At 51.7% G+C, this 57,671-nt stretch carries 54 protein-coding genes and 5 tRNA genes (1 of these 59 running past the window's edge); 28 read left to right on the top strand and 31 right to left on the bottom strand.

The genetic code is table 11. The annotated features are described in order from the left end of the window. The 4 genes from L0M99_RS07875 to L0M99_RS07860 all read right to left on the bottom strand — a co-directional run. Positions 1–1,305, bottom strand: the 5' portion of a protein-coding gene (locus tag L0M99_RS07875; RefSeq protein ID WP_058237073.1) for a recombinase family protein. 207 nt of this gene lie to the left of the window's left edge; only the first 1,305 of its 1,512 coding nucleotides appear in the window; its start codon is at positions 1,303–1,305; the stop codon falls past the left edge of the window. Between the two features lie 20 nt (positions 1,306–1,325). Next, complete coding sequence (gene ychF / locus L0M99_RS07870; RefSeq protein WP_024058957.1) at positions 1,326–2,405, bottom strand: redox-regulated ATPase YchF; 1,080 nt, start codon at positions 2,403–2,405, stop codon at positions 1,326–1,328. A 129-nt stretch (positions 2,406–2,534) separates the two neighbouring features. Continuing rightward, positions 2,535–4,004, bottom strand: coding sequence for an alpha/beta hydrolase (locus L0M99_RS07865; protein ID WP_024058958.1), 1,470 nt, complete (start codon positions 4,002–4,004; stop codon positions 2,535–2,537). A gap of 8 nt (positions 4,005–4,012) precedes the next feature. Then, positions 4,013–5,017 carry a 4-hydroxy-3-methylbut-2-enyl diphosphate reductase gene (locus tag L0M99_RS07860; RefSeq protein ID WP_238128288.1) on the bottom strand — a complete coding sequence of 335 codons (1,005 nt, stop codon included), beginning with the start codon at positions 5,015–5,017 and terminating at the stop codon, positions 4,013–4,015. A 77-nt stretch (positions 5,018–5,094) separates the two neighbouring features. Between L0M99_RS07860 and xseA the strand changes: the two genes are divergently transcribed. From xseA to L0M99_RS07845, 3 genes are read left to right on the top strand one after another with little or no spacing between them, the layout of a single operon-like run. Further along, positions 5,095–6,363, top strand: coding sequence for an exodeoxyribonuclease VII large subunit (xseA, locus tag L0M99_RS07855; protein WP_238128287.1), 1,269 nt, complete (start codon positions 5,095–5,097; stop codon positions 6,361–6,363). A gap of 9 nt (positions 6,364–6,372) precedes the next feature. Beyond that, positions 6,373–6,621, top strand: coding sequence for an exodeoxyribonuclease VII small subunit (locus tag L0M99_RS07850; RefSeq protein ID WP_238128286.1), 249 nt, complete (start codon positions 6,373–6,375; stop codon positions 6,619–6,621). Further along, entirely contained in the window at positions 6,591–8,066 is a 1,476-nt protein-coding gene (locus L0M99_RS07845; RefSeq protein WP_238128285.1) for an LssY C-terminal domain-containing protein, read from the top strand. The genes L0M99_RS07850 and L0M99_RS07845 overlap by 31 nt, the downstream gene beginning before the upstream one ends. A gap of 46 nt (positions 8,067–8,112) precedes the next feature. On the opposite strand, the gene greA is transcribed toward L0M99_RS07845, so the two are convergent. Then, complete coding sequence (gene greA, locus L0M99_RS07840) at positions 8,113–8,589, bottom strand: transcription elongation factor GreA (RefSeq protein WP_024058963.1); 477 nt, start codon at positions 8,587–8,589, stop codon at positions 8,113–8,115. A gap of 138 nt (positions 8,590–8,727) precedes the next feature. Then, on the bottom strand, positions 8,728–9,420 hold the full coding sequence (gene trhA, locus L0M99_RS07835; protein ID WP_238128284.1) for a PAQR family membrane homeostasis protein TrhA: 693 nt from the start codon (positions 9,418–9,420) through the stop codon (positions 8,728–8,730). A gap of 149 nt (positions 9,421–9,569) precedes the next feature. Here trhA and L0M99_RS07830 point away from each other — a divergent pair, with 149 nt between their 5' ends. After that, positions 9,570–10,334, top strand: coding sequence for an isoprenyl transferase (locus L0M99_RS07830; RefSeq protein ID WP_024058965.1), 765 nt, complete (start codon positions 9,570–9,572; stop codon positions 10,332–10,334). A gap of 10 nt (positions 10,335–10,344) precedes the next feature. Here L0M99_RS07830 and L0M99_RS07825 read toward each other — a convergent pair whose 3' ends face one another. The 4 genes from L0M99_RS07825 to L0M99_RS07810 all read right to left on the bottom strand — a co-directional run bounded on the left by L0M99_RS07825 (position 10,345) and on the right by L0M99_RS07810 (position 13,756). Beyond that, complete coding sequence (locus tag L0M99_RS07825; protein ID WP_024058966.1) at positions 10,345–11,952, bottom strand: AI-2E family transporter; 1,608 nt, start codon at positions 11,950–11,952, stop codon at positions 10,345–10,347. 107 nt (positions 11,953–12,059) lie between these two features. Beyond that, entirely contained in the window at positions 12,060–12,557 is a 498-nt protein-coding gene (locus L0M99_RS07820) for a hypothetical protein (RefSeq protein WP_024058967.1), read from the bottom strand. A gap of 71 nt (positions 12,558–12,628) precedes the next feature. Next, positions 12,629–13,525 (bottom strand): Bax inhibitor-1/YccA family protein, encoded by an 897-nt coding sequence (locus L0M99_RS07815; RefSeq protein WP_024058968.1) that lies wholly within the window; start codon positions 13,523–13,525, stop codon positions 12,629–12,631. Positions 13,526–13,682: 157 nt separating this feature from the next. Next, positions 13,683–13,756, bottom strand: a tRNA-Leu gene (locus L0M99_RS07810). Positions 13,757–13,907: 151 nt separating this feature from the next. On the opposite strand from L0M99_RS07810, the gene nhaA reads away from it, so the two are divergent. Continuing rightward, the gene (nhaA, locus tag L0M99_RS07805; protein WP_024058969.1) at positions 13,908–15,281 is read left to right on the top strand and encodes a Na+/H+ antiporter NhaA; all 1,374 of its coding nucleotides are present in this window, start codon (positions 13,908–13,910) and stop codon (positions 15,279–15,281) included. 146 nt (positions 15,282–15,427) lie between these two features. Here nhaA and L0M99_RS07800 read toward each other — a convergent pair whose 3' ends face one another. The 4 genes from L0M99_RS07800 to gltX all read right to left on the bottom strand — a co-directional run bounded on the left by L0M99_RS07800 (position 15,428) and on the right by gltX (position 18,668). Continuing rightward, a complete protein-coding gene (locus L0M99_RS07800) occupies positions 15,428–16,732 on the bottom strand; it encodes a histidine--tRNA ligase (protein ID WP_238128283.1) in 1,305 nt (434 codons plus the stop codon). A 95-nt stretch (positions 16,733–16,827) separates the two neighbouring features. Next, a tRNA-Glu gene (locus L0M99_RS07795) sits at positions 16,828–16,903 on the bottom strand. A 32-nt stretch (positions 16,904–16,935) separates the two neighbouring features. Next, positions 16,936–17,007, bottom strand: a tRNA-Gln gene (locus L0M99_RS07790). Positions 17,008–17,108: 101 nt separating this feature from the next. Further along, positions 17,109–18,668, bottom strand: coding sequence for a glutamate--tRNA ligase (gene gltX / locus L0M99_RS07785; RefSeq protein WP_024058971.1), 1,560 nt, complete (start codon positions 18,666–18,668; stop codon positions 17,109–17,111). A gap of 146 nt (positions 18,669–18,814) precedes the next feature. Between gltX and L0M99_RS07780 the strand changes: the two genes are divergently transcribed. Then, positions 18,815–19,999 (top strand): MalY/PatB family protein, encoded by a 1,185-nt coding sequence (locus L0M99_RS07780; RefSeq protein ID WP_238128282.1) that lies wholly within the window; start codon positions 18,815–18,817, stop codon positions 19,997–19,999. 30 nt (positions 20,000–20,029) lie between these two features. On the opposite strand, the gene L0M99_RS07775 is transcribed toward L0M99_RS07780, so the two are convergent. Then, on the bottom strand, positions 20,030–20,794 hold the full coding sequence (locus L0M99_RS07775) for a fumarylacetoacetate hydrolase family protein (RefSeq protein ID WP_024058973.1): 765 nt from the start codon (positions 20,792–20,794) through the stop codon (positions 20,030–20,032). Positions 20,795–20,849: 55 nt separating this feature from the next. On the opposite strand from L0M99_RS07775, the gene L0M99_RS07770 reads away from it, so the two are divergent. Beyond that, positions 20,850–23,543: a DEAD/DEAH box helicase gene (locus L0M99_RS07770; RefSeq protein ID WP_024058974.1), complete on the top strand. Its 2,694-nt coding sequence runs from the start codon at positions 20,850–20,852 to the stop codon at positions 23,541–23,543. Here L0M99_RS07770 and L0M99_RS07765 read toward each other — a convergent pair. Then, positions 23,494–24,027 carry a ClbS/DfsB family four-helix bundle protein gene (locus L0M99_RS07765; RefSeq protein ID WP_024058975.1) on the bottom strand — a complete coding sequence of 178 codons (534 nt, stop codon included), beginning with the start codon at positions 24,025–24,027 and terminating at the stop codon, positions 23,494–23,496. The two genes, L0M99_RS07770 and L0M99_RS07765, sit on opposite strands and share 50 nt — an antisense overlap. A gap of 353 nt (positions 24,028–24,380) precedes the next feature. Between L0M99_RS07765 and L0M99_RS09870 the strand changes: the two genes are divergently transcribed. Next, positions 24,381–24,665, top strand: a complete 285-nt coding sequence (locus L0M99_RS09870; RefSeq protein WP_283217131.1) for a nitroreductase family protein — start codon at positions 24,381–24,383, stop codon at positions 24,663–24,665. Positions 24,666–24,673: 8 nt separating this feature from the next. Next, positions 24,674–24,949, top strand: a complete 276-nt coding sequence (locus tag L0M99_RS09865) for a nitroreductase family protein (protein WP_283217130.1) — start codon at positions 24,674–24,676, stop codon at positions 24,947–24,949. A gap of 139 nt (positions 24,950–25,088) precedes the next feature. On the opposite strand, the gene L0M99_RS07755 is transcribed toward L0M99_RS09865, so the two are convergent. Continuing rightward, a complete protein-coding gene (locus tag L0M99_RS07755) occupies positions 25,089–25,268 on the bottom strand; it encodes a hypothetical protein (protein ID WP_024058977.1) in 180 nt (59 codons plus the stop codon). 99 nt (positions 25,269–25,367) lie between these two features. Next, positions 25,368–27,896, bottom strand: a complete 2,529-nt coding sequence (locus tag L0M99_RS07750) for an isopeptide-forming domain-containing fimbrial protein (RefSeq protein ID WP_238128281.1) — start codon at positions 27,894–27,896, stop codon at positions 25,368–25,370. Between the two features lie 220 nt (positions 27,897–28,116). On the opposite strand from L0M99_RS07750, the gene L0M99_RS07745 reads away from it, so the two are divergent. Beyond that, on the top strand, positions 28,117–29,472 hold the full coding sequence (locus tag L0M99_RS07745) for a TrkH family potassium uptake protein (RefSeq protein WP_024058979.1): 1,356 nt from the start codon (positions 28,117–28,119) through the stop codon (positions 29,470–29,472). After that, a complete protein-coding gene (locus tag L0M99_RS07740; RefSeq protein WP_024058980.1) occupies positions 29,465–30,133 on the top strand; it encodes a potassium channel family protein in 669 nt (222 codons plus the stop codon). Before L0M99_RS07745 ends, L0M99_RS07740 begins: the two co-directional genes overlap by 8 nt. A 105-nt stretch (positions 30,134–30,238) precedes the next feature. Here L0M99_RS07740 and L0M99_RS07735 read toward each other — a convergent pair whose 3' ends face one another. Next, on the bottom strand, positions 30,239–30,622 hold the full coding sequence (locus tag L0M99_RS07735) for a hypothetical protein (RefSeq protein ID WP_038109029.1): 384 nt from the start codon (positions 30,620–30,622) through the stop codon (positions 30,239–30,241). A 531-nt stretch (positions 30,623–31,153) separates the two neighbouring features. Beyond that, positions 31,154–33,001: a phosphoenolpyruvate carboxykinase (GTP) gene (locus L0M99_RS07730; RefSeq protein ID WP_024058982.1), complete on the bottom strand. Its 1,848-nt coding sequence runs from the start codon at positions 32,999–33,001 to the stop codon at positions 31,154–31,156. Positions 33,002–33,308: 307 nt separating this feature from the next. Here L0M99_RS07730 and L0M99_RS07725 point away from each other — a divergent pair, with 307 nt between their 5' ends. The 7 genes from L0M99_RS07725 to L0M99_RS07695 all read left to right on the top strand — a co-directional run bounded on the left by L0M99_RS07725 (position 33,309) and on the right by L0M99_RS07695 (position 41,769). Continuing rightward, positions 33,309–33,875, top strand: a complete 567-nt coding sequence (locus L0M99_RS07725) for an MptD family putative ECF transporter S component (RefSeq protein ID WP_024058983.1) — start codon at positions 33,309–33,311, stop codon at positions 33,873–33,875. Beyond that, positions 33,875–34,684, top strand: coding sequence for an energy-coupling factor transporter transmembrane component T (locus tag L0M99_RS07720; protein ID WP_024058984.1), 810 nt, complete (start codon positions 33,875–33,877; stop codon positions 34,682–34,684). Before L0M99_RS07725 ends, L0M99_RS07720 begins: the two co-directional genes overlap by 1 nt. Next, positions 34,681–36,144, top strand: coding sequence for an ABC transporter ATP-binding protein (locus L0M99_RS07715; RefSeq protein WP_024058985.1), 1,464 nt, complete (start codon positions 34,681–34,683; stop codon positions 36,142–36,144). The genes L0M99_RS07720 and L0M99_RS07715 overlap by 4 nt, the downstream gene beginning before the upstream one ends. Before the next feature lie 13 nt (positions 36,145–36,157). Continuing rightward, positions 36,158–37,972, top strand: coding sequence for an ABC transporter ATP-binding protein (locus L0M99_RS07710; RefSeq protein ID WP_238128280.1), 1,815 nt, complete (start codon positions 36,158–36,160; stop codon positions 37,970–37,972). Position 37,973: 1 nt separating this feature from the next. Continuing rightward, complete coding sequence (locus tag L0M99_RS07705; protein ID WP_024058987.1) at positions 37,974–39,740, top strand: ABC transporter ATP-binding protein; 1,767 nt, start codon at positions 37,974–37,976, stop codon at positions 39,738–39,740. A 166-nt stretch (positions 39,741–39,906) separates the two neighbouring features. Next, positions 39,907–40,245, top strand: a complete 339-nt coding sequence (locus tag L0M99_RS07700) for a hypothetical protein (RefSeq protein ID WP_038109034.1) — start codon at positions 39,907–39,909, stop codon at positions 40,243–40,245. 3 nt (positions 40,246–40,248) lie between these two features. Next, complete coding sequence (locus tag L0M99_RS07695; protein ID WP_337954210.1) at positions 40,249–41,769, top strand: BspA family leucine-rich repeat surface protein; 1,521 nt, start codon at positions 40,249–40,251, stop codon at positions 41,767–41,769. A 9-nt stretch (positions 41,770–41,778) separates the two neighbouring features. Here L0M99_RS07695 and L0M99_RS07690 read toward each other — a convergent pair whose 3' ends face one another. The 3 genes from L0M99_RS07690 to L0M99_RS07680 form a co-directional block, all read right to left on the bottom strand. Next, the gene (locus tag L0M99_RS07690; RefSeq protein ID WP_024058991.1) at positions 41,779–42,159 is read right to left on the bottom strand and encodes a methyltransferase family protein; all 381 of its coding nucleotides are present in this window, start codon (positions 42,157–42,159) and stop codon (positions 41,779–41,781) included. Positions 42,160–42,320: 161 nt separating this feature from the next. Continuing rightward, a complete protein-coding gene (locus tag L0M99_RS07685) occupies positions 42,321–42,878 on the bottom strand; it encodes a DUF4357 domain-containing protein (protein ID WP_238128279.1) in 558 nt (185 codons plus the stop codon). 302 nt (positions 42,879–43,180) lie between these two features. Beyond that, positions 43,181–44,404, bottom strand: coding sequence for an MFS transporter (locus L0M99_RS07680; RefSeq protein WP_024058993.1), 1,224 nt, complete (start codon positions 44,402–44,404; stop codon positions 43,181–43,183). A gap of 93 nt (positions 44,405–44,497) precedes the next feature. Here L0M99_RS07680 and L0M99_RS07675 point away from each other — a divergent pair, with 93 nt between their 5' ends. Beyond that, complete coding sequence (locus L0M99_RS07675; RefSeq protein WP_038109036.1) at positions 44,498–45,199, top strand: TetR/AcrR family transcriptional regulator; 702 nt, start codon at positions 44,498–44,500, stop codon at positions 45,197–45,199. Between the two features lie 312 nt (positions 45,200–45,511). On the opposite strand, the gene L0M99_RS07670 is transcribed toward L0M99_RS07675, so the two are convergent. Further along, the gene (locus L0M99_RS07670; protein WP_038109038.1) at positions 45,512–46,024 is read right to left on the bottom strand and encodes a VanZ family protein; all 513 of its coding nucleotides are present in this window, start codon (positions 46,022–46,024) and stop codon (positions 45,512–45,514) included. A 60-nt stretch (positions 46,025–46,084) separates the two neighbouring features. On the opposite strand from L0M99_RS07670, the gene L0M99_RS07665 reads away from it, so the two are divergent. From L0M99_RS07665 to L0M99_RS09860, 3 genes are all read left to right on the top strand, one after another. Next, the gene (locus tag L0M99_RS07665; RefSeq protein WP_238128278.1) at positions 46,085–46,693 is read left to right on the top strand and encodes a major tail protein; all 609 of its coding nucleotides are present in this window, start codon (positions 46,085–46,087) and stop codon (positions 46,691–46,693) included. A 15-nt stretch (positions 46,694–46,708) separates the two neighbouring features. Then, the gene (locus tag L0M99_RS07660) at positions 46,709–47,134 is read left to right on the top strand and encodes a hypothetical protein (RefSeq protein ID WP_024058997.1); all 426 of its coding nucleotides are present in this window, start codon (positions 46,709–46,711) and stop codon (positions 47,132–47,134) included. 68 nt (positions 47,135–47,202) lie between these two features. Continuing rightward, positions 47,203–47,328, top strand: a complete 126-nt coding sequence (locus tag L0M99_RS09860) for a hypothetical protein (RefSeq protein ID WP_024058998.1) — start codon at positions 47,203–47,205, stop codon at positions 47,326–47,328. Here L0M99_RS09860 and L0M99_RS07655 read toward each other — a convergent pair. Further along, positions 47,325–47,948 (bottom strand): alpha/beta fold hydrolase, encoded by a 624-nt coding sequence (locus L0M99_RS07655; protein ID WP_238128277.1) that lies wholly within the window; start codon positions 47,946–47,948, stop codon positions 47,325–47,327. The genes L0M99_RS09860 and L0M99_RS07655 overlap by 4 nt on opposite strands. Beyond that, positions 47,945–48,130 (bottom strand): hypothetical protein, encoded by a 186-nt coding sequence (locus tag L0M99_RS07650; protein WP_024059000.1) that lies wholly within the window; start codon positions 48,128–48,130, stop codon positions 47,945–47,947. The genes L0M99_RS07655 and L0M99_RS07650 overlap by 4 nt, the downstream gene beginning before the upstream one ends. A 360-nt stretch (positions 48,131–48,490) precedes the next feature. Here L0M99_RS07650 and L0M99_RS07645 point away from each other — a divergent pair, with 360 nt between their 5' ends. Genes L0M99_RS07645 through L0M99_RS07625 form a run of 5 tightly spaced genes read left to right on the top strand, consistent with a single transcriptional unit; the run spans position 48,491 to position 51,447 of the window. Next, complete coding sequence (locus L0M99_RS07645; RefSeq protein WP_238128276.1) at positions 48,491–48,817, top strand: PadR family transcriptional regulator; 327 nt, start codon at positions 48,491–48,493, stop codon at positions 48,815–48,817. Beyond that, a complete protein-coding gene (locus tag L0M99_RS07640; RefSeq protein WP_238128275.1) occupies positions 48,817–49,509 on the top strand; it encodes a DUF5808 domain-containing protein in 693 nt (230 codons plus the stop codon). Before L0M99_RS07645 ends, L0M99_RS07640 begins: the two co-directional genes overlap by 1 nt. Next, positions 49,509–49,835, top strand: a complete 327-nt coding sequence (locus L0M99_RS07635; protein WP_238128274.1) for a PLD nuclease N-terminal domain-containing protein — start codon at positions 49,509–49,511, stop codon at positions 49,833–49,835. The genes L0M99_RS07640 and L0M99_RS07635 overlap by 1 nt, the downstream gene beginning before the upstream one ends. Before the next feature lie 2 nt (positions 49,836–49,837). Continuing rightward, entirely contained in the window at positions 49,838–50,671 is an 834-nt protein-coding gene (locus L0M99_RS07630; protein ID WP_238128273.1) for an ABC transporter ATP-binding protein, read from the top strand. Next, positions 50,668–51,447, top strand: coding sequence for a hypothetical protein (locus L0M99_RS07625; protein WP_238128272.1), 780 nt, complete (start codon positions 50,668–50,670; stop codon positions 51,445–51,447). Before L0M99_RS07630 ends, L0M99_RS07625 begins: the two co-directional genes overlap by 4 nt. A 741-nt stretch (positions 51,448–52,188) precedes the next feature. Here the strand turns inward: L0M99_RS07625 and L0M99_RS07620 are convergent. The 5 genes from L0M99_RS07620 to L0M99_RS07600 form a co-directional block, all read right to left on the bottom strand. Continuing rightward, positions 52,189–54,138 carry a prolyl oligopeptidase family serine peptidase gene (locus L0M99_RS07620; protein ID WP_238128271.1) on the bottom strand — a complete coding sequence of 650 codons (1,950 nt, stop codon included), beginning with the start codon at positions 54,136–54,138 and terminating at the stop codon, positions 52,189–52,191. Beyond that, positions 54,119–54,910, bottom strand: coding sequence for an ABC transporter ATP-binding protein (locus tag L0M99_RS07615; protein ID WP_143236765.1), 792 nt, complete (start codon positions 54,908–54,910; stop codon positions 54,119–54,121). The genes L0M99_RS07620 and L0M99_RS07615 overlap by 20 nt, the downstream gene beginning before the upstream one ends. A 27-nt stretch (positions 54,911–54,937) precedes the next feature. Next, on the bottom strand, positions 54,938–56,221 hold the full coding sequence (locus tag L0M99_RS07610; protein WP_238128270.1) for an FtsX-like permease family protein: 1,284 nt from the start codon (positions 56,219–56,221) through the stop codon (positions 54,938–54,940). 191 nt (positions 56,222–56,412) lie between these two features. Continuing rightward, complete coding sequence (locus L0M99_RS07605; RefSeq protein WP_238128269.1) at positions 56,413–57,336, bottom strand: ATP-binding cassette domain-containing protein; 924 nt, start codon at positions 57,334–57,336, stop codon at positions 56,413–56,415. 38 nt (positions 57,337–57,374) lie between these two features. Beyond that, positions 57,375–57,445, bottom strand: a tRNA-Gly gene (locus tag L0M99_RS07600). A gap of 75 nt (positions 57,446–57,520) precedes the next feature. On the opposite strand from L0M99_RS07600, the gene L0M99_RS07595 reads away from it, so the two are divergent. Next, positions 57,521–57,594 (top strand) — tRNA-Pro (locus L0M99_RS07595). Positions 57,595–57,671 lie beyond the last annotated feature (77 nt).

The following is a 57,671-nucleotide window of genomic DNA, read 5'->3' as shown; positions in this document are numbered from 1 at the left end:
CTCGATCTGCGGCTCATAACGGTTTCGCGCGCGCTTGAGGTCACGGGCCTCGATAAGCTCCTCGTCGTAGTCAGCCTGGACGCGGGCGAGCTTTGCGCGAAGCTCAGCGAGTTCGTCGTCGATGGCGTCGACCTCGTCGTCATCCGCAGTCGGCAACAGGTCTGCTAGGTCGTCACGACCAAGGCGGGCGCGGATCACGGCGAGCACAAAATCATCGACGCTATGCGTGCGCACTAAGCCACAGGCGGCGCAGCGGTAGCGGTCGGCATGCGTGCGCACGGGATTGCCACACTCGTCGCAGACATACAGACCCGAGCCAAGATGGCGGCGAGTATTACGCCGCTCCTTGTTGGTCAGCCGGTCGGGATCATCGAGCACGTTCTGCACGCGCCACCACAGATCGGGTGTGACGATCGGCTCCCACTGCCCTTTCACCGGCTCGCCGGTATCGGGGTCGCGGACGATATGCGTGACACGGCGGTATTTGTTCTTCACGCCTTTGCGCTTGGCCTTCTTATAAGTGGAGTAACCCGCATACACGGGGTTGCGCAGGATCGAGTGCAACGACGTGTAGGCCCACGGCTGCGCGTCGGGAACCGGCTTTTCTTCCTGGCCTTCAGCGCGGCGTCGAGCGTTGCGCTCTGTGACCACGGTGTACATATGGCGCGGCGTGGTCGGGATATCCGGCAAGCCCGGTTGATCGACCCCAGATAAGGCGCGCGCAATGTCGCGCATGGAGTTGCCCCTCTCGACAGCGCGGAACATACCGAGCACGGCGGCGGCTTCGGATGGAATGATCTCGCCGGTGGAGGTGTAGCCGATAGGGCGCACACCGCCGGAGTACCAGCGGCCCTGCTCGGCGCGTTGCTGTTGCGCACGAGACTGGCGCATGCTCTTTCGCTCGATCTCGCCGCGTGCCACGGCTGCTTTGATGCGCGCGTACATTCTGCCGCCGTCGGTGGCAAGGTCAGCATCACCGTTCGCAGTGACGAGTTTCAGCCCCTGCTCCTCTGCCCTGTCGATCCACTCTTCGAGCTGCCAGGGCTGCCGTGTGAGGCGGTCGAGGTCCCAGCAAATGATCGCGTCGATCTCGCCGCGCTCAAAGGACGCCACCATCGCGTCGTAGTCGGGGCGGTCCACGTCCTTCTTCGACGCGGAGATCGACTGATCGACGTAGGTATGCACGACGTCCCAGCCGCGTTGCTCGGCAAGGGCTTCGCAGTCCTGGCGCTGCCGGTCGATGGCGAGGCCGTCCATGGCAGCATCGAGCGAGATACGGAGGTAAATAGCAGCACGTGTTGTCATGCCGCTAACACTAGCGCGCCTCAGGTTACATTGAAACGAAACTCCACTACATCCCCGTCTTGCATTACGTAGTCTTTGCCCTCTTGACGCAGCTTTCCGGCATCGCGGGCAGCGTGAATTGAACCAAGTTCCACTAACTCATCAAACCCGATAATTTCGGCCTTAATGAATCCACGTTCGAAATCACTGTGAATTACCCCGGCAGCTTGGGGAGCCGTCCAGCCTTTACGAATCGTCCAGGCGCGGGACTCTTTTTCCCCAGCCGTCAAATAAGTTTGCAACCCCAAAGTATCGAAGCCCGCCCGGGCTAATTGGTCGAGGCCGGACTCGCTTTGCCCGGATTCCTCCAACATTTCCCGCGCGTCCTCTTCATCCAGTTCCACTAGGTCAGCTTCAAACTGGGCATCTAAGAAAATCGCTTTCGCTGGCGCAACTAGATTCTCTAATTCTTGGCGTTGCCCCTCATCTAGTAGCTGGTCCGCGTCCATATTGAACACATAGATGAACGGTTTTAAAGTCATCAACTGGAATTCTTTTAGCAGTTCTTTATCCAGTTCCTCGCGGGCAGATAGCAGCGTTCCGTCCTCTAAAATTGCCTGGGCTTTCTTTACTTCTGCCAGTACTTCCGGTTCGGTTTTACGTCCGCGGACTTCTTTTTCTAAGCGGGGAATCGCTTTTTCTAGAGTCTGCAGGTCAGCGAGGACCAGTTCGGTAGAAATAGTTTCAATATCGGAAGCCGGATCAATCTTGCCGTCTACGTGCACCACGTCGGGGTCGCTAAACACCCGGGTTACCTGGCAAATCGCATCAGCTTCCCTAATATTTGCCAAAAACTGGTTGCCGAGTCCCTCCCCTTGGGAGGCACCTTTCACGATTCCCGCAATATCAACGAAAGAAACCGTGGCGGGCACAGTTTTCGCCGAATTGAACATTTCGGTTAGTTTTTTCAGGCGCGGATCCGGCAGCGGCACCACCCCCACGTTGGGGTCAATAGTCGCGAACGGATAATTCGCCGCTAACACGGTTGCGCGGGTGAGCGCATTGAACAAAGTTGATTTACCAACGTTAGGTAATCCTGCAATCCCAATTGTTAAAGCCACGTCTCTACCCTATCGAAGGGTGAAAGCACCAAGAAATCTAGCCGCAAAAATACTCAGTTACCGAGTACGTGCCCGCTAGATTGTCCTCTAAGAGGCTCTGCCGCTAGATGCCTCTTAATATTGGCCTCACTAGCCCGCACCGATAATCGTCTGCACAATCTCTGTCAGCGAGCTATAGAACTCCCCTAAACGGTTTATAGGCAGCATTACCGCCAATATCACCAACAACATCGCTGCTATGGATCCCGCTAAGGCTCGCAGATAGCCAGCGCGAGTGCCGGTCTTCATAACTATCGGTACCCGGTGAATCAACGCAGCCAAAGCCAAGATAGCCACCACAGCGACGACCGTGATAGTTCCCCACCCCATTAGGGAAAATAGAGCCGGAGAAGATTCCGGTATCAGCGCCGAATCGGCACCCTTAAGCTGCGTATCCTTAGGGGTATCACTATTTCGCACCTGCTCCCACCAGCGGTAAAGTTCTGGCATTTGCTCGCGCCAAGTCGCCCAGTTATGCCCGCCCTCTGCCGTAATTTTCAGTTCCACCCGGTCACCTGCCCGATAGGAGGCTCGGGAGAGATTTTTCGCTAGATGTAGAGAGTCGCGATCTAGTTGCGCGCCATAAACATACATATTTAGTGGCCAGCTACGGGGCTGTCCCGCTAGAGAAGACAGAGTGTTACCGGTAAACGTGACACTGTTACGTCCTCCCCAAGATCCCACAATCGGCTGATCGTAACCGGAAAGCACCGCACTAGTTCCAAAAACATCCCCGTAAAGCATACCCAAGCGAGCACTACAATAAGCTCCGGAAGAATTCCCGGCGATCATCCAGTCTTTTCGCTTATCGGATACATTGGGGAAGCTAGAGCGCACCATTTTGGGAACATCAAAACTGAGCCAGGTGGCGGTTTGCTCCCCGTTTTTTACATCAGCACAGGTAGGAACTTCACGATTAACATTTCCTTCCGGAATAACCACAATAGTGGGAGCTATTTCTCCCCTATCAATTGCCTGTTGCAGGTTGGAAGAAAAATCGAGGGCGAGGGCAACTGATACCGGAGACCCCGGATAACCGTGGATAAACTCTAAAACATTATAGGTAGTGGTTTTATCGTCAGGATCATAGCCCTGTGGCGTCCACACAATCACCTGCTCTTTTACCCCAGACTTCGGCCCGGAAAACACCGTCAGTTGCCGTCCCTTCGACAGGGGCTTAAAACTCGGTATCCAGGCTTCTTGCCCCGGCAACGCCGGCGTGGTCAAGGGGTTTAGTTTTTCCGAGGAAGAGGACGCACCTTTGTCTGCTCCCCCAGATTCCTTGGCAGCTATTTGAGATCCCCGCTGGGTATCGCCAATACTTACCATGCTGATTTGCTGATTGCTGATCATCTGCCACAACTCAGCAGGGGTAGACACGTACTGCATCGGTAAATTAACCAGCAGCCCCACTGCCACTACCTGGATGATAGCTACCAACAAGACCACCAAAACTGAGCGCAGATAATGCCCAGGTTTGCGAATCATCTGCGGCAATGCCAGTAGCAAACCACCAGCTGCCAGACAAATGACAATAACAAAGGGTAGCGAGGTTAGCATGCGTACCTCTAGCAGGTGTGCCCCGGATCGTTAGTACGCCGGCGGTTACTGGTTTTAATGATTCCGGCTTCTGTCAGTTCTTTACGCAAAGGTAAAGGCAGCGCGAAAGTTACTGTTTCCCGGGCAGTTTCTACTTCTTCCACGTCCTCAAAACCCCAGTGGGCAAGTTGCTGCAAAACTTCCTTTACCAGTACTTCTGGCACCGAAGCCCCCGAGGTAAGCCCCACGGTTTCTACCCCTTCAAACCAGGCTGCTTCCATCTCGGAAGCTTTATCGATGCGATAGGCCTGCTGTGCCCCGCCTACTTGCGCTACCTCTTTAAGCCGCACCGAGTTGGAAGAATTGGCCGATCCCACCACGATCACTACCTGTGCTGCTTCCGCGATCTTTTTTACTGCCCCCTGCCGGTTCTGAGTGGCAAAACAAATATCTTCACTGGGAGGATCACTCAGCCCCGGGAATCGTTCCCGCAGCCGATCCACAGTTTCCCGGGTTTCATCAAGGCTCAAAGTAGTTTGCGATAGCCACACCACTTTTTCCGGATCGCGCACCTGCACTTGGTCTACGTTTTCAGGATCTCCCACCACCTGAATATGACCCGGAGCTTCCCCTTGGGTGCCTTCAACCTCTTCGTGACCTTCATGTCCTACCAAAACAATGTCATAGTCGGCTTTGGCGAAACGCAAGGCTTCGCGGTGCACTTTAGTCACCAGCGGGCAAGTAGCATCGACGGTTTTCAGTCCCCGCCGCTTGGCTTCTTCCCGTACTGCAGGAGACACTCCATGGGCGGAAAACACGACTCGCGCACCAGTGGGAACTTCGTCTAGTTCAGTTACAAAACGTGCGCCTTTAGCGCTCAGCTGCTCTACTACAAACTTGTTATGCACAATCTCTTTACGCACATATACTGGGGCTCCATAGAGCGCTAAGGCTTTTTCTACCACGTCGACCGCGCGATCTACTCCCGCGCAGTAACCCCGCGGGGATGCCAGCAATACTTTCCTTTTCGCCACGCCCCTATCCTACTAAGGTATTTTGCATCCCACCGAACCAGTGACTGTTTGTCAGCCGCTATGGGTAGAATGGAGCGGTGCGTACAAATCCTCAAGGTTCGCAAACGCAGCTGGCTCCCACGGCCGCCCAAACCACTCGGGATAACCCGTGGCCACTATCGTTGCTGACCGCTAATATCAAAAAATATGTGAACCGCATGTCGCCGCTGTGGGTAAGCGGGCAAGTAGTCGAATATAAAAAACGTCCGGGTGCGCGCATGGCTTTCTTTGTCCTGCGGGACGCCGACCAAAGCACGTCCATGACCGTGAAGTGCTGGCCTACGGTGCTTGACTCGCTAGGGACTAGCTTTTCCGAGGGTGCGCAAGTAGTTGTTCACGCCAAACCGGATTTTTATGAGGGTTCGGGTTCCCTTTCCCTGATGGCAAACGAAGTCCATGCTGTCGGGGTGGGTAACCTGCTCGCCCAGATTGAGGAACTGCGTAAAAAACTAGCCGCCGAAGGCCTATTTGCCCAAGAAAATAAGCAACCCCTCCCGGTGATTCCTCGCAGAATCGGTTTGATCGTAGGGCGCAATGCTAAAGCCAAACAGGACGTGATGGTAAACGCCTTGGCGCGGTGGCCCCTTGCCGAGTTTGAGGTGCGGGAAGTGGCTGTGCAAGGACCTACTTGCGCCGGCGAGGTAACTAGGGCGCTTAAGGACCTGGACGGTATCCCCCAGGTGGAAGTGATTGTGATTTCCCGCGGGGGCGGCGCGGTCGAAGATCTACTGCCATTTTCTGAGGAATCTTTGGTGCGGGCAGCTGCTCTAGCGCGCACTCCCCTAGTTTCCGCTATCGGTCATGAGGAGGACGCTCCCCTGCTAGATTTTGTGGCTGACTATCGGGCTTCTACCCCTACCGATGCAGCGCGGCGGATTGTTCCGGATTTTCAGGAAGAATCCTTAGGACTGCAGGGCGCCTGCTCTCGTTTACGCACCCAGATGCTCGCCCTCTTAGATCAACATTTAGGGCAGTTAGCCCAGTTACGCGCCCGTCCTGTCTTGGCTGATCCCAGCGCCGTTATTGCGGCTCAGGAACATTCTTTGGCGCTAGAGAGTCAGCGACTACGTTTTCGATTTGAAACCCAACTGGAAAACCAGCTTACTTCCCTAAATGGATGGCGGGATGCTTTGAAAGCCTATTCTCCCCAAGGAATTTTAGAACGCGGCTACAGTATTTTGCGTTCTCCTTCTGGCGGAGTCATCAACTCAGTCTCGCAGGTAACTAAAGGCGATCTTTTAGAAGCGATTTTCGCAGATGGAACAGCAGTGACCAAAGTTTTTGGTACAAATCAGAAAAAAGCTTAGGAGGCAATGATGAGTGAAGAAAACGTGGAAGTTCCGGTGGCAGAGCTTTCCTATGAACAGGCGCGCGAACAACTAGTGTCCGCGATTAGCCAGTTGGAGTCGGGCAAACTCGGTCTGGAGGAGTCTTTAAAGGTGTGGGAGCGGGGAGAGCAGCTAGCGAGTCACTGTCAATCCTTTTTAGATCAAGCCAAGCAGCGTTTGGAACAGGCAAAAAAAGTGAATAAGCCATGGAAACCAGCGATAACCGGCCGGAACTAAAGTCCGCAGTCAAGGAAGCGTTGCCGGAGAGCTCAAACGAGGGTGCCCTAGCGATTACTACTAAAGAAGACTCTGCTGGGGAACATAAGGGGCAAACTGACGAACACCTACCCTTTGAATTAGGGCAAAAGCTAAAGTATCACCGATCTGCTCCCCTAACTGTCTACCAGATCATCGATTACATTTTTGTGGTGATCGCGGCGGTCTTAACCGTACGTTTAGCTTGGATACTACTAAAACATGGTTTCCAGTTTTCCCTGGTAATTTTGGTTTATTTAACCATTTTCTGGGTGCTTTTAGCGTATTTGGCATTGCCTAGGCTGCATCAAATAATGTCTTCGCTCTACGTTCCGGACTATTACATTGGGCGTTCTAAAACTGGGGACGGGATTTTGGGGGATCCCATTAACCTGGCTTGGCTGGGAGAAGAAGATGATATTCACCTGGCGATGCAGGCAGCCGGTTGGACAATGGCTGATGAGATCACTCTTTCTTCTTCTTGGAAGATTGTTTTCGCCAGTGTTTTTAAGCGCTCTTATCCAGCGGCGCCAGTTTCGCCTCTCTATCTTTTTGGCCGCAAACAAGATTTTGCCTATCAACAAGAAGTGGATGGTAACCCCAGTCAACGCCATCATGTGCGTTTTTGGAAAGTTCCCGAAGGATGGAAACTACCGGGAGGGATCCAGGTAGATTGGCTGGCAGCAGCAACTTTCGATAAAGCGGTTGGCCTGTCGCTTTTCACTCTGCAAATCACTCACAAGATTGACGAAAACATCGATATTGAACGTGACCATGTTGTAGACACCGTGCGCGAAGCTTGCACCAGTGTAGAGGTGGACGTGATTCCCGATGCCACTAGTGCCTATCACTCCCGCAACGGGGGAGGCGACAGGGTGCAAACCGATGGCAGCATGCCGGTGATTGAAGCCAACCTGGTAAGTGAAGAGCATTTAAATCCGCACGAAAATCTAGCTTTGCAGCATAAAGGGTATTTGCGTTCTTCCCGCGACCAGGCAGAAAAGACAAACAAGCGCCGACTAGTGCGCGACCGCCAAGTACCGGCCACCTCTTTGGCCTGTGGAATTATTTTGACGGTTCTGCATGCCCTAGAGCTGGCGGCAGTTGGCTACATCTTGGCTACCAACCCAAAATATGCTGATGAATTAGGGTTTGCCTTTTACCAAACCCGCCTGGCGGGATACGGTTTCATGGCGTTAGCGCTCTTGCTCGCGGTCTTAATCGTGGGTACTTTGTTTCACCAAAAATGGATGCGGCTAGGCTTGCTCTTGGTGCTAACCGCAACCGTTTTTGTGCGCATGATGGAGTCTTTAGGGATCGAAGGCGCTTCCGGCACTCCCCTTTGGATCACTTCCACCACCTTATCGGTATTGGCAATCCTAGCTATCACTTCACCGGCCGCGCGACGGTGGGTAAAGGTAGAGTAGCCAGTAACTGCTTCCCTAAAGACCCCCCTACTGTTGTTAGCCCCGATTACTGGTAGGGCGTTACCTCCAGTAGCTTAACTTGAATGGTTTTACCATTAGGAGCCTGATAATCGACCACTTCGCCCACTTTATGCCCCAAAATTGCCTGACCTAAAGGAGCATCCGGGGAGTAAACATCCATATCTACGTCCGGGCTGGCTTCGCGCGACCCCATCAAGAAGTTCACTTCCCGCCTGCCTAAGGTAGCTTTCACAACCATACCGGGTTCTACAATGCCGTCATCGGCCGGAGGCTCGCCCACTTCCGCATTTTCCATGATTTCTTTTAGCTGCAGAATCCGAGTTTCATTCCAAGACTGCTGTTCCCGAGCAGCATGGTAGCCACCGTTTTCTTTTAAGTCACCCTCCTGACGAGCCTCATCAATTCTACGGGCGATTGCCGGGCGCTCTACTTCTTCGAGATGGCGTAACTCTTCTTTTAGACGATCATATGATTCCTGGGTCATCCAGGTCTTGTCGGCCATCGTGTTCTCCTTAGCTAATAAAACAAAAGACTGACCACGCCGAGCGCGGTCAGTAAAACAGCAGGTATCAGTGTAACAAATTGCCGGTAAAGTTGCTATTAGGACAACTACACATCCTGGCCAGCATAAACGCTCAGATCAAGCCAAAACCGCGAAATAAGCGGCTATACAAATACAAGTCCACCCCGCCACTGTACCGGCGTGGAAAATCTCGTGGTAGCCAAAGTAACGAGCGTTTCTACCCGGCCAACGCAACCCGTAAAAAACTGCTCCAATCGAGTAACATAGTCCCCCCGCAACTAGCAGCCAGATCACGGCTAGCCCCCCGGCCTCACGTAGCGGTCCCATATATCCCAGAGCTACCCAACCTAGCAAAATATAGATCGGAACATATAGCCAGCGGGGCGCATCTGGCCAAAAAACTGAGAGCAAGATTCCGGCCAAGGCGCCCAGCCACACCAGTACTAGCAGGTTTCGCGCCTGCGAGTACGGCAAGAGGGAGACTGCGATCGGGGTATAAGATCCCGCAATCAACAAGAAAATATTGCAATGATCAAAGCGGCGCATCACGCTGTGAGCCCGTTTACCCCAATCGATGCGGTGATACAGCGCAGAAACCCCGAAAAGCAGCAAGGAACAAACTAAATAAACCGCGCATGCCCAGCGTTCATTAGCAGTATTGGCTAAACAAATCAGCACAATGGAAGCAGCTAGGGACAGCGGAACGGTAACGGTGTGGATCCACCCTCGCATTTTGGGTTTAGGCAAAACATTCAAAGAATCTGATACTCGTTTTTTCACCTGCGTATACGCGCCTTCATCAGGTGCCATCCGTCCTCCTCAGGTCAGATAGAGACCTGTCCTAGCCTCAAAAGCTACGGCAGAATACTTTCCGTGCACCTACGCTAATCTAGGGGATCAATACTGTCAACAACGCACCATAGGGGTAAAATCCAACTATTAACCTTAAAGGAGCAAGCTTGACTCACCTTACAGATCTGGTCTATCGACTTTATGCCCGCAATCTAGAAAAGGCACTGCCTACTGAATCGTTGCCACGCCATGTGGGGGTAATTCTCGATGGTAATCGGCGCTGGGCTCACCAAATCGGAGAGCAATCTGAAACCGGGCATAAAGTTGGCGCCGAAAAGGCTCTTGAGTTTTTAGGGTGGAGTGAAGAAGTAGGGATCCCGGTAGTTACTCTTTGGATGCTCTCTACCGATAATCTCCGACGTTCTGGGGATGAACTCACTAAACTTTTTGACATTATATGCACCGTGGTAGAACAGATTGCCTCTCTTGGCCGCTGGCACCTGCGGTTATTAGGGAATCTTTCTCTCCTACCGGATCAGGTACAAAAGCGTTTGCAGCAGGCGGTATCTCAAACGCGTACCGATTCTCCCCTGACCGTAAATATCGCGGTTGGCTACGGGGGACGCGAAGAAATTACCGAGGCCGTACGCCACCTGCTATTGGAAAAAGCACAGGCAGGCGCAACCTTAGAAACTGTTGCTAGGGAGCTATCCGTCGACGAAATAACTTCGCATGTCTACACCGCTGGACAACCAGACCCGGATTTGGTGATTCGCACTTCTGGGGAGCAGCGGCTGTCGGGATTCCTAATGTGGCAGTCCACCCATTCGGAATACTATTTTTGTGAAGCCTTCTGGCCCGATTTCCGCAAAATCGATTTCTACCGCGCTCTGCGTGACTTCGCTTTGCGGGAACGGCGCCTGGGCAAGTAAAACGTAAAACTTAGTCCTTGCTATCGGATGCTTCCGATTGCCCTGTTTCCGGGGATACCTCCCCTGCCTTCTGATCCTCTTGGCGAGCTGCCTGTTCTGCCAGAGCAACTTTTTTGATTTTGGTGGTCGCCCCTACCTCAAAATCAGTTTTAGCGTCCTCGGGAAGCATTTGGTTAGGATCGGCACTGGAAAACTCCGACAGAGTGCTTTGAATCTCCTTTTGTATTTGTTCGGCTTGCTCCGCATGTTCGCGAGGCGTATGCCGCTGCGTATCCTGCTCTGCTTCCGCCTTCGCCTGGCGAGCTTCCGATAGATTCTGTTCACTGGGTCGAGCCGCTTCCGCTAGTTCACGATCTAAAGATCCGGGAGGTCCGCCGGGACGATCCTTTTGGTAGTTGAGGCGAATAAAGCTGTCATAACCGCGCAGGTAAAGCACGGTAGTGTTCAGGAAAGCTAAAATCGGAACCGCGAAGACCGCACCCACGATTCCCATAGCGGCACCGCCACCTGCTACCGCTAGCAGCACTGCCACTGGATGCAGACTGACCGCATTCGACATTAGAGCCGGTTGTAAAAGATTGGATTCGACTTGCTGTACTACCAAAATAATAATTAGCATCACGATAGCGGTGGTGAAACCTTTATCTACCAGCGCGATCGCCACTGCCATCATCCCGGAGAGAATCGCACCCAAAATAGGCACGAAAGCCGCTAGGAACACCAAAATCGCCAGGGGAATAGCCAGCGGCACCCCAATCAGGTAGGCACCACCACCAATACCAATAGCATCAATCGCGGCTACTAAACACTGGGTACGAGTGTAGGCACCGAGAGTAACCCAGCCGCGAATAACTGCTTCGTTTAAGGGGTGACGCGTCGAGCGCGGAAGCAGCCGCAAAAACCATTGCCAGATTTTACGGCCATCTTTGAGAAAGAAGAATAAACAAAACAAAGCAGTAAGCGCCCCGGTAAATGCTCCCGCCACTGCAGACATGGTTCCTAAAGCATTAGATGCCAGCCAAGAGGCATTATCACGAGCGTAATTTTGGATCTGGCTTTGAGCTTGCTCCCATAGTTTCGAGGCAGTCTCCGTGTCCATTTTCAGCGGGCCGGTGGCCAGCCAACTAATCCCTTCGTCTACGCCTTCTTTGGTGCGACTGATTAGGTTAGGTAGTTCCGTAGCCAGTTGGGTAGTGGAAATCGAGATCATCGCGGTCACGATTCCCAACCCGATAACCAGGGTTACTGCCGCCGCCAAGGTGCGCGGCAATTTCAGTTTTACAAATAGTAGCCGCAAGACCGGTTCTAATAGCACCGATAGCAAAACTGCAATAGCTACCGGAACCATAATCACTTGGAATTTAGAGATGACATATAGAAAAGCACCAAAGGCCAAGCCCACTACTAATAGGCGCCATGACCAATCTGCAGCGACTCGTAAGGTGAACGGTACCGCCTCTTCATCGGATACGGGATTAGCCTCTGCTTTCATTTCCGATAGATCCTGGTTATAGGATTCGATATCCAGCTGGGAGGGGGTTTTCTCTGGCTGGGGATGTGAAAGGTTGCTTAGCAACTTGCGGCCTGTTTGCCGAATTCGTTCGAGACGAGAGTTCATACTACAAGATTAGCAGCGCTCTTAAGCTAGTTTCCAAATGAGCCGCCTTGCCTAGCTTCGATACTTGCAAACCCCCGATTACCGACTATCGCCACTTTGAGGCTTCGCTAGCGGGTCATTCTAGAAATTACTTGTCCCGAATCGTCATCAACGATGCTCAGCCCATCCATAGTGAAGCCATTCACTCGTAAAAAACGTCGTTTCTCCTGATCTGAACGCAACACCCAGGCTTGAGCCGGGGTATCGGCATCGAGAACATAGTCTAAGAGGCGTTGGGCTATATCTGCAGAATATGCTGAGCGGATAATCCCGAAGAAAGCAATATCCAGGTTACGAGGAGCCCGTCCCAACTGGTGATCATTTTGAGGTGAGGGGGTGACATAGGCCATGCCCACAACTTGGCGTCCCCGGGAAGCAAAGGCTATTCGGCGCCCTTTAGTCTGTAAAATCTGCTGATGCCAATACGCGAGTAGATCCTCTTCGGTATGCGTGTCCCAAAAAGAATCCAGAGCTTTAGTCCCGAGAGTTTCGGTTAGAATCTGGCGATGTGCCATCGCCGCGCCGGCAGCATCAACCAAAGTGGGGGTTCTTACGATCACCGGCACAGCTATTTCCTCCCTAAAAGTACTTCGGGGCGACTAGCCCTATTGTAGTCGCCCCGAAGTAATGTTTTTATTTAGTTGTCTCTTAGAATCGCCAGGATTCGCAGGATCTCCACATAGAGCCACACCACCGTAACCATAATCCCGAGAGCGCAGCTCCAAGACATATCTTTATCTACCCCTAGGCGTACGCCCTCGCGAACCATATCAAAGTCCGAGATCAGGGACATTGCCCCAAAAATCACCGCGAATAGCCCGACTAACAGCCCTAAGGGAATTCCCAGTACCGTGACTTGATCAATGTTGCCTACCGCGCTGGCAGGGGTAACCATCGCCAGAACCATCGCCAATAGCCGATAAACCACGATTGATACCATGCCCAGCAGCAAGATCTTCATAAACTTCGAGTTAACCCGCACCAGTCCTGACTTAAATAGCACCAGGCAGGTAACGAATACAGCCACTGTCCCAATCAAGGCTTGCACTACGATCCCGGGATAGGAGTATTCGAAGAACGCGGAAACCCCGCCGATAAACAGTCCCTCAAAGAAGGAATAGCCCAAAGTTACCGCGGCAGAGGGTTTACGGCGGAAGGAAGAGACCAACACCAGCGCGAAAGCCACCAAAGCGGAAACTGAAGAAATAGTGAGCATAGTGCCCGCATTCGCCGCTAAGTCACTTACTCCCCAAAACCATAACATCGCCGCGGCCAGTACCATTACCCCAAAACTTGCACCGGTACGCACCAAGACATCATCCAGGGTCATGGGGCGGGTAACTCGCTGCGGCTGGCCTATTTGCTCGCCTTGGTCAAAAGTAGTTTGCGAATAGCCACCGGGAGTGGCGGACTGGGGATATGTGGGATTAGCCGGCTGCGCGTTCCCTCCCACCTGGTACCCAGGCATTTCGGGATAGCCGGCGGGAGTACGACGCATCTGCTCGCCTACTTGATTCATAACCGGATTTGCCATCTAGATCTCTCCTTATTCCGTTACCAGCCACTCCCTTTTTGCAACTTCTGCAGTTGCACCCTGAAACTTTTCACAGGTGGAAGTATGGCCACTAATCAAATTATTAGTTAATGTTTCTTAAAACTTTCTGGATGAGTCCGGTAAGAATAATGAGTTGTACCCCCGGTCGGACTCGAACCGACACTGGACTGATTTTAAGTCAGCTGCCTCTACCGATTGGGCTACGGGGGCTTTACCAGGGAATTTATTCTTCCCTGCCTGCGCTAGTGCGCACCGGCCAAGTTTTGTTTTACCAAAAGCGAAAGCCTTTTGTAAAGCGTCACTCCATATTAAACCTCAGGCATTCCTGATTGTCGAAATGAATAACCGCTAGCATGGTGCCATGCGAGAAAAACATGGAGACGAAAACAAAGGATTAGCAAAGACACCAGGAGGGCGGGATGTTCATTATTTCCCGCTAGAAAAAGAGGTGGAAGAACTGGTTAGCCCCCCTGACTACCAGGATTTAGCGGCTCCTTCCCCCAAAGATTACAGCGATGCTGCTCCCCATGGGGTCGCTACCTCCATTAAGCGGGTGTTAGCAAATGACATTGTGGCCGGTATGATTTTGGTCTCGGCCGCTATCTTGGCACTAGTTTTAGCAAACGCCCCTTCTCCGGTGCGGGAAGGATATATGGCGCTTTCTAACTTCGAGTTTGGTCCGCGCTCCTTAGGGTTACACCTATCGGTGCATGAATGGGCACAGGACGGGATCTTGACCCTGTTTTTCTTCACCGTGGGACTAGAACTCAAACAAGAGTTTGCAGTGGGGTCACTTCATAACATTAAAGTTGCCGCTATGCCGATTATTGCTGCGATATTCGGGATGATTGGCCCAGCCTGTGTATATCTAATCGGAACCGCCATTTCTGGCGATAATGCTTGGCACGGCTGGGCGATTCCCACCGCTACTGATATTGCTTTCGCAGTGGCAATTTTGCAGATCTTTGGACGCGGCCTGCCGCAAGCTGCCCGCACCTTCCTGCTAACCCTGGCAGTCGCCGATGACCTGGGCGGGATTTTGGTGATCGCCATCTTCTATGCCACGGGAATGAAATTTATTTCCCTACTGCTGGCTATTGTCTGCGCCGCGATTTTCGGTTTCCTCGCCCAAAAACGCTGGGGACGCTGGTGGATTCTAGTCCCCCTAGGGATAGTGACCTGGTATTTCATGTTTGATTCGGGAGTGCACGCCACAATCTCTGGGGTGCTGCTAGGAATGACGGTTCCTGCCAAACAACTCCCCGGCGAGACCGAACCAGAAACTGAACGTTTAACTGAAGCCGTTAACCCCTTCAGCGCGGGACTGGCGGTGCCGATCTTCGCTTTCTTCGCTGCCGGGGTGAACGTGGTGGACGTGGCCGGCGGCCCCCTCAACGTGATTACTCATCCGATCGCGCTTTCAGTAATGCTGGCGATGCCGCTCGGAAAAGTGCTGGGAATCTTTGGTTCCGTAGCATTATTTACCAAGGTAACTCCCCTGACTCTAGGCGAGGGCGTAGGGCTGCGCGATGTGCTTCCGGTTTCGATAACCGCTGGTATCGGCTTCACAGTAGCGCTGTTAATCTCCCACCTGGCCTTTAGAGGGGACGCAGAGCTTACTCAAGCTGGCTCCCTCGGGGTACTAATGGGAACCTTCGCTTCAGTGATCCTGGCCGCTATCGCTCTGCAAATTCGGGTACGGCATTTAAGAGCTGCCGGAAAGATTCAAAGCTAAACCATTAGCTCTCGCCAACCGAGCTTGCTAATACAAATGATTAGCAGATCCAATTCCCCAGTGACTTACCGCGCAGGGTGACTACAGTATCCCCGATACCCCAAAAGCAGTTCCCGGGTACTTGGGACAGTTTCGCGCCCTCGCCTCTAGTTTTCGAGGACGCGTGCCTGCTCCAGTAAAGCCGCAAAGTCCGGGTTACCCTGCTCGGCTGCCTCTAAGTAGCGGCTAGGCAGCAACACCCGGTTATAGCCGAGGGAGGCTGCTTGCTCGAAGAAGCCAGCCGACATTTTACGGGGGGCTTTCAGTAGGCCAGCATTACTGGCTCCGGCTGATAGCAGTCCTTCGCGCAGATGCAAAGCCGCGAGGGCTTCATGGGGTTTTTGATAGGCCAGCGCTACCTTTAGCTGTTGTCCCTGCTCAGGCAGGGATACTAGATCCACAATCCGTTCAAACCCGAAGCTGAAGCCTACGGCCGGAACATCTCGCCCGAGCCAGCGTCCTACTACCCCGTCATAGCGTCCGCCTCCACAAATAGAGGAGCCGGAGGCAGTGTGGGAAACCTCGAAAATCGGGCCGGTGTAATACCCCATGCCCCGCACCAAAGTGGGGGTGAACTTGATTTTAATATCGGGGCAGATATCACCAACCTGAGCAGCGATTTCTCCCAGGTCATATATAGGTAGCTCGGTTTGTAAAGCAGATATTTCCAAAGTTTTCATATCTGCTTCCAGTACTACAGCGGAAATACTAACTACCGCTTCCACCAAAGATTCAGCTTGACTCTCACTAGCAATCTGATGAGTAACCAGTTCTTTAATCACTGCCTCTTGACCGATTTTTTCCAGTTTATCCAGGGTGATAAAGGCACTATCGTGTTTATCGCCATCAATACCGGCAGCGCTCATCAGGTCACGCAAGAAACGACGATCATTAATCAACACGGTAGAGTCTTTGTCTAGTCCCAGTTTGGTGACAGCGCTCCAAGCGGTCGCTAAGATTTCCACCTCCGCACTGAAAGAAGCTTCCCCCAGAATATCGATATCTACTTGGTTAAACTGGCGGAAACGCCCCTTTTGCGGACGCTCGGCACGCCAGACTGGACCGGTCTGGAAGGCACGGAACACATTCGGTAGCTCCGCCTGGTGACTGGCAAAATAGCGAGTTAGCGGAAGAGTCAAGTCATAGCGCAGCCCCAGGTCTACGGCCTCGGCGGGCAGGATGCCGGCTTGTGGATCCAGACCGCGCCGCATCACTTGGAAAATCATTTTTTCGTTTTCCCCACCTTGCCCAGATTGCAACCGCTCGATCGGCTCTAGGGCGGGGGTTTCTATTTCCATGAACCCCAGGGAAGTATGGGTATCACGCAAAACGCTAAGCACGCGTTCACGCCAAGTTTTTTCGGTGGGTAAAAAGTCTCGCATTCCGCGAGTGGCAACAATTTTTCCAGACATGACTATCACTTTAGCATTGACGAAAGTTTCAACTTTGGGACTAACAAGGTTATGACTTTCAAAGTAAATAAAAGTTAAAATAGTGAAAGTGCCGGTGGTACCCCCAACGGGATTCGAACCCGTGTCTACGCCGTGAGAGGGCGGTGTCCTAGGCCTCTAGACTATGGGGGCCAGAAACAAGAACCAACAGGTTCCCATTTTTGCTGGGGTACCAGGACTTGAACCTAGAATGGCTGAACCAGAATCAGCTGTGTTACCGATTACACCATACCCCAAGGGCTGCAAACCTCGGCTTGCGCCGGGCTGCAGTCATCTACTCTAACGCAGGCACTTAGGCTGCTTCAAATAATTTCCTTGTGTGACTAATCACCTGACGTTATTCCTGTTCCAGATGGTTTTGTAGTTTATGCAGGCGTTTTATGGTGGCCTCTTTCCCTAGGATTCCAATGGAGTCAAACACCGGGATCGACACGTTAGAGCCGGTAATCGCCATAAACAGCGGCTGGAAGGCAACGCGTGGTTTGAGCCCCATTTCTTCGACCATTACCTGGCTCATAGCGGCTTTAACGGCCTCGGGATCACCAATGGTGCCAGTCTGCCCTACTTTCCCTTCTGGCAGGTCTGCTATTACTTTAGCCGCGGCCGCTAGCACCTGCGGAGCATTATCTTTGAGTTTGCGCAGCGGTTTTTCTTGATATTCCACTTGGTCATCGGCAATAAAAAGGAATCCCAGCAGACTCTTAGCTTGAGAAAGTACCTGCATCCGGCTTTGGGCAAGCGGAGCGGCAGCCTCTAAAAGCTGTTTTTCTTTCTCCGTTAAATCGGTCAGGTTATCGGCGCTTAGGAATTCGCCGGCGTGCAGGTAGGGAACGATCCGTTCAGTAAAATCACTGGTTTCTAACATCCGAATATGGTCGGCGTTAATTGCTAAGGCCTTCTTGGAGTCAAAACGCGCCGGATTGGGGTTGACGTCCTCGATATCGAAGGCCGCGATCATTTCTTCTTTGCTGAAAACATCCCGATCAGCAGATAGAGCCCACCCTAAGAGCGCTAAATAGTTGACCAGCCCTTCGGGGATCATCCCGTTTTCCCGGTGCAAAAGCAGGTTAGATTCCGGATCCCGCTTGGATAGTTTCTTGTTGCCCTCCCCCATTACATAAGGCAGGTGCGCGAACTCGGGGACGCAATCGGCGATTCCCAACTCGATGAGGGCGCGGTAAAGCACGATTTGGCGCGGAGTGGAGGAGAGCAGGTCTTCCCCGCGCAGCACATGCGTAATATGCATCAAGGCGTCATCTACCGGGTTTACCAGGGTGTAGAGGGGGTCGCCGCCGCCGCGCACAATCACATAGTCCGGAACTGAACCGGCCTGGAACGTGATGTCTCCGCGCACCAGGTCATGGAAAGTAATATCTTCATCGGGCATCCGCATACGCAAAACCGGCTGGCGTCCTTCCGCACGGAAAGCAGCGATCTGTTCTTCCGTCAGGTTGCGGTCATATCCGTCATAGCCCAGGTGGGGATTGCGCCCGGCAGCTTTATGGCGCGCCGCGATTTCCTCGGGGGTGGAATAGGATTCGTAAGCATATCCCCCGGCAAGCAGCTTATCCGCTACCTCTTTATAGATATCCATCCGTTCGCTTTGCCGGTAGGGGCCGTAGGGGCCGCCCTTATCCACGCCCTCGTCCCAATCTAGCCCCAACCAGCGCAGCGACTCTAGGATTTGCTGAAAGGATTCTTCCGAGTCGCGTTTAGCATCGGTGTCCTCGATCCGGAAAACGAAAGTTCCCCCGGTGTGGCGCGCGTATGCCCAGTTAAATAGGCAGGTACGCACCATTCCCACATGCGGGGTACCAGTGGGTGAAGGGCAAAACCGCACCCGAATAGGGGAAGTGGAATCCGGATTCATACCTAAAATCTCCTTGCGTAAAATCATTAGTTCCCCTCGATTCTACTTCGCGCCCCGCCCGATTCTCGAACCTGGGTGATTAGCGGAACGGGCTACGAACTTCCGATTCATTTTCGGCCGCCCAACTCTTCTACCACCACCCCGGAGTGCATGGGGAGGCGTAGGGTGGATACATGCAAGATTTTGACCGCTTATCCCTGCAAGAACTACGCCGTAGAGGATCTTTAAAATGGACGGGAAAGACCTTCGAGGGTGAGCCTTTATGGGGAGCCTGGGTTGCGGAAATGGATTTTGGAACCGCTCCTGCGGTTGAACGTTGCCTCCACCGGGCGATCGAGGATGGTTTCTTTGGCTATATGCCGCCGCGACTGGCCAATGATCTCCAACGAGAGACCGGGCGTTTCCTCGCTGCATCCTATGGGTGGCAGGTTAGCGCCGAGGATGTGTTTATTTCCTCCGATGTACTTTCAATTCTGCGTGCTCAAATCCAACTGATGACTAACCCCGGGGAAGCGGTGGTGGTTCCCACCCCGGCCTATATGCCGTTTTTAACTATCCCCACCCAGGCAGGAAGGGAACTAATCGAGGTAAAAAGTCGCTATAACCAGGGACGTTGGGAGCTTGATTTTGCGGCGCTCGAACAAGCGCTTAGTCAGGAAAAAGCTAAGCTATTAGTGCTTTGCAACCCCTGGAACCCTACCGGGAGAGTCCTCAGCGAAGCCGAGCTGAGAAAAGTAGGGCAGCTGGCACTTGCCCATCAAGTAACGGTGTTTGCAGATGAAATCCATGCTCCCTTGGTGCTAACCGATAAGGCTCGCCATATCCCTTTCGCCAGTCTAGATCCTGATTTTTCCCAGATTACGGTTACTGCCCATGCGGCTTCTAAGGGATGGAATTTGGCGGGACTCCATTGCGCGCAAATGATTTTGCTGCCTTCGCCGCTACGTGATCAATTTGAAGATGCCGGAGTAACTACCCAGCTAGCGATGGGAGCGACTCCTTTGGGAGCACTAGCGGCTCGCGCTGCCTATCAGGAGGGCGGCGCTTGGCTACAAGAAATTAAGAGCTATATTCGCGAAAATCTCGCCCGCTCTCGTGATTTAGCTTTGCAGATTGCGCCCCGGCTTAACATACCGGAAGTAGAAGGAACCTATCTGTCACTGTGGGACGCGAGTAGCTATTGCGATAACCCGGTTAAAATCGCGGAGGAGAAAGCGCGAGTGGGGGTAAATGGGGGCGAGATCCTGGGGAGTGGCTACCCCGGTTTGCTGCGACTTAACGCCGCGACTCCTCGCTACCTGTTCCTGGAGATGACCCGGCGGCTAGCTAGCGCGCTGCGAGAAGCAGAAAATGATTAGTCTCGCGCTAGGCTCTGCGAAGTTAACGGTTTAGCGGTTGGCACTAACCACCATATTGTCCATCTGCCCTACCCCGGTAATGACGCTTTTTAGGCGTTCACCAGCACTTAAGGGCTGGGCAAGTTCGACTCCGCCTACGATCACTAGGTCCCCGGGTAGCAAGGTCATCATGTGAGTTACCTTAGCGAAGGCTTCGGCGGCTTTTAGCGGAAAGTCAGCGCTGCTAGCGGAGGCAACCTCCTGCCCAGAAACACTAGCGCTAATGGTGAGGTTATCGGGATTAAAACCAGGGTCAACTACAATCCACGGACCTATCGCGGCAGAAGTATCCCAAGCCCTGGCCTGGGAGAAACTGATATCTTCGCCGCCGCTCGCAAAGTCTACCCCGATAGTCCACCCGGCGATCACCGACCCCACCTGCTCGGGGGTCACGTTTTTACAAATAGTTTTAGCGACCGCTGCCAGTCCCACGAAGGCGCGTGCGGTGCCGCCTCCCCAAGCAGGAATGGCGATAGGGTCATCTGGTCCAATCACCGCCGTATTGGGTTTGATCCCCACCTGTGGCCACTGCCCCACACCCGCCGCTGATCCCGCCAGATTCGCGCAGCAGCTAACTGCCTTCGAGCGGGGAATTACTGGAGACAGCAGCCGTGCCTCCTCCAAGTTGTAAAGCTGCCCAGAAGGTTCCGCCTTCTGAAATAGCGGGTCACCTTTGAGGGCAACAATCCGCTCACTTCCGTCCTCTAAAGCGCCATAAATAGGGTGGGCATCGATCCGAAATCGCACAATCTTCATAGAGCCCAGTCTAACGCCCTTGCTAAAGTAGAAAGGATGAGCCAAGGAGGAACGCGTGAGTAATAATGACCAGGAACCGGCATGGCGACGCCTAATCGCCGCCATGTTTACCTCCCCGCACCCAAAGGTTACCCCTGGTGCCGACCTGGGACTTTGTATTGAATTGGATGGCAGTTTCCACCCATTGCGCCGGGATGTTTCTGGTACTTGGACCCGCAATCGCGCCAGTTGGCGAGACCTTTGCCAAACTAAATGGGAGTCAGTTTCTGCCGGTCTAGATAGGACACAACTCAGCTGCCTACGGCAGGTGGCGGGGCTATTAGAAAAATCACCCCAAAGATTATCTTTAGAGGAGGGCGCGCAGGTATCCCCCGCTATTCGCACCTTGGCGCGCGCGGGATTTTCATTTGCCCTCGGCACCGAACCTCTCACTCCACTGCGGTTTTCTCCGATTCTGGCGCGTCCTTTCCTGGATATTTGCGCTCCTGGCGATGTGGCGCTGCGTTTTGGGATTGATTTTTCTGCTGGTAATGACCCGGCGGGACGCACAGTCGCCGCTACCTGCGTGGCTGCCGGTCTAGAACTGGTGGCCAGCGCAGAACTGGGATATTTCGCCTTCTGGGATGATCGTTTCGGGCCGGTCAACCGGGTGTTGGGGGCGAAACCGGTACGGGTGCCACAAGCAGATTTAACAGATTTCTTGTTGCAAGATTTTCCGCGCCTTAGCGAAAGTTTCCCGGTTTATTCTTTGGATAATAGTTTTGAGTTCCCAAAATATCGCTACCTGCTGGAAGTGGGAACTTCTCGGGAAGATGATCTTTACCGGATTTATTTGCGAGCCATGCGCGAACTCGAGGGTGAGAGAATTGAAACTAGCGCCCCTCTGGATCAGATTTCGCAGCTGAAAAGCCAGGTGACAAAGTGGCTGCGCCGCCAAGAAGGAGTTTTCACCTTCGATAGCTTTCTTTCTTGCCCCGCTCACCGCATTAACCAGTTGCTAGATGAGCTAGAAACCGTTTTTGAGGGGCAAGATTTAGAGGTTAACCGCCGCGGGATTCCCCGTTCATTTTCGCAACGCGGTGGCGAAATCATCGTGGATTTAGCTCCCAATACTTACGGCTGGTTCACCCCGAATGTGCGTTTACATTTAGATGACCGCGACTTTTCGGCCTCCGAGATCGCCCAGATTCGCGAGCGGGGTGGGCTAATCGATAGCGATACTTACTTGAGCGAAGCAGAGCTGGATCGATTGAGCCTACTTAGTGAGCGTGCCGGTCTTAATCGGCGCGGCATTCACCCGGCGATTATTGACCTCTCCCAGATCCTGGAAGGTACGCAAGCACAGGTGCGCGGCCTGGAAGCCTGGAAGTCACGCCAACTAAAATTGCCGCCAATTGCCGCGCCCCACACCGCCAAGCTGCGCGAATATCAACGCACAGGCGTTTCCTGGCTGCTGGCACAACTAACGATTGGGCCTGGAGCGGTGCTTGCCGATGAAATGGGGCTAGGAAAAACTCTACAGATTTTAGCAGCGATTAAATCCTTACCCACCTCGAATCCGGTGCTGGTAGTGGCGCCCACTTCGGTAATTAATGTTTGGGAGTCGCAGGCAGAGCGTTTCTACCCCGAGATGGAGGTGCAGGCGCTGCGTAGCGGCACCGAGATTGAGGAGGGCTTCAATGGGGCAGATTTAGTGGTCACCTCCTACGGGTTGCTGCGCCGCCATGCAGAGGCTTTCTTAGAGCCTCAGTGGCAGGGAGTTATCTGTGACGAAGCGCAGCTGGTGAAGAATCCGCGCACCCAAGCTTGGCGCGTCCTCGCCGATATGCGCCGTGAGTGGACGATTTGTGCTACCGGCACTCCCCTAGAGAATTCTTTAGCGGATTTACATGCGATTTTATCTTTGGCGCAACCGGGCACTTTGCTTTCACGGGAACAGTTTGCCGCCTTGCAGCTGCGCGGGCTGAGTCAGGTGCGTTCGCTGGTGGCGCCCTATATGTTACGGCGCACTAAAGCAGAGGTAGCGCCAGATTTACCTCCCAAGATTGAACAGGTGTTGCGGGTTGATTTAGAACCGGGGCATAGCGTCGCCTATCGGGAACTGGAAACCCAGGCGCGCCACCAGGTTAGCGGCATGCTGCAATCCGGGGATCGAATGTCGATTTTGGCGGCATTGACGGCGCTGCGGCGAGCCAGCTTAGACCTGCGGCTAGTAGGAGGACGCGCCGGGATCACCAGCGCGAAAACCAGCGCTCTGGTGGAACAGCTGCAAGCAATACCCGGCCATAAAGCCCTAGTATTTTCGCAGTTCACGTCCTATTTAAAGCTAATTAAAGAAGCTTTGGAGGAGGCGGGAATCAAAACCGTTTATCTGGATGGGTCTACTAGGAGACGCGACCAGGTAGTTAAGGAGTTTTCCGAGGGAGACGCACAAGCATTCTTGATTTCGCTGCGAGCAGGTGGCACGGGGCTTACTTTAACTGCCGCCGACTATGTGTTTGTGATGGATCCGTGGTGGAATCCGGCGGTGGAAGAGCAAGCAATCGATCGCGCCCACCGGATCGGGCAAGAGCGCCCAGTCAATGTTTATCGCTTGGTTGCGACAGGAACTATTGAAGAAAAGGTTTCTCAACTTCAACAGTGCAAACGGGATTTATTCTCTTCGGTGGTACCTGCTTCCAGTTCTATTACCGATTTAGCTAATGCTTTATTGCTGGATAGCGAGCAGTCAGTTTCTTCCATTTCCTGATTTTGGTGCGAAAGGTAGTAAACGGGGCAACCGTGTTGATATGTATCCATTTCCACACCGGCCATGCTGAGGGGGTAGACGAAGCCCATGCTCGCTGTTCGGACGCGAACAGTTCGGTTGCACTGAGAGTATTTACCAGTTCAATAACTTCAGCTACCAGCATTTTGAAACGGTCAATCAGCTCTGCGGTTTCAACCTGCCCCCAACGCTCATAAAAAGACTCATAAAGGCCGCCCAATTTATTCCATTTGTAGCCGGGGGCCGGAGTAACTACCTCGATACCGGCTTGTTCATCGCGTTCCCACCCCAATAAAAGTTCCATCCATCCCAATTGGTAAGCAAGCATCTGGCGGGGAGTGCGGTCTACCCCTTCGACTAACAAATCCCAACTACCCGCAGGTACCTCGGCGAATTCGCCAATAAACAGATTAGCGCGCTTAGTAATCTCGGCAGCTAGCTCAGCTCCTGACTCATACGTCCTCATTTCCTGACCCTCTCTATAGCAGGTTGAACTTGGTTACGGCTTCTGCCTCAAGTTTCAGCTATTTCTGCTAACCGCTTACAGTTTCGATTATCCTCGGTCGCTATTATAACTCACGTCTGTCGCATTCAAGAATATATAACTCTCTTAAAGATTCCACCTCACCTCCACACCGTATTCACAGGCGCAGCTTATGATTTTCGCAGTAAGCGAGTATCGGCTATTCCTTTTGGGCTGGCGATGCTAAAAACTTCTGAAAAAGCGTTTATGCGCCGGGAGCTAAATTCTGCTGTCATTGCTAGCGGCCGCGAGGATTCTTCGAGACGATTAAAAGGAAACAGATGGAAGGAATAGCTATGAAGACCTTGGACCTTTTGCGCAATCGCCGCTCGCGCTACCAACTGAACCGGGAGATTCCCCTCAGCCACCAGGAACTGCTCGATTTGATCGACGAAGTAACCGCGCAGGTTCCAGATGCTTTCAATATGCAATCGCAACGACTCCTGGTAGTTACTGGAGATAATCAGGACGCCCTCTGGAATCGGGTTTTGAGGTTTTCGAGGGAAAAGTTTCGCGGGAAAAGATTGATTCTTTCCGGGCTGGTTACGGCACTATTCTCTACTTTTATGACCAGGCAGTAACCGAAGAAATGGCGGGCAAGTTCACCGCCTATGCTGACAAGTTCCCGCATTGGGCGGCGCAATCCTTGGGAATGCTGCAGTTTTCACTGTGGGTAGCGCTCCGGGAAGCAGGAATTGGCGCTTCCCTGCAACACTACAATCCGGTGATTGACCATGAGGTCAAGCAAATGTTCGACCTGCCCGAAACCTGGGTGCTAGATGCGCAAATGCCGTTCGGCCTGGCCAGCGATGAGCCCTCTCCTAAGCAGCTGCAAGACATTCGCCAGCGGGTAATCCAGCGTTAACAAAGCAATCGAGCGCCGGCAAGGTCAAGCTTTAGACCTTGCCGGTAGCCCGGCGGCATTATTCGCCGGCTCGAGTTGGAATCCACCTGGCATTTTCAGGTAATAGCCCAAATTTCGCGGTTATGCCAGGCGCAACAACCTATAGGAGTACGCCCTGCTCACTGCTGCTAGTTTTTTCTGGCGTCAGCGAAAGAGGCGCTACTACCTCCATAGTGTCCTCTAGAGGAATTTCACCTAAAGCTGCCAGCACGCACCTGCCTACGTGGTAACCCAAGTTCACCGGCACCGCATTGCCGATCTGCTTATATTGCGCCGCCACCGACCCGCAGAACTCCCAGAGATAGCGTTGCGCACATCTAAGAGCTTTGCTTACTGCAATAGCTCCCCCCCCCCTTAGATTGAGGAAGAAATTATCGGCTTAGCGGTAGCGGCGGCGCAGGATAACTGTCGCTCCCAGCGCTACCCCCAGGGCACAAATCCCCAACAGAGCAGCAGAACTACTGCCGGTATGAACTATTTCCTCCGGCACCGGAGGTGTCGCAGGCGGAGTCCCTGGTGGGGTTACCGGAGGGGTTGCAGGTGGAGTCACCGGCGGAGTTACCGGCGGCGTGGAAGGTGGTGTCGGCGGTGGCGTGGGCGGAATAAAAGTATTGGTGAAGGACACCAGGTTAACCCCATCATTTTGCTCGGCTTGGGCAACTTGGCTGACCTCGAACTTACCCGCAAGTTCTGCCGGCAAATTCTCTGTCACCTTATAGGTAAGCGCCACTCGCTCTTCCGGTTTCTTCTCCACATCTGCGAGCGTATATTTAGGGAGCTTCTCGAGGGCGAATTGAAAGTCTTTGCCCTCGCCTTGTCGGAAACTGTCGGCTTTCAGATACTTTCGCACCGGCTCGGTCGCTATTTTGTTGTCTCCCTGCCAGGTTTCCACTTGGAAGTTATCGATATAATCACGCATATCGAAATCTTTAAGCAGTTCAAGTCCGCCCTCCCAGTGTTTCTTAACCAGCAAATCCAGGTAGGGGATAATCTCGGTTTCTGAATCAGGAATCCGGTTATAAATAGGTTGCTTGCCTAGTTTTTTCAGCTTTACTTGAAACTTAATCGAGAGATTTCGCGCCTCAGGAATCTTAATCGCTTTAAGAAAATCGAATTCTGCTACCTGGGTCTTCGCCTTGTCCAGCAGCCTAATCTCCCGGGTGTCCGGGTTATAGCGGGCCTCAAAGTCCGTGGCTAAGTCCCCGTCCTCCATGACTTTTAAGGAATCCGGAACCAGTTCCAGGCGTTCATCTAGCTTATCGATTACCGTGGCCGTGTCCTTAAAGCCCATGTCTACATACTTGCCATACTTAACCACCAGGCGGTGATCTCCCGGAATCTTCGCGTTAATCTGGTAGTCGATTAAGTCTCCCCTGCTGGCGTAGGCTTTTTTCGCGTCCTCCCCAATCGGGTATTTCGCCTGGTCGATAACCTTATCAAAAACCGGTTTCTTCGGTACCAGCAGTAGCAGCGGGGTCTTGTAACCAATCAAAGCCCGCGAGCGCGCATCATCCTTAAATCGCTCATCGGTAGCGCCATAGGGATTAGCCCACACTTCTTCATGATTGCTGTTCGACTGGAGCATCCTCATAGTGAGCCGCCCATTTTCTGCCAGGCGAACTCCGTACTGTAATGACAGGTTGTAGTCTTTCTTGAACGCTGGTGCCGCGTCCTCAATCCGCACCGTATACTCCCCCGGGGTTACTGCCTTAAACAAACTTGCCGGATAATCGTAGGCGGTTTTAGTAGCAGTAGATTTTGCGATCAGCTTTCCTTGCTGGTTATACAGCCCCAGGGTAAACCCGGGTTTCGCATAGTCAGTAGCAAAAGAGTCATACTTGACGCTTTCGATATTAGAAGCCAGGATATACACCTGTTTTCCCAGAGTAACGGTCAAGGTATTAGTCGCCGGATCGAATTTTTGCCCGGCAATTCCGTAATACATATAAGCCTGCGGCAAGCTGGGCAAAGAAAGCTTCGCGCCCTCCGGCACCCCGGTCGCTTGAATATCGAAAGAGTAATCTCCGCTGGCAGTAGGCAGAGACAGCTGTTTTTCTGCCTGGGGATCCGACTTACCCCCGATATTAAACTTCCAGGTGTCACTCTCCCCCAGCACCTCCAGAGGACGCTTAATAGTCACGTGATAGGTCTTATCCACCAGCTTCAGCGGCTTTAACACCAACTGAAATCCCTCGCCCATGGCCAGTACTTTTTGCACCGAATACGGCGTTTTCTGCCCGCCGTCTTTCAAGGTGATGCTCGACAAGTCTGCTTGCGTTGCCGGCACCAGAGAGCTCGGGGCGAACTTGCCGCTGTCATCGTAGGCGAGCGCTTTTAGGAAACCGTGACCAGCAGAATCTTTCCTGACCGTAACAGTCTCATTTTTCTGGCTAACCGAGTTGTATAGCGGGAGTTCAAAGGATTCCGCGGTGCCCGGAAGGGATTTCCCGGCTTCATCGACCATAGTAATGTCGTAGCGCGCCGAGATTTTTTCTTTAAAGGTCATCCGCATTTCCGGGGTGCCATCGGAGCCGGCCGCAACCTTTACTTTTTGTGCCTCCCCTATCTGCGAAAAACCTTTCTTCACCGAAAAAGTAATTTCCTTGCCGAGGGGGTAATCCGCGGCCTCTAGGCCGAACTCAATCTCGCATTTTCGCAACCCATTTTCTAGGGTTTTGTCCGAGGTAACGTCAGCGGCCTCAATCTCGTAGGAGTCAGCAAACCAGCCGGTGCCTTCTTGAATCTCTAAGTCGGTGCACTTAGCCCGGGTATAGATAGTTGCATAGAGGGCGGCTGTATCTTCGTCCTCGTCACCTGCCGCCTGCGCTAAAGGCGATAAAAACGCCATCCCTAAGATTAGTGCCAGGATTACACCGATCAGAGAAAGGTTCGCGGCTTTTCTGTTCATATTCCCCACTTGCAGTAGCAGTATTTCGACCTGTTGTCAGAATATCGCGCTGGAGATACCGAAAATAATGCAGCGTAAAAAATCACAATAATACTTGCCTGGAAGGAGAGAACAAACCCACCAGAAAAAAACTGCATAATTAATAGCTGCTATTACCTATTTGACATGGAAAAACAGCCACCTGTATTCGGGGAGAATCGCGCACTTGCAGGAGGGAGCAATGCTGCGTATGATCCAGTTCGTGTCCAAAACACAGCGGCATTATTTTAACTATGCGGCAGTGATATTATCCGGGTTCCTTATCGCCCTGCTGATAGGAACCTGCCTACTAATGCTGCCGTTATCCACGGTGCATGTCGGGGGTCTACCGCTACTTCCGGCCTTATTTACCGCCACCTCTGCCCTCTGTGTTACCGGTTTGACGATTGTTGACACCGCCACCTATTGGACGGATTTTGGCAAGGTCGTAATTTTACTATTAATACAGGTAGGCGGCTTCGGGGTGATGAGTTTTGCGGCGGTGCTCGCCCAAGCAGTAATCCGCCGAGAAAGTCATAGCGCCAAGCTGGCTTCAGCGGCCGAGCGACGCAGCGTCACCGGCAGGTTGGGCGTGCTGTTGCGCCGGGTACTGGGAACTTCCCTCCTGGTTGAGCTACTCACCGCTATTCCCCTGACGATTCGTTTCCTGTCCCTAGGGTATTCGCTGCCGCGCGCCCTCTGGCATGGGGTATTTCATGCAGTTTCGGCTTTTAATAATGCCGGCTTCGCCCTCTATTCGGACAATATGTCTTCCTTTGTAGGAGATTGGGGGGTATGTCTGCCCCTGATCATTGCGATCATTATCGGAGGTTTAGGATTCCCTGTCCTCTTCCAACTGCGTACCAGCCTATTCAAGCCTTACCGCTGGTCACTACACACTCGGATGATGATAGCTGGCACCGGCGGCCTCCTAGTATTTTCTTCCCTACTGATTACGGCTTTCGAGTGGCATAACCCGAAAACTTTGGGCAAACTCCCCACCGCGGACGCGATCCTGGCCGGAATATTTCAAGCAGTCCAAACCCGCACCACCGGTTTTAACTCGATAGATATTGGACAAATGCATGAGTCCACCTTGTTTGCGATGGACACTTTTATGTTTATCGGCGCTGGACCGGCCGGTACTGCCGGGGGTATCAAAATCACCACCATGTTTGCCCTCCTGGCCATTGTCGCTGCCGTTATCCGCGGGCGCAACCAAGCAGTGGTGTTTGGAAAAAGCATTTCTTCCGAGGTCGTCCATCAAGCAGTCGCGGTGGTGGTGCTGGGATTTATCTTGGTGGTTACTTCCACCATTTCGATCATGTTCTTAACCCACTTCAACTTGTCGCAAACCCTATTTGAAGTGTTCTCCGCTTTTGGTACCGTGGGTCTATCTACGGGAATAACGCCGCTACTTAACGATCCTTCGCAGTTAATACTTATAGCTTTAATGATTATTGGGCGGCTAGGTCCGATTACGGTTGCTACCGCACTCGCTTTCGCACCTAGCGCCTCCAAGATTTCCTTCCCCACAGAAAGGCCGATCATTGGTTAATTTCTCTAAACCTACTTACGCGGTTCTGGGATTAGGACGCTTTGGCAGCGCCGTCGCCCGCGAACTCATGTCCGACTACGCCGTGGTTATCGGTATCGATTTAAACGAGACGGTAGTGAACCGCAATAACGGCATCTTGAGCCAGGTGGCGCAAACGGACGCCACCGACATTGCCTCCATTACTGAACTCGGCGTCGCTGATTGTGATGGCGTAGTAGTCGGGATTGGCGGCCCCCACGTGGAGGCCTCTATCCTCACTTGCTCCCTGCTCACCGATATGGGGGTTAAGAACCTGTGGGCAAAGTCCTCCGGAACCGCCCACGGACGCATCTTGGAACAGATTGGAGTCCCCCATATCGTTTACCCCGAGGTGGCGATGGGGCGGCGGGTAGCCCACCTGGTACGCGGGGTAAACCTGGACTACGTAGAACTGTCTTCCGGCACCGCCATGGTTAGAACTATTCTTCCCAAGTCTGCAGCCGGGCCTCTCGATGAGGTTGACCTTTGGAATCGGCACGGGGTAAAGATCGTGGCAGTACTGCGGGAAAACCAGTGGCAACCGGTGCTGGGGGCAGTAGAACTTTCCGAGGGCGACCAAGTACAGATTTACGGCGGCGCGAAACAGGTAGAAAAGTTTGCCCGCCTCGCTCCTCGCCCCTAGCGGTCTACCCTAGCGCGGCCACTAGTGATAACCGGGCTAACTTCCTCCGCAGACCCTATAGACCAGACCCTATTGCAGTGGCGATAACCGAAGTAGTGGTGCGGTTTATGATTCGCGGGGACTGTTGGTGCTGTGAGGTTTTGAGTAAAACAAGCTGCCAATCTTGTTAGCTGTCACTGCTATCAATGAATAAGCGACCCCGTAGATCTGCGCAGATTCGTTGAAAAAGATCAGCATGGGCACCATGAAAAACAGTATCGGCATCACTATCCATAAAACTGTGAAGCCCTCCGTGATTCCGTCCCAGACGGCTAACGTCACGGTGATTAGCGGAAACACTATGAACAGCATCAAGATAAACAGCATCATGCCTGAATCAGGGGCGCTGAATACTCCGATGGCGGCTCTAGTAAGAGCAGGCAGTAAAAGATAGCACGCGAAAAGCCCGCCAAGTCGTGCCCAAGTGCCGCGTCTTTTCCACCTTTGCATGCACTCATTTTTTCATGTCCAGAAGGGAAAAACCATGGGGCTTGGAAACTGGCTACGCCCCAAACCAAGCGACGTTAAAAACCACCAGATGAACTCGTCCTATCCGTTTATATTTGAGCCGACTTCTTCTGGGCTTCCGGTTACCGAACGTAGCGCGATGCAGAGGACGCTCATCTCTATCGCGTAATCTTGCAGGGGATTTTGGGATCTCAAATCTACTACGAGTGCTGCGGTAAAGTAGAAGATGCAGAAGGTGGGAACAAGGTCTCCCATCATGTCTTAGAGGGTGTCTAGCGGACGCAAGCGCTGCTAGGCTCTCTTCTTATTTCTTTTCCGGTCTAGGGGGTCATTACCGCGCTAACCCGGGAGATACCCGTCAGTCAATCTTCCACCACGAGGTTGATAGAAGCAACAAGATCGGGGTTAATACCCAAAGTGGCGGGTTAATCCCAACAGGAGCCATAGCTACCCGCTGGAATTAACCCGCCTAGAGAAAATCCACCCGTCACTAGCGCAAAACCAGGAGACCAATTAAGCGTTAAACGCCTGCTCTATGCGCTCGTGCGCGGCCCAGATCTGCTCAGGTAGATTCTTGAACTGTGCAAGGTGCTCGCGGCGGTAGCCCATCTCCTTCTTCCACAGATCGGTGTCGATGGAAAGAAGCTTATCCAGATCGGCGTCGTCACCTTCGAAACCATCCAGATTCAACTCTTCCTTCTTCGGCAAAATACCTACCGGTGTTTGCACGCCCTCAGCGCGCCCTTCCTTAACGTCTAGCAGCCAAAGCAGCGCTCGCAGGTTGTCGCGGTAGCCAGGCCAGCAGAAGTGTCCGTCTTCCGGATCGCGCTGGAACCAGTTCACGTGCGCAAAAATGGGCTGTTCCTTCGCGGAGCCAATTATTTTCAACCAGTGGGTCGCGTAGTCCCCTTCGGGGTAGGACATGAAGGGGCGCATCGACATCGGATCGTAACGCAGCACGCCCTCCTTGCCTTCAGCCGCGAAAGTGGCTTGGGCTCCCAGGGTCAAACCGTCGTATACGCCCTCGGCTAGGTCGGTGATTGCCCGGATAAGCGGCTCCCGGTCCTTTACTCGCCCGCCAAAGATGATGGCGTCAATTGGCACCCCTTGCGGTTCTTCGTAATCGGGAGCCACGTTGGGCACGTTAGCCAAAGATGTGGTGAAGCGGGAATTGGGATGTGCCCACTCGTCTCCCTTGGCCTCGCAGCGCTGCCGATCGGCCGGGCGGTCGGAAATCTTTTCGCCCTTCCAATCCCGCCAGCCAGTAACGTCTTCGGGGTAGTCCGGGGTCTTACCTTCCCACCACAGCTCTTGGGTTTCGGGGTTGTAAGCGACGTTGGTGAAGAGCGTCTTAGAGCCTTCTTTGATGGCGTCCATGGCGGTGGGATTAGACTTCCAGTTGGTGTCCTTTGCCACGCCGAACGCGCCGTATTCGGGGTTCATGCCGTAAATCTTGCCGTCTTCGCCAACGTGCAGCCACACGATGTCATCGCCGTAGAAGTAAACTTCGTAGCGGTCACCCAAGGCGTCCGGGGCTAGCATCATAGCGAGGTTGGTTTTACCGGAAGCTGAGGGGAAACCACCGCACACGTAGTAGGTGTGATCCTTGAGCTTATCCTTAATCCCGATCAGCATGAACTGTTCGGAAAGGAATTCCCCGGAGGCCCAGCCGTCGTAAGAAGCTTGGCGCAGACCGTGGGCGATCTTGCCGAGTAGCGCGTTGCCGCCGTAGGAGGAACCGAAGTGCAAAATTGTGCGTTCGTCGGCTACCGTGGCAAACAGGCGCTTATCCTTATCGGTGCCCTGCCCCAAGTTCTTCAGGTCGCCAGTAACGTGCACTGCGCGCACGAATTCTGCCGGATTTTCCAAATTGTTCAGGTGTTCTACGCCAACCCGGGCCATGCGGATCATGTGAAGAACCACGGTGAGGTTGTCGGTAAGTTCCACTCCGCGAGCCCACTTTTCTAGCGGCGATTTCGGCGGTGCCATCAGGTAGGGCACCACGTACATTGTTTTACTCCGGGAGGCGCCCTTCATGCTTTCCAACTGCCGGGCAGTTACTTCCGTGGCGTCGTGCCAGTTGTTGTAAATTCCGGCTTCTTGCGGATTGTGGGTGGCGACGACGGTGCGTTCCTCGCTGCGCGCCGTGTCCTTGTAGTAGGAGCGGGAGTAGTAGAGTCCATCACCCGCAGGTGCGATTTCACCGGTGGCTAGGCCTTCGGCGATGAGTCGGTCGTCATCCTTTGCGGAAATGACTTCGATGGCAGCGGGTTCGGTAATTCCGGCCCAGTGCGCTACATACTCAGCTACTGCGGGATTTTCCAGCCCGGCATCGCTGAGGATCTTGGCAATGTTATCCATATTTATTACTCCTAAAATTTCGTGTAGTAGAACATTAAATTTAGGATACCCGAAACTTTTGAAGCAAACCTGGATTTAAGTCCTGCCTGGAATAAATAGGAACAAAACCTGGGACGCTGCAGTATGGGCTAGCAAATCCGCTAATAGGAGAGCCCTCTGTAGGCTAGTTAGTTTCTTAACTCTCCCTTTTCTCCCGCCTATGTGTCGGCTAGATTACCCCGACATTACTTGACCAAATAGGGGGCACTCACGCTACTCTTTTGTTAGGCAAGGCTTACCTAATTAAATATTAGAAGGGATATATCGCATGAAAACACGCGACTTCATCAACATTGGCGTTTTTACCGCAATTTATTTTGTGCTAGTTTTCGGCACTGGAATGCTAGGCATCATTAATCCAGCAATGATGTTTGTGGGCTATGCCTTAGGTCTTATCGCTAACGGCGCCGTAATCATGCTATTTAAGTCGCGGGTACCGAAGATTGGCGCCTTGGCATTAATGGGACTATTAGTCGGGATTTTAATGGTAATTACCGGGCACCCCTGGGTTACTGCCCTACTTACACCTTTGCTGGGACTAGCCGCAGACTTCCTCTTCGCTAAAAAATCAGCGGTTTTTCGGGTCCTAGGATACGCCGTCATGTCCGTATGGTACGTGGTGCCCTGGTTCCCGGTATTCATTGACGCTCAGGGCTACTACAAATATATTGCTGACTCTATGGGGACTGCCTATGCAGATTCATTACGCTGGTTCTTGTCACCATGGATGATTGTGGCCTGGGGCGTGGGAATTTTCATTCTCGGGCTTATCGGCGGAGTCTTCGGAAATTCTCTAATGGCGCGGCACTTCCGTAAAGCTGGCATCGCAAAGTAATGAGCCTTCAATGCCAAACTAGCGCCCCCGGATCAGCAGCAAGCTATCACCAAGATCAGGTCACCAGCGCTGAAATCTTAGCAGCTAACCAACGGCATTCCCGGCCAGATCCGCGCACCGTAATACTGGTTATATTCGTATTAAATGCCCTGGTAATGTCGCGACTACCCATAGTGATCACTTTCCTGGTAGCCGGTATTGCGCTCTTGGCTTTACTATTGTCACACTGCTATTCATGGGCGCTAGGTTTCCTCGCCGTGGAAGGAACCTGGGTCGCTTGTATCTATCTTTTCCCCAGAATCTGGCCAAGCGCCCTCACCGCGTTCCTAATGGTTTTAGGCTACTGGATGATAAGGATTTGCACTGTTGGCGGTCTGGCAGGTTACGCGATTAAAACTATCGTCCCCGGAGAACTCGTAGCCGGTCTTCGCAGCTTACGCATACCGATAGCTGTAACCGTTCCCCTGGTAGTGCTACTACGATTCATACCGACAGTATTTCGGGAATACCGCGCAGTAAGAGAAGCAATGTCCCTGCGGGGATTACAAATGGGATGGCGCGCCCTCTTACATCCCCTCCATTTTCTAGAAATGGTTTTAGTTCCCTTACTGGCATCCTGCGCCCGAACCGCTGATGAAATGACCGCCGCCGGCATGGTGCGCGGTTTAGGGTCCACTATTTACCCAAGTACTTTGAAACAGCTGCGATTCAGCCGACTGGATGCCCTCTGGATACTGACGCTAATCGCCCTGATTGCTCTCATCCCCTACTCAGACCATCTAGCTATACTCTCGGGTGGATTCAAATGAGCACCTTAATCGACCAGGTCTCCTTCGATTACCAGTTCAACCCGGACGAAGAAACCTCATCAGCTCACGTAAGCGCAGTCAGCGATATCAACCTCGATTTCCCTACAGGATCCTGTACCTTAATCACCGGTCCTTCCGGAGCAGGCAAGTCGACCCTCTTAAAACTTCTGAACGGTTTAATACCCGAACTTTATAAGGGTAATCTCAGCGGACGCACTACCCTTGCTGGTCTCGATACCGTGCAAACAGATATCCAAGAATTAGGGCGTACCGCCGGGACAGTTTTTCAAAATCCCCGTTCCCAGTTTTTTACGGCAAATGTACTAGAAGAGTTAGCATTCGCGAGCGAAAATGCCGGAGATACTCCCAAAACAACTGCTAACCGGATCGCGGAAGCTGTAAACGCCTGGGGCATTCAGCGTCTGCTAGGCAACGAGTTACGTAAGCTTTCCGGAGGTGAATTGCAGCTGGTTGCTTGCGCAGCAGCAGTTGCCGGACCGCAGCAAATCCTGCTTTTAGACGAGCCCACCTCTAATCTTTCCCCTGAAGCAATCTCCGCATTCAGCGAAGTCTTACAAAGATTAAAAATCGCGGGCTGGACCCTGGTAGTAGCCGAGCACCGCGTTTACCCTCTAAAGGGTCTCGCAGATCAAGTCGCGATCATGGATAAAGGACGAATCCAGCATTTGTATACTGCGGATAAGTTTTTTAGTTTGTCTTCTAAACAGCGTAAAGAGTTAGGGTTGCGTACCCTGGAAAAACCGGAAATGTGCGTTAACACCACTCCTGATCAGCAGGCGGACGGTATCACCGCAAAAAATTTAAGGTTCAGTTACGGCAAACACCGCGTCCTCAATATTCCTTCCCTATGTTTACCGAAGGGAAAAGTAGTTGCGCTAGTCGGCCCGAACGGAGCAGGCAAAACTACTCTTGCGCGCACCCTCATCGGGTTAGCTCACCCGGAAGGAGGCAGCGTTATTAGTTTTAGCGGCAAATCCTGCCGAGCGGCAGACAGACAAAAACGCAGCGTGCTAGTAATGCAAGATGTAAACCGGCAACTATTTGCTGAAACGGTAGCGGCAGAGGTCGTACTAGGAAATGACAATCTTAGTAAAGAGCAGGTGCAGGCGCTTCTAGGTGATCTGGGGTTGCAAGGATTATCTGAACGGCACCCAATGACTCTTTCCGGAGGACAAAAACAGCGTCTCGTTATTGCCAATGCCCTGGCGAGCCAGGCAGAGCTTTACGTATTCGATGAACCCACCTCGGGGGTTGATTACCAGCACCTACTATCGATCAGTTCTCAGATTCGCTCACTAGCCGCAAAGGACAAAGCGATCCTGATTATTAGTCACGACTTGGAGTTCATCAATGAAGTTGCCGATTATCAGCTGTTGCTCCAGCCTCTCGATAGTGAAATAAACGTGCAACTTACCGCGCCCGACCAAGAGAAACATTGAAAGAGGAAGCACAGTGAATGATCACCAAGTTAGCGAATCAGAAAAAGATGCAGCGGAAAATATCAAGCTGACCAGCAAACAAGGTAAAGCCGCATTACGAGAACTATTAGCTCCCGTGCAAATGGCGCTGCGAGTCGGTCAAGTGATGGCGGTTATATCCGCTATTTTGCGAGTTTTTCCTTTCGTTGCTTTAGTGGGGATCGGCAACGAACTCCTAACCTCATTGGGCAATGGCGTATCCCCCAACCAAAGCGTCATCATATTTTGGGTACAGGTGTTAATCGGAACATTTTGTGGAGGGCTGTTCGCCTATTTTGTGGGCTTGTTGGTTACCCATATTGCAGATAATCGCCTATCCGCAAGTATTCAGCAAAAGATTATCCGTTTTCTGGGGCAAGCTCCTTTAACTTGGTTTAGCGATAACACTTCCGGACACGTGCGTAAAGTACTGCAAGACGATGTAAAGAATCTACATGTGCTAGTAGCACACCGCCCCGTAGATTCGCTGATCGCTACCCTAGTGCCCATATTTTGCGCGGGTTATACCTTCACTATTGATTTAAGACTCGGACTTTTAGTAATTGTTACGGTGCCGATTTACATCATTGCCTACGCTGTGATGATGCGAGGAATGAGCGATAAATCCTTAGAACTTGATGCAAAACTTGATCAGGTTTCCTCCGCAATGGTGGAATTCGTAAAAGGCATCCAGGTGGTTAAAACTTTTGGGATCACCGGAAAAGCACACCGCAAGTATGCCCACAGCGCCAATGAAGCCTGTGACTATATGGAGGAATGGAATCGGCCAATGGTGCATGCGGCTTCCCTGACCGCCGCCCTCACCTCTACCCCATTGGTAGTTCTCTTATTTGGGATTGTCGGCCCCTGGTTCGTCTCCAAACATTGGGTTAGTCCGGTAGAAGTAGTTGCCGGTTGTTTAATTGCCATCGCGCTGCCCTCCTCAATTAACCTGATAACCCAGCTTGCTTGGAATTACCAGTTAGCAGGTGCCGCGGCCAAAAGGATTCTTGATCTTCTTGGGGTAAAGCCCCTCTCCTGCCCGGATCAGTCACTGCATTTACCCCAAGACGCAAGCATCGAATTTAAAAATGTATCGCTCAGCTATGGCCATACGCTAGCTTTGGATAATGTTTCCTTACGTTGTGCGCCCGGTACAGTAACCGCTCTCATGGGGCCATCAGGAGCCGGGAAAACCACCCTAGCCAAATTGGCCGCCCGCTTCCTGGATCCCGATACGGGAACAGTACTAATCGGTGGAGTCAACCTTAAAGAACTTAGTAGAAGCGACCTCTACCATCATCTCGGGTTCATCTTGCAAGATGCGCAGCTCTTGCGGGCTTCCATTCGCGACAACATCTCTATCGGGCGACACGATGCAGATGAAGCCGAGATTATTAACGCTGCTCGCCAGGCACAGATTCATGACGAAATCATGGCACTACCTAAAGGATATGACACCGTCGTCGGGGAAGATCTGAAGCTATCGGGAGGGCAAGCTCAGCGGATTGCCATCGCCAGAACCTTACTATTGGATGCGCCGATACTCATATTGGATGAGGCAGCAGCCATGGTAGATCCGGAATGTGAAGCACAAATCCAAAAAGCTATTAACCATCTGATGGCCGGACGTACTGTTCTGGTTATTGATCACCGCCCAGATTCAGTCAAGAACGTCGATCAAATCGTCCTCCTTGATAAAGGAGAGCTGGTGGCCTGCGGTGATCACCAGAAGCTACAAAATATAGAACTCTACCGCCGCCTGTGGTCGGCATCCAATGTTGAGTTTACGGAAGGAGGACGAAACTGAAATGGCTAAGTCAACGGGAGCTATCGACATAATTCGAACAAATTTCCGCCTCAGCGCCAACTCTCAAAATCACAGCAGGAGTATCAGCTGGGCAGCTCGGATCATCAGCGGCATTGCGCAGGGGGTAGGCTTACTTGCGCTGATTCAGCTCGCAAATACCTGGGCTAGCAGGCAGGAAGAAACCGCCAATAACGCTAACCCCTGGATCTTAACCCTGCTCGTCACGGCGATTATCGGAGCGATCAGTATCTACATACGAGATCGGTTCTCCTACGAAGGCGCGTTTTCGGTGATGCGTTCTGTCCATCGCCGCGTCGGGAATCAGTTGGCAAAACTGCCCCTGGGATGGTTCTCCACTGATACTACCGGGCGCTTGTCCCGTCTAGGGGCAGCTACTGTCAATGAGCTCGGCAATCTGAGTGCCCACTTGCTCACGGAACTGTCTGCCGCCACCGTCACTTTGCTGACGCTGCTTGCTGGTTTGCTCTGGTGGTACCCCATCCTGGGGTCAATTTTTGCGTTATGCCTAATCTGTTACCTGATTCTGATGTGGGCACTAACCTATCTTGACAGTGCTGCCAGCGCCTACGCGGCCCCGGCGGCTACTGAACTCGCTGATCGGATTGTAGAATTTTCTACCTGTCAATCTATGCTCCGTGCATGTGACCAGACGATTTACCCCCAAATGGCCACCGCTTTAGCAGAAAATCGCCGCAGATCCACTCGCCGACTATGGATAGAATGCATCGGGAATTTCCTCGGCGGTATCGCCTCGCAAACAATTTGCGTGGTAATGATTATTTCCAGTGTTCATCTTGCTTTTACTGGAAGCCTTGCTCCCCTGGCAGTGGTGGCGGTCATTGGGATAAGCCTAGAAATTACTCATTACCTTTCCACGATTTCTGATTGTCGAACCGGGTTATTGGCGGTTGGACCGACAATGGCGACTATTAACGAAGTACTAGATGCGCGCCCTCTTCCTGAGCCGGAAACTTCGCTACCCCAACCACTACCCCATCAGGTTGAGCTTCGAGAGGTTGATTTTGCTTACGGGAACGATAAACAGGTGCTCAACAAAGTCAGCTTCACCGTTGCGCCCCACACTATGACCGCACTCGTTGGCTCTTCGGGGGCAGGTAAAACCACTATTGCCCGCTTAATTTGCCGATTTTGGGACGTAAGCTCGGGTGCGGTACTCGTTGGAGGTCGAGATGTCAGAGAACTGACGACTGAAGATTTAATGAGCCAGATTTCAATGGTTTTCCAAGATGTCTATCTTTTCGATGACACTTTGGAAGCAAATATCCGCATCGGTAACTCCAATGCGAGCAAAGAGGCTCTACTACATGCGGCAGAACTAGCAGGTGTCAACGATATTGTTAGCCGCCTTCCCGATGGTTGGGATACAAACGTTGGTGAAGGTGGCTGCGCGTTATCAGGAGGGGAACGCCAACGAGTTTCGATTGCTCGCGCTATTTTAAAAAATGCTCCGATTGTGCTCTTCGATGAAGCTACCAGCGCTCTGGATGCCGAGAATGAAGCAAATCTGCTGCGCTCTTTCGAAGTATTACGTCGCCAATCAACCATGTTGGTAATCGCACATAAACTCCACACGATTACTCGGGCTGACCAGATTGTGGTTCTAGATAATCAGGGGCAAGTGGCTCAGGTTGGTACCCACAATGAACTTGTAAATTGCGAGGGGATTTACCGAGATTTTTGGGATGAGCGTCAAGCGGCCTCTGGATGGAAAATATCCGCACAATAGTTCGGAATAGCTAGGTAGCATACCCGGAATTATTTGCAAGTATTTTCCGGTTAGAGGTCGTTGCAATGGCTATTACTTCAATATTTAAGGAAAAAGTCTAGAGATTAATGCCAATTATTTTTCTGATTCGGCATTGATGAATTCACTGAAGGATTTGGGGGAAATCATGAGGTATACATCTAATTTTAGGGAAACTACTATTTCTCGTCTCCTGTTTATTGCGGTCACTATTTCTGCTGCCGCGAACCTATTCTTAACTTCTTTAGGAGTTGCAGTAGCTTATGCAGCAGATACCGAAACGACCAGTGTAGGAGATAACCTCACTGCCTCCTGGGATCCGACAGCCAAAATCCTGACCGTCAGTGGCCATGGTCAGCTAGATCGAGCCAAATGGATGTCTGAAACTCCGGCCACCCACAATGAGCCCAATAGTAGATTCTGCGGAACTGTTAAAGATGCAAATGGCAACGCCAAGCCAGCCGAACCGCAGCCGGTGGAAATATAATTTATTCCTAATCCGGGCACCACCATAGATTTCCCACAAGATTCCAGCTTCCTTTTTTCCCACTGTGACAAGGCCAGCATCGACTTTCCGGATACTGGTATTGATACCGGCAAAGTCACCACGATGAGCTATATGTTCTATAAGGCGACGCTGGCGAACCCGAATACCTCTAACTGGGATACCAGCAAGGTGACCAGTATGAGCGGCATGTTCGGCGCCACCAAAGCAGCTAATCCCGATACTTCAAAGTGGAATACCAGCCAAGTCACCAGAATGAATGGAATGTTCCAGGGTGCGAAAGTAGCTAATCCGGATGTATCAAACTGGGATACCAGCCAAGTCACCGACTTGAGCGACATATTCAACGGAGCTACTGTTGCCACCCCGGATGTCGCCAATTGGGATACCAGCCAAGTCACCAACATGGAAGGTGTCTTTACTGCAGCAGCTGCCGCGAAACCAGATGTGTCAAAGTGGAAGACCAACAAAGTTACCAATATGCACAATATGTTTGCCGGAGCCAGCAGCATAGAAAATTTGGACGTATCTGGCTGGGATATTAGCCAGGTTGAGGAAGAGACCGTCGCAGACGTTTTCGCTACTGAGGGGCGCACGAGTGTACGGATCAAAGGCGCTGCTTTAAAGCGTAATATTTCTAGCTGGTTTAAGTTTATAGCCGACCCTTACCATATTCGTAATGTTGACGATGGCACGGTGTTAAACGCTACCCCGGGTGATGGGCAAACAGTTTCTGTCATGTTGGATTCGGTTAAAGACAAAATTGTAGATAAGGCCACCTACCTAATTCGCCCTAATGAAATAGTAAAAGTAACGGCAACTCCGACACAGGTTTGGCAAGGCGAACCACTGCCAGTCTTGGATTACCAGGTGGATGCGGCTCATAGCAAAGATTTACTCACCGGTGCTCTCAGAGCTGACTACGGGGCAGATACCCCGGCGGGACAGGTTGCGATTAAGCAAGGAACTTTAAAACTTAAAGACGCAGTAACCGGAGCATATTCACTAGAATTTACCGCAGGAATTCTCAATGTTAATGCTTGTCCAGAGCAACCGGAAGCTAAAGTTGATACTTCTAAGTGGGCTGATAACAATCACCCGGGGGCTAAAAATTGTGCCGATCGAAAGGTATACCAAAGTAGAACCATCACCACTACCCCTCATAAATGGGATAGCAATAAACATGAATGGGTTTTAGATACTGCAAACGCGAAGGAAAAAACTGAGAGTCAATCGCGGAATATGACCGACCAAGAAATCCACATATGCGCTGATAACCAACCTGGAAACCAGCCTTCCGTTACACCCACAGAGCATTCTGGTAAGCACCCCACTGTGCATCCAGTCCCTAAAATTGCTCCAGTGAAGAAAACTGAGCCTACTCAGGTAACCCAGATCTCCACTTTGCCTCAGACCGGGACTTTGGTTGGCCAAATCGCGCTTCTAGCTTGCTTGCTAGGGGCCGCCGGCAGCATTGTTTGCCGCTTGCGCCGCACCGCCCGCTAGCGGATCAGTTTATGACTCTCGGGGTTTGGTGAGGCGTTGGGGCGGCCAAGGAAAAATCCGATTAACGTGGGCAGCGTATTGGATGTATTCATCCCCGAATTCATTTTCAAGCCAGCGTTCTTCAGTGTGTTTCATCAAAACAGTCAACGCCACCCAATAGATGAACGGGAGGGTTAGTAGCCACCAGTTCACTTGTATGAGCAGCAGACCGCAGTTTAATAGCAGGAAGGAAGAATATACGGGATGCCTAACCCAAGCGTATATCCCGCTAGTCATAAGCTGACCAGTTTTAACGCTTTCGACCATGTGAGAGCCAAAAACAGCTGAAACCCACACGATTACCGCAACTACCATCACAACCAGACCCGCCGCAATCATGAGGTTATGCACCCAACTATTTCCGATAGTTCCGTTTGCGATCCAGCCTAAAAAATGGACAAGACTCGCTGCAATCGTGACGATAAAAATACCCGAAACCTATATCGGACCTACACCTAACACAGGCAAATGCGAAGCTCCGATTTTATTCATACAGCTATTTTCGCACCAGCCTAACCCGCTCTAGCAATGGCAGAAGTAGCTAACGCTATGGCAACCGCCGCAGAAGGAGAAGTAAAAGCAATATCCCGGGTGACCACGCCCCGCTTATTTTCTATGCGGATTGAACCATCACTAACTAGCTTTTGGTGACGACTAGCGCTAGCCGTATAGGAGTTAACCGTTGCCTGACTTCTGGCTTTACTCGTTTCCCAGCTAGCAACCACGATTGATTCCTTGAGAAGGAAAAACTCGCCATCAATCAGCTGCATCGAGGCATCTATCCCATCTTTTTGCTTATGTAGATGAAAAATAGGTGAAGAAACTATCTGAGCGTTATCTAGTTGCACAGTATTTTCTGGGGAACGCAAAACATTGACTCCCAGGATTGGCAAAATCAGCTTCACATTATCTAAGAACGACTCGGCTGATGCTCGTTGCGCTTCAGAAAGCTTCCTAACCCGAGGGGTTTGCCTGTTATCAGGCATAGAACAGCGCTCAGCATTCTTAGCGATTTCAACCAGACGGGCTTCTAAATAGCCCCAATGTCCCTCGTTAAAAGATCGTTGCAAGCTAGCGATAATAACGACCTTTTCCCACTGCGGCTTCTTTTTGTCATGATCGCGTAAGCGCTCAACAAAGTTTTCTGTCTTGCCTATATAGCACCAAGTGTTCTCAATAGCTTCAGGGTCATTCCCAAGAAGAATATACACACCATTACAAGCGATTGAGCTGAATGACCCCGTGTTTGCATGGGGTTTTTGAGACGTTTGAGTTTGTTTGAACCTCGTAGCGACTAGACATCATAGTTCTGCTAAAGTCAACACCGCTTTAGCAGGAATTTTTATGGTTTTTGCTTCTAATCATAAAGAGATTATTTGCGGAACTCGGGATGGTAAAAACTCAGCAAAATTGCCGCAGCTATCAGGACTGCGCAACATGTCATTGGTAGCCACGGAGAGAGTCCGTAAAGTGCGGTAGAGGCTATCGGTGCCACTACATAGGCTGCACCATTGTTAGCATTAATCAACCCGGCCAGCCCACCTTGCTCTTCGGGCTTCATTTGCAAAGTAGGCGCCGTGTTGTAGCCAGGCATCGCCAGGCCTAGACCAAAGCCTGTCAAGATGCTGGCCACGATGAACAGTCCAAGATTTAGTGGATAAACCAAGAGTAGTAACCCGAGAAGAACGATTATTAATCCTCTTCTAAAGAGCTTTTTAGCACCCCAGTTTAACCTTGGAGCCACCAAGGCCTGCGCCAGTATCATCACCACACCCATTATTGACATGCACAAAGCGGTGAGCCCTGCTGTTGCGCCGGCCGCTAGCTTCAAAACATCCTGCAGTAAAAAGCCGAAAAGTGTAGCCACGGTAGAAAAAGCAGTAAACATTAGGAAACCGCAAGCCAGGAACACGAATACTCTTGAATCAAAATAGGAAACTTTTGCCGGTTGAGCGACTTTTTCTTCGCCACCTGTGGGTTTGAATGTTAGCAGCAAAACGGCAACGCCAAAAAGCATGACCAGAGGCATCACCAGCAAGGGCATCATGAAACCTCCTATAGCTGCAAGGCTGCCGCCCAATAAGGCTCCAAGAATAGACGAGAATCCTTGTGCAGCGCCCAAGACTCCCAGACCTTTTACCCGTTGCGTCTCATTGTAGGTATGAGTCACAACGTAGGTTTGCGCGGCTGGGGAAACTGATGCGATGGCACCGCCGTACAGCACGCCCCTAGTTATAACTACTCCTATGATCAACGCTATGCCGGTGAGCAGACCCTTAAATCCTAGCCACACCACCATAGCGAATCCGCTTAGAGCCAGGATTCCGGCAAGCATGCCAATAAGCAGGATACGCCGAGATCCCCATCGCAATGAGACCCGTCCCCACCTGGTGGAGGTAAGAGAAAACATTATGGCTGCTAACGAAATGGTGGCGCCAATGTGCCATTCCTTCAGCCCGATTTCGCGCGATAGCGGAGCCAGAATTGGATTAAGAATCATTTGCCCCATATATGCCAGTAACACCGTCAAAAACAGGGGAAACAGTCCCGTTATTTTTGATTCGACTTTCTGGTTTCGTTCATTAGTGGCGCACATTAAAACATCCTTTCCAAAGTGAGCAGCCAATCAAGCTGAAACAATACTAGAACAATGTTCTAGTATTGTCGAGGTTGAGGGTATGCTGTTTTCGTGGGGAATAAAGACAAGCGGGTAAACACGGGTAGACGCGCCTGGCTGACGCAGGAAAAGATCATGTACACCGCAATGGAACTGACCCGAGAGTGCGGTCTAGAAAAATGGTCGATTCGTGACCTTGCGCAGCGTCTGGGAGTAGTTCCCTCTGTCATCTACCACCATTACCAAAACCGTGACGCCATTACCGCTTCTGTAATAGGCGAGATCACTAGCACCATCGAGCTACCGGACGAGCAGCTGGAATGGAAAGATTGGTTCATCTCCCTAGCAGAAAATGTCAGGCCTGTCTTTCTTGAATTCCCCGGAGTCACCGACAAACTGATGTATGGACATATGAACGCCGCGTTTATACCAATCTTGGAGGTGGCTTACGAAAAACTACGGGATGCTGGTTTTAGCCAGTACATTCACATCGCATACTCAATTATCATCAACACGATGCTGTGGAGCATTACTGCTCGCAACTTGCGCAGCCCAACCAAGCAGGAACAGCGCCACGACCTAGGCCAAATGATTACCCAACTTCAGCCCCTAGCTGTCTGCTCCACAACGCTGGCTGACATCATCCAGGGCTACTTAATTCCGCTAGCCAACCCGAAAAACGAAGACCGCATGAGTCAGGAATACTTTGAAATCATCATAGAAGTCGTACTCGCCGGTTTAGAGATAGCAATCTTGCCTCGCGAAAACGCCTAACGAACCCGTGAACAAGAGAAATCATCAATACTCATAAAATATTTCCCAAAATCGCAAGGCATCCAGCTAAGAGCAAAGCCTTTCAGCCTCTCCCTCTATTTCCTGCGATTTTCCAATAAATACAAGAAGATCCACTATATCCAGAGCTTCCCAAACAACTGGTACGACTACATCAAATACTGCACTACCAATGAACTAGCTATCGCCCTTCACAGTACACAGGCTTCTCCCAGGAATCCGCTATATCGGATACGAGGCGGATACCGGTTTTCACCACTATTCCATCGATGTTTCGAGTTTTAGAGCCTGTCCTTAAGAGTTTGCAATGATCAGGAAAGTCAAAAATCCGATGAACAAGATCTCCAGGACTAACCCGATGACGTTAATGACTTTTTCGCTCTTTTCAGGCCAGAATCTGGCTAGCAGAGCAAAAACTACTAAGCCAGTAGCGGCTCCAGCAGTGTTCATTATGACATCGGTGATATCGCTGACCCCAATAGCGAAAACGTACTGAACGACCTCGAATGCCACGCTTGCTAAAAACGGTGGGAGCAATTGAATTAACCATGAGCGCCGTTTCAACAACATCCTCATGTACAAGCCAAACGGGATGAAAATAAGGAAGTTGACCACGATCTCATCAAAGAAGTTCGACCCGTAAAGATTCGCAGAATCTGTAAATGGGATCAGATTTAAGTAGCGCGCATGCCGCATGCTCAGTATGTCGTCAACGCTGGTGGCGAATTTGAACAGCACCATCCACAACAACAAGAGCAGATAAATCCCGAACACTGCATAGGTCAAGCGTCGCGTTTTCTCTCTCATGCCCCAATTCTATCTCTCGATGACATCTAACGAAAATTACTACCCAAAAGGAGAAACATCATGGCAACTATTGGTTTAGACAAGCTCTACTACGCGAGCATTAGCGAAGATCCCACTAGCGGTGAGGAAACCTATGCCGTTCCTAAACCGCTCGCTAAAGCAATATCTGCAGAATTGTCTGTGGAGGTGGCTGAGGCAATTTTGTATGCCGATGACGGGGCATCCGAGATTGTCAAGGAATTCAAATCTGGAACGCTCACTCTTGGGGTTGATGATCTCGGGGCAGAGGCTGCAGCTGCCTTAACTGGTGCGAGACTGGACGCCAACGGGGTACTTATCAGCACTTCTGAGGATGGTGGCGCACCCGTGGCTATTGGTTTTAGAGCTGCACACTCTAACGGGAAGTACCAGTATTTTTGGCTTTACCGCGTCAAATTTGCTCTGCCGGGAACCACGCTGGCAACCAAAGCTGATTCGATCACGTTCTCTACCCCGAGTATTGAGGGCACAATCCTGCGGCGTAACAAACCAGACGCTACCGGCAAGCATCCATGGAAAGCCGAAGTCACCGAAGGAGCGGTCGGCGTAAAGCCTGAAACCATTACTGGCTGGTACACCCAGGTGTATGAGCCTGCCGCTACAACCAGCCCTAAACCGACAAACAACTAGAACAGCAGGTAAGCCATGACAGCGAAAACCCAAACCAGCCCGGCAAGTACCTCTTTGAAAAGCGCGACAATCACTATCGCAGGTCAAGAATACGAACTCGTCCTGACTACCCGCGCGACCCGCCTTATAGCTCAACGTTACGGAGGGCTAGAACATTTAGGTCAAGCCCTGGAAACTAGCGAAGATATGGATAAGTCACTCGGTGAGGTAATCTGGCTTATCGCCCTGCTCGCTAACCAGTCCGTACAAATACACAACCTCACCCATCCAGACGATAAGCGCCCAGAGCTGACCGCAGAAGCAGTGGAGTTACTAACTGTGCCTGCAGATTTAGCTGACTACCGAGAGGCTATCGCCCAGGCACTCCAACGCGGCACCCGGCGAGCAATCATGACCGAGACCCCAGACCCAAAAGGGCAAACCAAGAAAAAGGACACTTAATAGATAGTGACGAGGCAATCTTTACCCGCCTGACCTATATCGGGCTCGCCCACCTGGGACTGACCCGCATGCAAATCGAGCTGACCATATTCGGTGAACTATTGGACCTGGTGGATTGCTGGCGTATCGAAACCGGCAGAGCCCAGCCGAAACGCATCTGGTTTATCGACGATATTATTCCTGCTGGGGTTTAGCGATCTAAATGTTTCGTGAGATAACAGGCGAATAGCTGAGGATGGGCGGCGTGCCACTGGTGCCCTGCACCTTGGATCACTTCTAGGTGAGCTGTGGGGATAAGACCGGCGATTTTGCGGGCTGCAGGCAGGTTTGCTTTATCTTTGCTGCCGCAAACCACAGTTACGGGCATCGCTAAAGCTGGAAGCTGCGAAGTAAGGTCTAAATCTTTCAAACTATCGAGCACGCCCACCAGCTCAGGTTTGCTAAGCTGCGGCGGACAGACCCATTTTGTTGGTAGAACTCGCATTAGTGTCTTTTGCAGATTCATCAACAGTTTTGGGGGTTTAGCTTGCGGAGCTGAAACAAACAGTGAAGACACCTTATCTGGATGGGTGAGCGCGATATTTAAAGCAATCACTGCACCCAACGATAACCCGACCAAGTGAACTGGTTCGGTCAGAGAGTCAGCAATCTGGGTACATACGTCTTCGAGCGACCAGCAAGCCAGCGGTGGTTTCGTTCTCAAAACGTCTAGAGATATGCACTCGGTTTGTGGCAGCTGTTTTATTACTGGGTTCCAAACATCACGGGTTTCACCCAACCCGTGCAAGAACACTACCTTTTGCGCATCGCTCATTTACGCAGCGCGAAAAAACCTGCAACCAGGCTAGTTATCAGAAAACCAGCAGCATTTCCGATAGCGGTGACCGGTGAAATCACGTGCGTGAACCCGAAAATAGCAAAACAGATAGCTGCAAATAATAGCCCAACGGCTACCAGCATTAACCAGTTACGCACTCGCGCATTGCTCTTTCCCATATACGCCCTTTCCCTTTTACGTGCTCGTTCACTGATTATCCCATAACTGTCGTTACCGGAAAGAAAGGTAAACGCCCATGGCTGATTCATCTTTCGGTTTGAAGATTGGCCTTGAAAGTGAGCTAAAAGAACTCATACCGACACCACTAGAACAGCGTTATTTGCGAATCAGAGAGCCGCATTTTTCATCTCCGTTAACGAGTTAAACCCTAAAACCCTACCTGAAAAGGGAAAACATCATACTAGGTAACGCAAAAGGGTACTTATCAGACTTGACGTCCTAGCAGAAAAGTAGTTGCTAGACTTTTAGACACGCGGTAGTATGTTATGCAAGGAACATGGTTAAGCAAGGAGGGGCTGGTGTCTGAGTCACAGTTACGCAAGGGCGCTGTTGAACTGGTTGTCCTTGGATTGCTTTCGTCTCGTCCTTCTTACGGGGGGCAGCTTGTAGAGCGTTTTCGTGAGGAAGCGGGGTTGGAGATTTCGACGGGTACGTTATATCCGCTGCTTGCGCGGCTACGTAAATCAGGGTTGGTAGTTACGGCTTGGCAGGAGTCTCCGGTAGGGCCGCCGAGGAAGATTTATAAGCTCGCAAAATCTGGGAAGAATCGCTTATTGCAGATGCGCCGCGAGTGGGAGGCGCTTGATTGTGCTGTGAAGCGAACAACGCAGAAAGGAATACGGTAATGAAGTGGTTCGGTAAGGACGCAGAAGGGCAGGCGCGAGTTTTGGGGATGCCTGTCTCCGGGCTGTGGTTAGGGCGCTCTGATGCTGCGTTGGATGGTTTTGAACCAGAGAATCCGCGCTTGTTCATTCCTCGAAAATACGGACTGGGTTGGGACGTTAATCTGGGTGCTGTTGGTGTGCGTTTAGGGCTAATTCGACCCGATGATTCTCTACCGGACTTGGCCAGCTATGTCCCCACACGTCTAAAGCGAGGCATTAGGCTCACCACTATTGCTGGTGGGATTGGGGTTGCGTTCTTGGCGGTACTCCTTAGTCGCAAGGAGCAGGTTCTCCTCCAGCGCTCAACACGCGGAGGGTCTGAAAGATTTATTACTGGCAGGCAGGCTGCGCTAGCTCCAGTGGTTTTAACGACCGTTGCAGCACTAGCGCCACAGGTCTTCCGACGCGATGACCCAGAATCCGAAGATGCCGTGCGTTTGGCTAATCAGGCTGATCTGATGGGCGTTGAAGCCATGTCCATAGCCTGGCTTGCAGCAATGCGTCGGGCTGGCGACAAGCGGAAAATGAGCCGCCGGTCGATGGTGCCCATTGTTGCTTTATGGCCCCTCGTTGCTGGCGCTTGCCAACTCGCTTATGTAAAAACCGCGTTAGCCAGGGTAAAAACCCGGCTACATAATTCAGGAGACAAGTAATGAACCCTATAGATAAACTGTTGGATTTGCCGACCCCAGCATTAATAGGAGTTTGCATCCTTATAGGAGTGCAACTGGTAGCGGTGGTCTGGTCTTTGATTTGCTTGCTGCGCGATAAACGAACTCACATTGCCGGCTTAAATCGCCTAGTGTGGCTCTTGGTTATCATCTTTGGCCAAGTGATTGGGCCAATCGTCTTTTTGGTTATGTACTTTCACGAACAAAGACAGCTTAAGGTACAGCGTGAATATGAACAGAAAGCCACAGCCAAGCATCACCAGGTTGATGCGAGTTCAGTGGTAAGCAAGCTGTATCCGAAGGAATGAAAATGGATTTAGCAGTCTGTACTAAAGATTTGTCCAAAACCTTCGGTAAGCACCAAGTACTAAACAACATAAACCTTCGAGTTCCTACCGGCTCCTGTTATGGGTTTGTGGGAGCGAACGGGGCTGGCAAAACCACCACCATGAGGATCCTTGCAGGACTGGCCGGAGCCAGTAGTGGCAGCACCACCGTGCTGGGAGTTAGTCGAGGCAAACTTCCGGTCAAACCGATCCCTGGCGTGTCTTACCTGACTGATGTCCCCCAGATTAGCCCCTGGCTTAAAGCCAAGGATGCGCTCATCACTCTCGCCCGCCTTGGTGGAATCTCCCCAGACCTTGCAGCCGAAAGAAGCGACGAACTACTCAATCTGGTTAACCTCGACAAAGCCCCCGGAAGAATCGGCTCCTTTTCTAGAGGCATGAAGCAACGGATGGGAATAGCCGCAGCACTCGTTACTGCCCCGAAACTACTACTGATAGACGAACCAACCAGCGCTCTTGACCCAATCGGGCGAGCAGATATTCTGGGGCTACTACGCGAGTTAACCGGGCAGATAACGATAGTATTTTCCTCCCACATCCTCAGCGATGTCGCTAAAGTCTCTACCCACGTGGGGATCTTGCATCGCGGTAGCCTGCTAGCTCAAGGACAGTTAGGCGAGCTGGTCAATCAGCGAACTAAACACGTTACCCTTGATGTCACGGTGCGTTCAGACGTTGCCACCGCCGTGGCTAAGGCTATCTATAGCCTCGATTCTGCCGCAAAGATTCACCCCACCTTTAGCGGCTTAGATGAACTTTTCACCAAACTAACTAAGGACGGCGGTAAAAAATCGTGAATACCTCGAGTTTCAGATTGATCTGGCGCTATCAAGCTGTCTGGCTCCTACGCTCCTATGGGACATGGATTATAGGTGGGGTATTCGTTATCCTTGCTCTCACCCAAGGATTGTTTACCCAATACACGCCGCGAATCATCAGATTTCTGGCCGGATCAGAAGTAACCACGCTAATACAGTCACTACCAGAACCCTCCTGGCAGCAAGCCTACGCGGGATGGATAAAGAACCTTACCCAAATTCTTACCGTAATCCTGGTTGCAATGAACTCTTTTCGTTGCAGCGTGCTTACCGGCAATGGTGACATTCCTTTTATTTTCCCTGGTAGCGTGCAGCGCTCTCACTACCTCATCAGCTTTGCTATCAGCAGCTGGATATCTACCCTATTCCTTGCAGTCTTCAGCGCTACCCTGGCTTGGGCAGGAACATCACTGTTATTCCCAGCCGCTAATCCCGCCCCGATCATCTTGGCTAGTTTGGTATGGGCGCTACAAATCATTCTCATTCACGCAACACAAACGGTCGCAGCCACTTTTAAACCAGGCATCGGCATACCCCTTGCGGCCGGATTTGGAGCCTACCTACTAATAACGATGTCAGCGATATTTATCCAGGAGGGCAACAAAACTCCCCTTGGCCTCGCCCCCATAATCAACAACCTCGCTCAAGACACACTCGAGGCACCTTGGGTCTGGCCAATCACCAGCAGCCTACTGCTAATCATTGCGCTACTTTTCACCGCCACTTACGTATACAACAGAGTAGAACTTAACTAAAAGCCAAACACGGGCGAGAAAAATAGATCCAACCGAAAAATAGAAATAGAACCACCATCGCGAGCACGGGAGCGAACGCCACCTATCATCCGTTAGCTAGTTAAACCCCAAAACCCTATGCGAACAGGGAAAACATCACGCTAGGTAACGCAAAACCCAAACCCGCTAACGCAGGCGATTTTTCACCCCCCCCTAAGCGATACTCGCTAACGCAAAAGGGTACTTATCAAATCCGACGTCTAAGTGGATGTTTGGACGTCGGATTTGATAAGGGTCTCGCTGGCTGCTCACCCGTGTTTACTAGGGTTTTTGTGCTTTCTGAGCGAGGTTGTCCCGCCCAGAGCCCTCGATTAAACGGTTTCACTGGCGTATCACCGCGAGCCTGTCGTCCTTGCTGTCGTGGCTGAGGGGGGGGCGCCCGGCGGGTTGCGTTGGTGTGTTCGGAGTCAGGGGTCTACATCTCCAAGAAAACATGAACATACCTGGGTCTACCGCAAGTACAAGTGACATTCTTATACAAACTAGGGCCTCGCCGCCCTGACCGCTGTTTCAGACTCTATTAGTGTGCCGTCACTGCAGTGTTCTTGTTGTTGTGGCGGAGCACGGCAGTAATGGACCCTCCACAGCTGTTCCACCTCTTGATGTTTAGCACGCCGACACTGTAGTGGGAGGCGATACAACGATACGACCGACTTAACATCATTTCCAGCAGGTATCAGCGCAGTCTGGCAGGCATGTCTATTAGGGCAGGCGTTTTGTGATCCATTCGAGGATGCGTATTTGAGAAGACGTTGCTCCAGACCACGTGCCGGCATGATCGGCACCCGGGCGGATTTCCAACTCTATGTGCGATCCAGTTTCGCGCATACGGTCAACCCATTCTAAAGCATGTCGGTTATTGACTTTGTTATCCAGTTCATTGAGAGCTAAAAAGGCGTCTGGCATCCTAACGGGAGGAACGTTTTCAAGCGGCGAGTAGCCCGCAATATACTTCCTAATATTGAGATCAGAAATGGGGTTACCGTACTCTTTCCAATCAGTAATAGTCAGCGGTTCATCGGGGTCCATGAGAGCACGAAGCGGCGAGACGAACGGAGCGACCAGTATGAGACTATCGAAAAGATCAGGCGACATATTCGCGGCTGCTGCTACCAACAACCCCCCGGCACTAGCCCCTAGCGCAAACAATTTATAGTCTGGGTTTAGACTAGTTCCGTTGGTCTTAATATATTCACAGACATCAAGAAAATCCCCGATAGAGTCAAGTTTATGCAACCTCGTTCCCTGTTGGTGCCACTGAACACCAAATTCTCCGCCGCCTCGAACGTGCGCGAGTGCGATATCAACGCCGCGTTCAAGCATCATTGCGTACAGTGGATTGAAGCTACGGGGTAATGACCGTCCATAGGCTCCGTAACCGACAACTAGGCAACCCTTTGCCGGCTGCATACTAGCGCTCGACGAGGCCATTGTTAACCCTGCGGACGAGTTGCCATCCAAGCGACTTAGAGTGCGAACGACGCCGTATCTACTCTCCTTCATTTTTGGTAGTACATCAAAAAGATAGGAGGATGGAGATTGGCGATTACACAATCTTCTGTTGAGGGGGATTCGCAACAGCTCCGGTGGTGCGACTAAGCTCGAAATAGCTATATCGACATAAGGCTGCCACCAGTCCATCGGGCGCATTAGCGCTGAATTCACATGCGATGGCAGGTGAAGAGTCGATCGAACCTCCAAAGTTATTCCACCATTACCGCAGTATGTGTAAGAAAAGACAACTACATCTACAGAAAGCCCATCGGGGAGGAAGGCGACAAGGCTTTCTTTTCCTAGGTAAACCGAGGTCGCACACGTCAAAGACCGGTTCGCTTCTCCGTTAAATGAGCACCTTACCCCTATGGCACGTCCGTCGTTGAGCCTAAAACTACTCAGGTAGCCCCCAGAGGCCGCACCACTGTGCTCGATGAGAAATGCGAAGTCTATCCCTTCGCACTCTAAATGCTCGAATGTATAATGTTTGGAAGCTAATCCTGTCGCAACTTCGATGCCGGAGTGTATCTGGGTAGTATCGAGATCAATGAGAGTAAACACGCGACGCGAGCTAGATGTATGTATTACTTTCAGAAATCTTTGTGATGGGGTGCGGCTTACGCTGAGGTTGTCGCCGCTATGTCCGGCAAAAAGACATATTGGATGCTGCGCTTTACGGCTATCAGCTATAATGGCCCACAGTGATTTAGAATGATGTGACGAGGAGGGGCAGGTGAAGTAAATTCCTTCACCGTTTTTCGACAGATATATTCGGTCTAGCATCCATCCGCGAAGAGATTTGCTGAAAACTATGCGCTGAGACTTAGCCTCACGAACATCAAGTCGAATTATATCGTCAGATGGTGAACGTGTAGCCGAACAGGTATAGTTGCCGTCCCTTGAAATATCTTGACTTATGACTTCTGAGTATTCCGTTTGATTATGGTGAAACACAGGATGTGCAGAGGGGCGCAACCGCTGCATGTTGTGCTCATCAAGATCCCAGTCGTCCGGATCGCTGATCGGAACGCGCATTAAGAGACCAGTGGCGCTATCCGAGTAGTACCACCATTCTCCGTGTCTCGCCCATTTGGTTTGTGCCGCCGTATTAGTGAGGGCAGCAAGATTCTCGAACTGGCTAATCAGAGTTGGCTTCATGGGGGCTGTTCCCGTTGTTCAGCATGTTGAGGGTCTCAAAGACCTCACGGGGTGAAGGATGTTCCAATATGCTGTTAACGCGGCCGTCGTAGAGCACCAACACCCGATCTGACTGTGCCGCGAGTTCAATGTCATGTGTCACGATCACCACTGTGGAGCCCGCACGAGCTGCTTCTCGAAGGAGATTGGCAATGACTTTGCTGGCTTGAGAATCGAGTGCGCCAGTGGGTTCATCTGCAAAAACAATTTTCGATTGATTGAAAAGAATACGAGCAACTGCAACACGTTGCTGTTCGCCCCCTGAGAGGGTCTGCGGTTTCGCGTTGATTTGATTCGATAGGCCGAGTTTATTTAGCAGTGCTTTCGCGGCAGCGGGATCAGCGTCAGCGCCCGACAACTGGGCAGGTAACATCACATTCTCAATCGACGTCAAAGACTGAATGAGGTTGTAATCTTGGAAGACGAAACCGACGTTATCGCGCCTCAGCCGCGAGATATCTGGAAGGCTTAGCTGGGTAATATCGACACCACAAAGCTCAACTTTGCCATCATCGCACGACTCAAGTCCGGAAAGACAGTACAGTAAGGTACTCTTACCACTACCTGAGGGTCCCACAACAGAAACCAACTCGCCGTCACACGCCTGGAAGGACACATCCTGAAGAACCTGCCTTGTTAGCCCCTCACGCCCTGGGACGACATAACTCTTATTGAGACTCTGACAACACACCCGAGCCGTTGTTTCTCGTGTCATGATTTCATCACCTTTCATCTCGCGATCTAAATTACCCGCGATCCCCTACTTGATATCTCCCGACTGAACATAATCAAGCCTGCGATGTGTAGACAATGAGCTCACTAAGAAAATTCCCAGTCCAAGCAGCGCTAATACGAACGGAGTCAGACTAGGCCATATGAAACTTGCGTCAGGAATCGGGCCGTATCGGACAGCGAGATAGAAACCCAATCCGTTGACGAAATACACCATGAGCGAAATCAGCAATGCAGTCCCTACAAGCATGACTGACTCAAAAACCAATTTAGAATAAAGTTGCCTTTTGGTTGCCCCTAGGACGAACAGCATACTTGCGTCCCTGCGCTTCTTAGCGCCGGTGCCAATGGCGATTCCTCCGGCATTTATCAAAGAAATGAGAACCGGAAGACCGAGGAGCTGCACAAGACCACCGATGTCGATTCCCTTTCCAGCAAAGGCAACACCAAACGCTCTCGCCGCATCCTGTGCCTGCCCAACATAACCAAAGACTCCGGTTACCAGGACAAGGGAGACTGTCAACGGAATGACAAGAGCAGTTGAAATCTCTAAGTCATGTTCGGACTGGCGGCTGGCCAAAAACCAAGACTTTGACCATCGTTTGGGCACAACTGCCGTCCACACACGCAGGAAGCGACCGACAAAATACTTGCCTACTGAACCCACAAGCACAGCATATGCCAACGCCGTTCCCAAATAAATAAAAGTCGTCTTCTGCGTTATATCGGTAATACTGCTGTGGGGTGACGTGCGATTCGCCAAGAAGAGAAGATATCCAATAAGGTACAGCGCAAGTCCTCCGACTAACCAACTGCCCCAGCTAAATCGCCGCACCGCCACAGAATCAGATTTCAGCACCAATACAGGTCGGACATTCGCAGCTTGCCGACCTGCCTTCATGCCACCCAAAACCGCAGTGACGCTAAGGGCAAAGACAACAATAGGAAACACCGCAAGCGGCGGAACACCTAGCGTCAGCGCATAAGGCATATCCGCAGCGTGTAACACAAGTCTCCAGATGGGCCAAAGCCCGAAAGCGCCAGCTGCGCCGACAAGTGTACCCACCGCAGTAGCAATCGAAATCTCAACCAGCGCAACGATCTTAGCCTGCTGCTCACTAACCCCAGCAAGTCGCCAGACGACAATATCCCTGCGCTGTAGCGTGACTGCAACTCGTGAACTGGATGAGATCGCAAATACCGAAACCAGGATTAACAGCACAATACCGGTAGAACCGGATTCAACGTAAGCCTGTCCGATCTGACCATCAAACTCGCTCCCTCGGACCAGGCTGCCGATGTAAAATGACACGCCCATGGCGGTAAAGGCTGATGTAAACGCGAGTGCTATCCAGGGAGCGAGATCTTTGGCTAGTTCTTTGCGAGCAAGTCGAACAAGGGGCCAATCTGTGCTCCGCATTTTCCGAAAACATAGACGAGTATGCACGCTAAACCCCACTCCCCACGTTGATATACATCAATATACCCGCAATTCCTATCAAACTAACCACCCACCTGAGTCAATTGTCGGTAGAGGGAGCAACGGCTGCGGACGGCCTCAAGCGATCCTGAGTCCACCAGTCGCCCCTTGTCGAAAACAATGACATTATCCGCTGCTTCAATCAGCGCGGGTCGATGAGCGATCATAAGTACCGTTTTATTCATTACGTAACCTTTAAGAAAGGAGGCTATCTTTTTCTGAGCAATCTCGTCGACGTTGGACGTCGACTCATCAAGTAGCAATATATCTTTATCGGAAAGCAGCGTGCGAGCCAATGCAAGCCGCTGCCTTTCGCCTCCGCTTAACAAAACGCCATGCTCGCCGACATACGCATCTATGTCGCGGCCAAGATCATCTGCCAGATGATCCAGTCCAACTACTTCGAGTGCTCTCGCACATTCCTCTCGTGTTACCTTGGAAAGTCCGAGACAGAGGTTGTCCTGAACAGTGCCAGATAGAAGGGGTGCATTTTGCTCGACGTACGCAAAATGCGATCGAACTTCTTCTATTGTCATTGAAGTTAATGGCTGACCCATTATGTAGATCTGCCCATACCTTAAGGGATAGAAGCATTCCAAAAGGGAAAAAACGGTACTCTTGCCAGCTCCGGATGGGCCGATAATCGCTGTGATCTTGTTCCGCGCTACGTCAAGGCTGACTCCGTTTAGTGCCCAGGAAATCTCGGAGTTGCGAGGTCTTTCTGCACCATCAGCGACTGCATCGTAAGTAAAACTCACGCCCCGCATAGATATCACGGCGTCAGGATTCTCTATTGAGTCTGTTGCTTGGAGTTTTGTGCATGTTTGTCTTGCTGTCTCGCGAGGTATTTCTTCAATGCAGGATAGCCTTTGATAGGCGCCCGCAGCCCGAAATAAACTTGTCAATGTCGGGCCTATAGAGGCGACAGGCATGAACATCATCATCATATAAAGGAGGAAAGTCACTAGCGCCGAGGCGGAAAGAGAGCGAGTGACGGGAATCGAACCCGCATGACCAGCTTGGAAGGCTGGGGCTCTACCATTGAGCTACACTCGCAACTGGCTTTCGCTTCGAGTTAACGGAAGCCGCGAAAAACAGTGTAACCTATAGAAGGTCAGAAAATAAAACTGACGGGGCGTGGCGCAGCTTGGTAGCGCACCTGCTTTGGGAGCAGGGAGTCGCAGGTTCAAATCCTGTCGCCCCGACTCTGTGATCTCCCGAGACATATGTCCGCATATGTCGCGGGATTTTTTGGGTTTTTGGGGTGGGTGTTTCGGGTCAT

Origin of the sequence: Varibaculum cambriense, from assembly GCF_022133705.1 — a bacterium.
GTDB classification, from domain to species: Bacteria; Actinomycetota; Actinomycetes; order Actinomycetales; family Actinomycetaceae; genus Varibaculum; species Varibaculum cambriense_A.
This window is presented reverse-complemented; position numbering and strand designations above follow the sequence as displayed.

What these genes read in the sequence shown, in the direction of transcription:
- L0M99_RS07865 (WP_024058958.1), bottom strand. Translation starts at nt 4,004, where the DNA reads ATGCTAACCTCGCTACCCTTTGTTATTGTCATTTGTCTGGCAGCTGGT.
- L0M99_RS07850 (WP_238128286.1), top strand. Translation starts at nt 6,373, where the DNA reads ATGAGTGAAGAAAACGTGGAAGTTCCGGTGGCAGAGCTTTCCTATGAA.
- L0M99_RS07845 (WP_238128285.1), top strand. Translation starts at nt 6,591, where the DNA reads ATGGAAACCAGCGATAACCGGCCGGAACTAAAGTCCGCAGTCAAGGAA.
- greA (WP_024058963.1), bottom strand. Translation starts at nt 8,589, where the DNA reads ATGGCCGACAAGACCTGGATGACCCAGGAATCATATGATCGTCTAAAA.
- trhA (WP_238128284.1), bottom strand. Translation starts at nt 9,420, where the DNA reads ATGGCACCTGATGAAGGCGCGTATACGCAGGTGAAAAAACGAGTATCA.
- L0M99_RS07825 (WP_024058966.1), bottom strand. Translation starts at nt 11,952, where the DNA reads ATGAACTCTCGTCTCGAACGAATTCGGCAAACAGGCCGCAAGTTGCTA.
- L0M99_RS07815 (WP_024058968.1), bottom strand. Translation starts at nt 13,525, where the DNA reads ATGGCAAATCCGGTTATGAATCAAGTAGGCGAGCAGATGCGTCGTACT.
- nhaA (WP_024058969.1), top strand. Translation starts at nt 13,908, where the DNA reads ATGCGAGAAAAACATGGAGACGAAAACAAAGGATTAGCAAAGACACCA.
- L0M99_RS07800 (WP_238128283.1), bottom strand. Translation starts at nt 16,732, where the DNA reads ATGTCTGGAAAAATTGTTGCCACTCGCGGAATGCGAGACTTTTTACCC.
- gltX (WP_024058971.1), bottom strand. Translation starts at nt 18,668, where the DNA reads ATGATTTTACGCAAGGAGATTTTAGGTATGAATCCGGATTCCACTTCC.
- L0M99_RS07780 (WP_238128282.1), top strand. Translation starts at nt 18,815, where the DNA reads ATGCAAGATTTTGACCGCTTATCCCTGCAAGAACTACGCCGTAGAGGA.
- L0M99_RS07775 (WP_024058973.1), bottom strand. Translation starts at nt 20,794, where the DNA reads ATGAAGATTGTGCGATTTCGGATCGATGCCCACCCTATTTATGGCGCT.
- L0M99_RS07765 (WP_024058975.1), bottom strand. Translation starts at nt 24,027, where the DNA reads ATGAGGACGTATGAGTCAGGAGCTGAGCTAGCTGCCGAGATTACTAAG.
- L0M99_RS09870 (WP_283217131.1), top strand. Translation starts at nt 24,381, where the DNA reads ATGAAGACCTTGGACCTTTTGCGCAATCGCCGCTCGCGCTACCAACTG.
- L0M99_RS09865 (WP_283217130.1), top strand. Translation starts at nt 24,674, where the DNA reads ATGGCGGGCAAGTTCACCGCCTATGCTGACAAGTTCCCGCATTGGGCG.
- L0M99_RS07750 (WP_238128281.1), bottom strand. Translation starts at nt 27,896, where the DNA reads ATGAACAGAAAAGCCGCGAACCTTTCTCTGATCGGTGTAATCCTGGCA.
- L0M99_RS07745 (WP_024058979.1), top strand. Translation starts at nt 28,117, where the DNA reads ATGCTGCGTATGATCCAGTTCGTGTCCAAAACACAGCGGCATTATTTT.
- L0M99_RS07735 (WP_038109029.1), bottom strand. Translation starts at nt 30,622, where the DNA reads ATGCAAAGGTGGAAAAGACGCGGCACTTGGGCACGACTTGGCGGGCTT.
- L0M99_RS07730 (WP_024058982.1), bottom strand. Translation starts at nt 33,001, where the DNA reads ATGGATAACATTGCCAAGATCCTCAGCGATGCCGGGCTGGAAAATCCC.
- L0M99_RS07725 (WP_024058983.1), top strand. Translation starts at nt 33,309, where the DNA reads ATGAAAACACGCGACTTCATCAACATTGGCGTTTTTACCGCAATTTAT.
- L0M99_RS07720 (WP_024058984.1), top strand. Translation starts at nt 33,875, where the DNA reads ATGAGCCTTCAATGCCAAACTAGCGCCCCCGGATCAGCAGCAAGCTAT.
- L0M99_RS07715 (WP_024058985.1), top strand. Translation starts at nt 34,681, where the DNA reads ATGAGCACCTTAATCGACCAGGTCTCCTTCGATTACCAGTTCAACCCG.
- L0M99_RS07705 (WP_024058987.1), top strand. Translation starts at nt 37,974, where the DNA reads ATGGCTAAGTCAACGGGAGCTATCGACATAATTCGAACAAATTTCCGC.
- L0M99_RS07700 (WP_038109034.1), top strand. Translation starts at nt 39,907, where the DNA reads ATGAGGTATACATCTAATTTTAGGGAAACTACTATTTCTCGTCTCCTG.
- L0M99_RS07680 (WP_024058993.1), bottom strand. Translation starts at nt 44,404, where the DNA reads ATGTGCGCCACTAATGAACGAAACCAGAAAGTCGAATCAAAAATAACG.
- L0M99_RS07670 (WP_038109038.1), bottom strand. Translation starts at nt 46,024, where the DNA reads ATGAGAGAGAAAACGCGACGCTTGACCTATGCAGTGTTCGGGATTTAT.
- L0M99_RS07665 (WP_238128278.1), top strand. Translation starts at nt 46,085, where the DNA reads ATGGCAACTATTGGTTTAGACAAGCTCTACTACGCGAGCATTAGCGAA.
- L0M99_RS07660 (WP_024058997.1), top strand. Translation starts at nt 46,709, where the DNA reads ATGACAGCGAAAACCCAAACCAGCCCGGCAAGTACCTCTTTGAAAAGC.
- L0M99_RS09860 (WP_024058998.1), top strand. Translation starts at nt 47,203, where the DNA reads ATGCAAATCGAGCTGACCATATTCGGTGAACTATTGGACCTGGTGGAT.
- L0M99_RS07655 (WP_238128277.1), bottom strand. Translation starts at nt 47,948, where the DNA reads ATGAGCGATGCGCAAAAGGTAGTGTTCTTGCACGGGTTGGGTGAAACC.
- L0M99_RS07650 (WP_024059000.1), bottom strand. Translation starts at nt 48,130, where the DNA reads ATGGGAAAGAGCAATGCGCGAGTGCGTAACTGGTTAATGCTGGTAGCC.
- L0M99_RS07640 (WP_238128275.1), top strand. Translation starts at nt 48,817, where the DNA reads ATGAAGTGGTTCGGTAAGGACGCAGAAGGGCAGGCGCGAGTTTTGGGG.
- L0M99_RS07635 (WP_238128274.1), top strand. Translation starts at nt 49,509, where the DNA reads ATGAACCCTATAGATAAACTGTTGGATTTGCCGACCCCAGCATTAATA.
- L0M99_RS07630 (WP_238128273.1), top strand. Translation starts at nt 49,838, where the DNA reads ATGGATTTAGCAGTCTGTACTAAAGATTTGTCCAAAACCTTCGGTAAG.
- L0M99_RS07620 (WP_238128271.1), bottom strand. Translation starts at nt 54,138, where the DNA reads ATGAAGCCAACTCTGATTAGCCAGTTCGAGAATCTTGCTGCCCTCACT.
- L0M99_RS07615 (WP_143236765.1), bottom strand. Translation starts at nt 54,910, where the DNA reads ATGAAAGGTGATGAAATCATGACACGAGAAACAACGGCTCGGGTGTGT.
- L0M99_RS07605 (WP_238128269.1), bottom strand. Translation starts at nt 57,336, where the DNA reads ATGATGATGATGTTCATGCCTGTCGCCTCTATAGGCCCGACATTGACA.